Origin of the sequence: Pseudodesulfovibrio cashew (assembly GCF_009762795.1) — a bacterium.
GTDB classification, from domain to species: domain Bacteria; phylum Desulfobacterota; class Desulfovibrionia; order Desulfovibrionales; family Desulfovibrionaceae; genus Pseudodesulfovibrio; species Pseudodesulfovibrio cashew.
The window spans coordinates 2,193,737-2,251,407 of sequence record NZ_CP046400.1; the positions used below are offsets into that span (position 1 = coordinate 2,193,737).

Consider the following 57,671-nt stretch of genomic DNA (forward strand, 5'->3'; position numbering starts at 1 on the left):
AGGGAGTCGTCAGCGCAACTTACCGGTCACTTCGTCCACATCCTGCTTACGGACCTGGTCCAACGGCATGGAGAGCGCCTTTCCCATCTTGAAGTCGATTTTTGTAAGGTCCACCATGCGTACCCTGCGGTTGAACATGGTGTGGTAATAAATAATCTTGTTTTTCGTGTCGTTGAGAACGGTGTATTGCGTTCCGGCCAGTAGACTCGGTCCTGTCGCGCCTGCCGATCCTTCGGATTGCGTGGCCGAGAGGTCGAAGCTGTCCAGTATGCGGAAGGCTTCCTGAACCGTGTCCTCGCCCCCGGTTGTTTTGCGCGCTGTCTGTACGAACGCGGCGGCCCGGACAAAGCGGGAGGGCGAGGTGAAGTCGCCGGGCAGTCCAAGCATGCCGGAGCCGCCAGCCAGGGGAGTGATTTCGTAGTCGCCCCACTTGGTGTCCGCAAAGGGCGTGTTTGAGAGATTGCCGTAATTGCGCAGGTTGGTGAGCTGCCAGTCAAAGGTGGGGTTGTTCGTGATCACGCCCACCGGGTTGTCGAAGACGATCGCCTTGCCGCCCTTGAATTCGATGACGATGGCGTTGCCTGCGGGATCGGTGATCATGGCGTGCAGGGGGAAGGGGATGCCCAGTGCCGGATCGACCACCGGCACGACGCGAATCGCGGATAAGCCTTGCTTGACTTCATCCACTGTGGCGAAGTTGGAGAGAATGTACGTCAGCAGGGCGCTGGGAGCCATGGAGACTGCCGCCTTGCCTGCATCGTACTTGGCGTATTCGGCGAAACCCTTATGAAAGAACATGCCCCCGGCCAGGCCTGCTTCGTTCATGCCGGTATTGATGACCCGATTCATGAGCAGCACGCCGGCGAGGCCGTATTTGGCTTTCCAGGCGATGCCCTTGTCCCCGCCGGGAACGCTGGACTGGAACGACGTGCCGCTCGGGTAGGCCGCAATCTGCGGCTTGAGATCGAATTTACCCCATTCCTGGGTGCGGCCGAAAACCACGGTGCCATCGGCCCCTACGAGCTTGATGCCTGTGCAGGCAACGACCGGAGCCGGCAGGAGAACACTGATAGACAGGATGAGAAGGCAGATGACCCAATGGCGGTGAAGCGACATGATGGCTCCCTGGTTATACCGTGAACTCGCTGATTCGATTTGCGAAGATATAGCCCAACAGGAGTGCCTTAGGCAATCAGGCTATTGCTGATGGGGCGCATTCATCAATGTCCGGGAGAGTGCCGACAGGCCGGAAAAATCCATTTGGGTGGGTTGTTCGAGCTGGTCGGCTCTCATGATCTGTGTGTGGGGGCTGAAAAAGGAAAAGGCCTTACGCGGTGTGCGTAAGGCCTTAAGTTTCCTTGGCGTCCCCAAGGGGATTTGAACCCCTGTTACCGGCGTGAAAGGCCGACGTCCTGGACCAGGCTAGACGATGGGGACAGAAAAGTTCCGGCTTTTAAAAAAGAGGCAGCCGTAACCTGTGCGGCTGCCTCATGGCTTCGATATGGCGTCCCCAAGGGGATTTGAACCCCTGTTACCGGCGTGAAAGGCCGACGTCCTGGACCAGGCTAGACGATGGGGACGCAATATTTGGCTGGGCTGCAAGGACTCGAACCTTGATTAACGGAGCCAGAACCCGTCGTCCTGCCAATTGAACGACAGCCCAGCAGCGAGAAGATGATTTAAGGGTTAGCTTCCCTAAAGTCAACTCCTTTTTTACTCTAATTTTCGCATCGGGATCAAAAGGGTGTTTTGATAACGTTGACGAGAAATTAAGACGGCTTGCAATGGCCGTCACGCCGCTTGCGCGACGGAGCGTGCCGGAAATAACGCTTCCCGGCGAACGATTTCAAAACGGATGCAGAAGCATCCGCAGCAAATTCAAACTAGACGGCGCGGGCGAGCTGCCTGGTGCGCTTCTTCAGCTTGTTGATCTTGCGGCGCAGGCGGTTGCGCTGGGTGCGATCCTCGATGGCGGCCTTCTCGACGCGCATGGCGCGGATCTGCTTCTTGATCTCGGCGATCTGCTTCTTGTAGGGGGAGACCTGCTCCTCATCGACGATGCCGAAGACGTCCTTGATGGAGGAAACCAGCGCGTCCTTCTCCATGCCGGAAGCGCCGGTGATCATGGGCAGCTTCTCGATGATCAGGGCGCGCAGCTCTTTGGCGGTCATCTTTTCCAGGGGCTTGGTCAGGCCAAGCTCGTCAAAGGAAATTTCTTTTACTTCTTCACTCATGGTGTACTCCTTAAAAAGTTCTGTCGCGGCGAACGTCTATTTCTCTTCAAACATTCGCCTGTATGCCCGGTAACACCTTCCCAGCGGGGAATCGGGGTCCAGGTCTTCATCCAACCCGCCCAATTTCTCGGGCTTTTTAAGTTTCCTCGGAGGCTCCGGGGCCTCCCGTCGGATTGCTCCGTCCAAAGGAGTTCTGCCGTTTAGCAGTTCGAACACCACCTTGTCAAAGATTTCCTGACCCAAAAATCCATTCACGATTTCCAGGATCATGGGCGCCAGAAATTGCGCCTCCTGCATGACCATTGGGTCCTCCGCCGCCAGGATGAGCCTGCGCCCCCGGTGGCCTAGCGGGCGGGCGACGGAAGCCATCTCGCCCATGAGGTCGCCCCAGGCCTCCCACAGCCTGATCAGGGCCATGCCGCCCGTGGTGTCGAGCTTGTCGAGGAAGCGGGGCAGGGCGTCGCGGGTGCTGACCACCCGGTTGGCGCGCCCCTTTTTCGTGTAGTGGCGATAGTAACGGACCAAGAGCTACTCCCTGCCGCCTAGCGGAGTCAGGGTTACGGTGATGACGTCGGGCTCGAGCTTGTAGGCCTCGCCGCTGCGTTCCTGTTCATCCACCTCTCTGGCCACCTCGGAGCCCACTTCCTTGGGATCGCCGCCCTTGAGCACACCGGTGATCAGGCCGTCCCGGATGGCCCTGTCGGGCTGGAACTGGCGGGTAACCTTCAGGTCCACCTGCTCGTATCCCTCCTTGACGATGGTGACCAAGTGGTTGCCCTGTCTGTCGAAGGCCACGGTGCACGGCGAGGTGCAGACCTTTTTTCCGTCCGCGTACACGGCCGCACCGAGGGGATTGGTCGAAACCGGAATTCGCTGCTTGGCCGGGCCGCACCCGGTCAGCGGGAGTATGATGAGTATGCCGATGCAGAGCGCCATCGCGCCGAATCTGTTCATGGTCGTCTCCTGAGCCGCCTGGAGCTCCGCCTACATGCAGTGTCTGGCGCGGTAGTTGACGATCAGCGCCGGGCACCCGGGGGACAGGGCCACCTGGATGACGGTGGAACCGATCATGGGCTTGGATATCTCCTGGCTGGAGGAGTACTGGGCCATGATGATCAGGTCCGCATCTGTCCAGCGGGCCCGCTTGAGGATTTCCACGTAGGGGATGCCCTCCCAGCATTCGTAGGAATGGCTGATGCCCGTAAGCGCCTTGTCGAACCGGGTCATGCGCTCCTTGGCCTGGCCGGTGAACACGTCCATGTCCTGCATGTAGTACTTGGGGTTGGGCCTGGTCACGCCGATGTCCAGAACGTGGAAGATATCCAGGTGTGCGTCATACTTGCGGGCCATTTGGGCGGCATAGCAAAGGGTGGAGTCGGACGGGGTGGAGAAGTCGGTGGCAACGACGATCCGCTTGATGTCCGCGTTTTCCTGCATGGCATTGGTTACGACCATGACCGGGCAGAAGACGTTGGAGCAGATCTTGCGGATGGTGGTGTCCACGGAACCCCACATACGGTCCGGGCGGTCGATGGTCGCAGTGTGATGGCCCATGACCACCAGGTCGACGCCTTCTGCATGGATGTAGCGGAGCAGCTTCTCATGAGCCAGCCCGGTGGTCACCTTGATGGAGTGCTTGGGGATGGTGGCCAGATCCTCGGCGTAGAACGCCGCGATCTTGTCCGCCGTTGCCTGCTTCAGGGTCTCCTCGGGGATGGTCTCGTCAAAGGTACACCACGCGTCCTTGCCGATGGGCAGCGAGTGGTACAGGATCAGCTCCGCGTCGTTCCTGCGGGCCAGGTCGAAGGCGGCCTTGGGAGCGGTCTGGGTGTTGACCGCGGGACTGGCCGCCAGCAGGATCTTCTTGAACATGTCGCCTCCTTTCGGGACCGGAAGTATTTCTGATGTCCCGCCATCCGGTCGTGGCGGTTGTCCGTCTCAACTATCGCAATTTCACATCGTCAGGGCAAGTATTATCGGGACCATGCCACAGGTTCGCGGGGATTACCAATCGGTTGGCCGGAAAGAGGGCTGCGCCCGTTCTCCGGGGGCATGTCATTCCCCGCTCTCGCCGGACTCCTGATTGGTGCCGGGCTTTTCGGCGCCCTCAAGCAGATGCAGAACGCCAAGTCCCGCTTCCACGGGATTGACAGACACGCCAACGCTCGTGGAGGTCTTGGTGGACGAGCCGGAGTAGGAGCCATCCTTGTTGAAATGGCCGGAGCTGCTGGAGTGCGACCACTCCTTCTTGGTGCCCACCGAGGGCGCGGCCACTGCTGCTCCCTCCAGAACTTCCTCGGCGGTCTTGACCGGGTTTTCCTCTGCCGCCGAGCCCATGGTCGCGGGTTCGGTAGTCTTGATGCGCGCCCGGTCCTCCGGCGCGAGCTGGTCCGGGGAGATTGTCTCGACGCGTTGCCTGTCTTCCGGGGCGAGTTGATCGGACGAGATCGTCGGGACGGCCTGTTTGTTTATCTGCTCACGATCGGCGGCATCGAGTTGATCCGGGGAAATGACAACAGGCGCGCCGGAACCTTCTGCCTGTGATACTTGCTTAACCGGCTTGTCGGGCACCATTTCGACCACCACGGAGGAGGGGGAGAGCACATAGGCGTCACCGCTTTCTTCGGCCGTCTCCATGTTCAACAGCGCGTTGGAGACCGCGGCCTGATCATTACCGCCTACCGATTTCTGCCACATGCCGGTCTGGACAGCGCCGCGAGTGGCCCTGGCGGTATCGTATTTGCGGCTGATCTGCACATCCACCTGGCGGAATCCAGCCTTTTGCAGCGTCAGGATGTGGGCCTGGGTCTTTTCCAGTTCCACGCTGCATGGGGTAATGCACGCTTGGGCTCCATCGGACAGAACCATGGCTCCCGTCGGGTTGCTGGAGACCGGGATGGTCTGGGTGGCGGCCTTGCACCCGGCCAGGGTCAGGGCGGCGGTTGCCAGCAGGATGATTAGTACACTGATTCTGTTCATGTTTCCTCCGATTTTCCCTTTTATATAGAGCAACGGGCAAGGGAGCTCAACCAAAAGAACTGCAAGCAGGCTTGACGGCGGTCAGCGCTTGCGCTAGAAGTTGAACATTCCATATATCAAGATATCCTGATATAGGACGCGACAAGATGGAAATTATCAAATATTGCAAAGCACTTGCCGATGAAACCAGAGCCAGGCTCGTCAACGTTCTTCTTAAATATGAACTGAACGTGGGCGAGATCGTCCAGGTCATGGAGATGGGGCAGTCGCGGATTTCGCGGCACCTCAAGATCCTGGCCGACTCCGGGCTGGTGGAGGTTCGGCGCGAGGGGCTCTGGGCTTTTTACAAGGCGAGCGAGGAGGGGCCGGGGCGCGCGTTTCTCAACGGCGTTGCAGCCCTGCTGGACGAGGAAGGCGAGCTCAAGCGGGACGGTAACCGGGCGGACAAGGTCATCCGGGAGCGCACCGCAGCAACCCGCCAGTTCTTCGACGACATCGCGCCCGAGTGGGACCGCATGACCGCCGAGGTCCTGGGCGACCTCGACCTGCGCCGGGAGATTCAGGCCCGACTGAGTCACTGCGAGTGCGCGGCCGACATCGGCTGCGGCACGGGCGATCTGCTGGAGATGCTTCACGATCTGTCCGATGAGGTCATCGGCGTGGACAACTCGCCCAAGATGCTGGAGCTGGCCGAGGAGCGGTTCTCGGACGACGCCAACATTTCCCTGCGCATCGGCGAGACCACGCACCTCCCCCTGCGCGACCGGGAAGCGGACTGCACGGTCATGTCCCTGGTCCTGCACCATCTGGCCCGCCCCATGGACGCCATCCGCGAGGCCGAAAGGGTGCTCAGGCCCGGAGGCCGTCTGATCGTGGCCGAGTTTGATCGCCATGACGTGGAGGTCATGCGCAGCGAGTATGGCGACCGGCGGCTGGGCATCTCGCGCGAAAAGATGGTGGGCTGGATGGAACAGACCGGGTTCACGGTGCACGGCACCACGGAATTTGTTGTTAACAAGGGCCTCGTCGTCGTGTTGTACGAGGCGGAAAAAATATAGTCATCAACCAAAGTTGGAGGAATACAATGTCCAAGAACGTCATGCCCGTCGATCCGCAGTGCGAAACCAAGGTCGCTGACATGTCCCTGGCCGAGTGGGGCCACATGGAGATGCAGCTCTCCGAGCGCGAAATGCCCGGACTCATGTCCATCATCGCCAAGTATGGTGAGGAAAAACCGCTCAAGGGGTTGCGGGTCATGGGCTCCCTGCACATGACCATCCAGACCGCCATGCTCATCAAGTGCCTGTACGAGCTGGGCGCTGATATCCGCTGGGCGTCGTGCAACATCTTTTCCACCCAGGACCACGCCGCAGCCGCCATCGCCGACTCCGGCATGGCCAAGGTGTTTGCCTGGAAGGGCGAGACCCTTGAGGAGTACTGGTGGTGCACCGAGCAGGCCCTGACCTGGCCCGACGGCACCGGCCCGGACCTCATCGTGGACGACGGTGGCGACGCCACCCTGCTCGTGCACCAGGGCGTCAAGGTCGAGAAGGACCCGTCCCTGTGCGACAAGAAGTACGACGTCCATGAATTCCAGATCATCATGGATCGTCTGGCCGCCAGCGTGAAGGCCACCCCCTCCAAGTGGACCGGCATCGCCAAGAGGATTCGCGGCGTGTCCGAGGAAACCACCACCGGCGTGCACCGTCTCTACGAGATGCAGCGCGCAGGCGAGTTGCTCTTCCCTGCCATCAACGTCAATGACTCCGTGACCAAGTCCAAGTTCGACAACCTCTATGGTTGCCGCGAGTCCCTGGCCGACGGCATCAAGCGCGCCACCGACGTCATGGTGGCGGGCAAGGTCGTTGTCGTTGTCGGCTACGGCGATGTGGGCAAGGGCTGCGCCCAGTCCATGCGCGGCTTCGGCGCTCGTGTGCTGGTCACCGAGATCGATCCCATCTGCGCGCTCCAGGCCGCCATGGAAGGCTACGAAGTGACGACCATGGACGACGCCGCCTCTCGCGGCGACATCTTCGTCACCTGCACCGGCAACTACCACGTCATCACCGGCAAGCACATGGACGCCATGAAGGACGAGGCCATTCTCTGCAACATCGGTCACTTCGACTCCGAGATCGAGATGGCTCACCTGGAGGCCAATCCCAAGTGCGTCAAGAAGGAGGTCAAGCCCCAGGTGGACAAGTGGACCCTGCCTTCCGGCAAATCCCTTATCGTCCTGGCCGAAGGCCGCCTGGTCAATCTCGGCTGCGCCACCGGCCACCCCTCCTTCGTGATGTCCAACTCCTTCACCAACCAGGCCCTGGCCCAGATCGATCTGGCCCAGAACGACTATGACCCCAAGGTCATGATCCTGCCCAAGAAGCTGGACGAGGAAGTCGCCCGTCTCCACCTGGATCGCCTCGGCGTCAAGCTGGAGACCCTGAGCAAGGAGCAGGCCGACTACATCGGCGTGGACGTGGAAGGTCCCTTCAAGCCCGACCACTACCGCTACTAGTCGTTATTAGCGTATATCAAATGAAGAGGGGGGCCGCTCGGCCCCCCTTTTTTTGTGCTTTGTGCCCCGGTCTACGGGGCAGTCGAAAGACTTGCTACTTGAAGACTTCATCCAGCCAATCGAAGACCTCCAGACCGACCAGCCGCCGGTTTTCCATGAGGCAGTGGTTGGAGGCTCCCTCGTTGGACGGAGTGACCACCAATCTGGATTTCGGATTGGGAAATCCCTTGATGGCTATATCCACCTGCCGCCTTGCCTCGGCGCTTTTGTACTCGCCCTCGCCCAGAAGGATCAGGGCAGGGGCGCCGATCCTGGCCGGATCAAAGGTGTTGCCCGCGTTGGCATTGATAAGCTCGGACGGGTTGTCCGGGTCCACCCCGTACCGCCAGCAGATGGACCTGACCACGTTGGCGTGGAAGGAAGTCCAGGATTGCTTGTCCTTGGCGGTGTCGGTGGCTGCGGGCATGGTGGCGAAGAGCGCTTCGGCGTCGATAACGGCGGCGGACATGATGATCGCCTTGAGCCTGGGGTCGTGCATGGCGGCCTGGGGCACGAAGAGTCCGCCTCCGCTGTAGCCGAAGGCGGCCAGCCTGGCGGAATCGACCTCGCAGCGCTTCAGGAGCAGGTCCACCACGGCTTTCATGGGGACGTAAGTGTCGGTCCGGAAGATATGGCCGGATTGCGGAAGCATCCCCTGGCCCGGCAGATCCACTGTCATGAAGTTGTAGCCGCGTTCGAACGCCTCCTGCGCAATGTAGAAGTACAGGTCCTCGGCAAAGGTCTCGCCGCCGCCGATCATGAGCAGGGTCGGGGCGGGCTTGCCATCGGACAAGGCCGGACGAAAGTAGCCGGGCAGCACGGTGTCCTCAAAGGGAATCTCGATGTATTCCAGGGGCGGATCGAACAGGGGACATGCCTTTTGCATCAATGTACGGGTGCGCTCGGCCCGCTTTGCCAGCTCGGGATTGTCCGGGAGCATGGCGATGAGGGAGATGCGGGCATAATAGGCCGCCCGCAGGTACTGGGTGCGGGCGCTGAGCTTGTGACCGCCTGCAAGGGCCTTATCACCGCGCGCCTCGACCCGGGTGGACAGCTCGAACCACTCCCGGTGCCAGCTGTCCGCATCCCCGTCCTTGATCTTGGACGCGGCATAGAAGATTTCGCCGACCTCTCCGCCGCCGTTGCCCACGGCCCCGAGCACGAGATTGCCGAAGTGGAAATCCATGTCCCCGTCCTGAAAGAAGTAGTGAAATGCAGTGGCGTGGGCGTCAAACGCTTTGCCGTCCTCCGAGGCTCGGGCCATGCCGGGCAGGCAGAGCATTGCGGCCACGAGGACTATCCTGATGGCGCATTTCCAACTTCTTGAATCCTGTGTCATGAGAATCTCCTTCGGCGCGAATCCCGTTTCAAAATTTTGTTCGAATATGACGTTTATGGGATGATTCGTTTCAGAAACTAGGCCTGCGATCAAAAATCAGTGTTGTGAGTTGTCAAACGGGAGGAGCTGTTGTCGCCCACAAAAGATGCCGGATTTAGTCCACGGTTCCATGGGATGAATAAATTACGAATCCAGGCTAACCAGCAACAATAAAATGGCTTTTGGGAAAAGTGCGAATGGCAGTTTATCTAATTGGTCCGTCATGCAGAAGTAGGCAGTCAGGCCAATGGTGATAATGGTGGACAGATAGCCAAGCGCTTGAAATTCTTTCCAGTTCAGAAGAGTCTGCGCCAGATGGTCCACCAACAATAAGGGTGCAATGGGGAGCAGTATGCAAAAATCTGAAAACGAGTTGAGTATTTTCAGTAGCTTGTGTTCAGAATGGATAATGAGGTTGGCGATTTTGAACGCCAGGTAGAAGGGGATTGGGAGGAGTAATGTCCCCCACTGGAAAAAATTTTCAGGTTTATCGTAAAAAATCGAAATGACATAAATTGCATACCCCGCTGTCAGCAGCAGTAGGCCGTGTCCTGAAATGTCGCGGATGAGGTTGAATATGGTTCGCATTCCGGTAACATCCATTGCATGTCTCCCCGCCCGGTCCGAGCGGAGATACGACGTTTCGGTCGTTGGGGCATGAACAAAAAATCTTGTCGTATTGAAGCGGGTTATGAAGAATTACCCAGCAATCATCCTGGCGATATCTCTGGTCCTCTATTTTGCTTTAGGGTCGATATGTAGCATGCGGCTGAATCATTTTCCAGGGAAGAAATAGTCCGGTCACATCGGAGCCCCTTCTTGCGTTGTAAGTTATGCCTTTCCCTCCGACTGGGCGGTCCTGCCCGCCTGCCGCCACAGCCCTTGGGTCGCCGGTGCTGACAAAAAAAGTGGAGCCGCGAGAACACGGCTCCACTCCACATTGCTGATGATGCGTAGCGTCTAGACCTTGGAGTCCAGGTATGCCTTGAAGGCTGCCGCGCCGGGCTTGCTGTCGGCGGTGGTCACGCCGTCGAGCCATTTTTCGTACATCTCGGGGTTGGCCTTGAGCCACAGGAGTCCGGCCTTGGTGAAGCCGATGCTTTTGTCCTTGTGCACGGTGGTCATGATCTGGTTCATCATGGAGACCGGGAACTGCATGTTCTTGAACAACTTGGCCACGTTGGGGTTGTCCTGCTCCAGTCCCTTGCGGATGTTGGTCCAGACCGTGGCGGTGCCGTTGTTGCCACCGAAGGTCTCGTCGGTGCTGCCGGTCAGGTAGGTCATGTCGATGCGCTCGTTCATGCTGTGCGGCGCCCAGCCCAGGAAGACGATCCACTTGTGGTTTTTGGCGTAGGCCTGGACTTCGGAGAGCATGGCCACCTCGCTGGAGGCGACGAGCTTGAACTTGCCCAGTCCGAACATGTTCTTGTCGATCATGTCCTGGATGATCATGTTGCCGTCGTTGCCGGGCTCGATGCCGTAGATCTTCCAGTCCAGCTTGTCGCCGAACTTGGCGATGTCGCTGAAGTCCTTCAGGCCCGCTTCGGCGCAGAAGGTGGGCACGGCCAGCGTGTACTTGGCGCCGGGCATGTTGGCCACATATTTGATGACCTTGCCGCTTTCAAAGAATTTGTTGGCGATATTCGCCATGGACGGCATCCAGTTGCCGAAGAAGACGTCCGCGTCGCCGGTGGACAGGGCGGTGTAGGTGATGGGCACCGAGAAGACTTTGTTTTCCGCCTTGTAGCCGAGGCTTTTCAGGACGGAAACGGCAATTTCGGATTTGATGGTCACGCCGGTCCAGGAGACGCTGGCGACCGTGATCTTGTCCGCTGCTTGTGCGGTGAGGGTGGAGCAGAAAATAGTTGCGATTGCGAGAACGGCGAACAGCGTCCGCCTCAGGCCGGAAGACATCAAACCTCCTATGTTGAGATTGAAGGGGCGAGTGGCGGAACTGGTCCGCCGCCCCCTGTGCGCCACATGCGCGTCAGCTTATTCCGCATCCGGACCGAACCAGTTGATGGGTTGGGTGGCGTGGTTGCGGTAAATATGTTTCACCTCGGTGTACTCCTCCAGGCCGATCTTGCCGAGCTCGCGGCCCAGCCCTGACTGCTTGTAGCCGCCCCAGGGAGCCTGGACGAAGTAGACGTTGAAGTCGTTGGCCCAGACCGTGCCGAACCGGAGCGCCTTGGAGACTCGCTCGATGCGGTCCGGGTCTCGGGTCCAGAATCCGGCGGACAGGCCGTAGATGGTGTCGTTTGCCCTGGAGACGGCCTCCTCCTCGGTGGCGAAGCGTTCCACGGTGATGACAGGGCCGAAGACCTCCTCCTGCACGATGCGCATGTCGTTTTCGCATCCCGTGAACAGGGTGGGCAGGTGGAAGTAACCGCTCTGAAGGTCTGGATCGTCCGGGCGTTTGCCGCCCAGCAGGAGCGTGGCTCCTTCCTCCTTGGCGATCTCGACGTACCCTTCCACCTTGGCCAGGTGATCGGCGGAGATGAGCGGCCCCATCTGGGTCTTCTCGTCAAAGCCGTTGCCGACCACGATCTTCTCCATGCGCGCCTTGAGTGCGTCTACGAAACGGTCATGGATACCGGCCTGGACCATGACCCGGGCCCCTGCGGAGCAGATCTGCCCGGCGTGGAAGAAAACGCCGTTGAGGGCGTAGTCCACGGCCAGGTCGAGGTCCGCGTCGTCGAAGATGATGTTGGGGTTCTTGCCGCCCAGTTCCAGGGCGACCTTTTTCACGTTGTCTGCAGCCGCGCGCATGATGGTCTTGCCCGTGGCGATGCCGCCCGTGAACGAGATCAGGTCAACGCCGTGGCTTTCGGCCAGCTCCGCGCCCACTTCCGCGCCCGGGCCGAGCACGGTGTTGACCACGCCGGGAGGAAAGCCCGCCTCTTCGGCCAGTTCCGTGACCTTGAGGGTGGTCAGGGGCGTGATTTCGCTCGGTTTCATGACGATGGTGCATCCGGCGGCCAGGGCCGGAGCCATCTTCCAGGAGGCCTGGAGCAGAGGGTAGTTCCACGGCGAAATCTGGCCGCAGACGCCCACGGGCTCACGGATGACGGTGCTGGTGGAGCCCGGATTGGGCGAGGCGATGACCTCGCCGCCGTCCTTGTCCGCCAGCCCGGCGAAGTAGCGGAAGATGCCTGCGATATCGTCCATATCCCAGCGGCTCTCCTCCACGGTCTTGCCGGTGTCCAGGCTCTCCAGCCGGGCCAGCTCCTCGTGGTCGCGCTCGATCAGGTCGGCCAGCTTGAACAGGAGCCGTGCCCGCTCCGTGGCTGGTGTCTGCGGCCAGCCGCCGTGGTCGAAGGCAAGCCTGGCCGCCTTGATTGCCGCCTTGGCGTCCTCGCGGTCGCCCTCGGCCACCACGGCGACCACAGAGGCGTCGTAGGGATTGAGAATCTCGCGGGTCTTGCCGAACAGGCTGTCCACCCACTGCCCGTTGATGAAGTGTTTTCCGGTGAGCATGTCGTTTCTCCGTTTCCTTTACTCGCCGTGCTTGTAGTAGGGCGCGTTTTCGGCGGGCAGGGGGGTATTGCCCAGGATCAGGTCCGCCGCCTTTTCCGCGATCATCATGGTCGGGGCATAGATGTTGCCGTTGGTCACGTAGGGCATGACCGAGGCGTCTACCACGCGCAGCCCTTCCACGCCGTGCACGCGCAACTCGGGGTCGGTGACTGCCATGTCGTGGGTTCCCATGGCGCAGGTGCAGCTCGGGTGGTAGGCGGATTCGCCTTCCCTGGCCACAAAGTCGAGTATTTCCTCGTCTGTCTGTGCCTGCGGGCCGGGCGCCAGCTCCTTGCCCCGGAACTCGTCGAAGGCGGGCTGGGTCATGATCTCGCGGGTCTTGCGGATGGCCTCCACCCACTCACGGCGCTCCTGCTCTGTGGAGAGGTAGTTGAACAGGATGCTCGGGTAGTCGGCGGGATCGGATGACGTGATCTTCACGTGGCCGCGCACGTCAGTGTTCATGGGCCCGACGTGAACCTGGTAGCCGTGACCCTCGTTGGGGGCCGAGCCGTCGTAGCGGATGGCGATGGGCAGGAAATGATACTGGATGTTGGGGTATTCCACCCGGTCGTTGCCTCGAATGAAGCCGCCCGCCTCGAAGTGGTTGGTGGCGGCCTCGCCCTTGTGTCCGAAGAGCCACTTCATGCCGATCCACGGCTGGTTGTACCACTTGAGGCACGGGAACATGGAGACCGGCTTCTTGCAGGCGTACTGGACGTAGAGTTCCAGGTGATCCTGGAGATTTTCGCCCACGCCGGGCAGGTCCTGGACGACGTTGATGCCCAGGGTGGAGAGCTCGGTGCCGTTGCCCACGCCCGAGAGCTGGAGCAGTTGGGGCGAGTTGATGGCTCCGCCGCAGGAGATGATCTCCCCACCGTAGACCTTGAAGGTCCGTTTGCCGCGCGTGTACTCCACGCCCACGGCGCGCTTGCCCTCGAACAGGATGCGCGTGGTCATGGCCTTGCATTTGACGGTCAGGTTGCGGCGGTTCTTGACCGGGTGCACGTAGGCGCGGGCCGCGTTCCAGCGGCGGCCACGGTAGGTGTTGCGGTCGAACTTGCCGAACCCTTCCTGCTGATAGCCGTTGACGTCCTTGGTCACCGGGTATCCCGCCTCCTGTACGGCCTTGAAGAAGGCGTCGAAGAGCGGGTTGTCGCATTCGGGCTCGGTCAGGTAGAGCGGCCCCACCGCGCCTTGATATTCGTCGGCACCGGCGGTGCGGCACTCGAACCGCTTGAAATAGGGCAGGCAGTGGGCGTAGTCCCAGTCCGCCAGTCCGTCCTCCTTGGACCACTTCTCGTAATCCATGGCGTTGCCGCGAATGTAGATCATGCCGTTGATGCAGCTGGAACCGCCCAGGACCTTGCCGCGCGGTTGGTAGATGCGGCGGTTGTGCATGTGCGGTTCGGGCTCGGACTCGTACCACCAGTTGTAGGTCTTGCCCGCCAGGGGGTAGGTCAGGGCCGCAGGCATATGAATGCGGAAATCGAGCTTGAAGTCGGGCAGTCCCGCTTCCAGGACCAGTACTTTGCTTTTGGGGTTGGCGCTCAGGCGGTTGGCCAGGACAGAGCCGGCGGAGCCGCCGCCGACTATGATGTAATCATAGTGTTTCATTGAGGATGTTCTCGCTTGTGGCTATTGGTTGTCGTCTTGCAGGAACTCGGGTTGGTCAACGGACTCGGCCCTCTCCTCCACGCACTGCCTGAGCAAAACGTAGTGTTGGCTGACGTGGCCAAGGGCCCGCATGAGTTGTCCCTGTTCGATGGCCCGGGCCGTGTCGCTCCAGTTGGCGGCGGCCTTTTCCCGGAAGGACGCCTCCTCGTACAGGGCGTAGTCGTGAGAACTGAATCCCATCTGGATGGCGTGCATGACCCACTCGAACAGCGGGTTGCGTGCCATGCGCACGAGCATGAGGTTCAGCTTGCGGTCCAGTTCGCTGGTGGCGACGAGGTCCGGTTCGTCCTCCTTGAGCATGCCCTCCAGGCGAAGGGCCTCACCGAGCAGTTCCATCTTCTCTTCACGGCTGCCGAGGGCGATGGCCAATTGCGTGATAGTCCGGTCCAGAGTCTCGCGGAACTCGATCAGCTTTTCCGGCTCCACCGGGTGCTGTTTGAGGAAGAGGGCCAGGGATTCCGAAACATTGGCGACTTCAACCTGCCTGACGTAGGCCCCGCCTTTGGCTCCCTTCTTCACTTCGAGGAGCCCCTTCTGTTTCAGTATCTTGATGGCCTCGCGGATCACGCCGCGTCCCGTGCCGAACTGTGACTGCATTTCCCGTTCGCTGGGGAGACGCTCTCCTGGCTGCAGCCGTCCATCCATGATGGCGGCCTCGATCTGGAGCGCGACTTCCTCACTGGCGCGGCCAGCCTGGACAGGAAGGAACAGGGAAATTTCTTCTTTGATCGGAGACAATGGTATTACCTATCTAGCAATAATTTGCCATTTTGTTTCTATTTGGCGCTAAAAGCACCTATTTGGTAGGACCATTCTAGGCAGGTTTCGCGAAGGACGTCAAGGCGGAGGGGTAGTCGCTGAGGAGTCTAATGATTTCAAAGTCTTATTGAGACATAAGCCCGGATATCGAATGGTGGCCGGTGGGCTCGGCTGGGGTGAGTCGTCTGCGAAATGGACGCGAGGGTAGTCGAATAGCGGAGAGCGGCGGCACTGCGTGCGCGGGGAGCCGGGCACACCCCGCGCAGACTGGAGCGGGTGGTGAGTTTATACGGCGATGTCGATGTTCGCGCCGGGGAGGGAGGCCGTTGCTTCACCTACTTCCGTCACGCTCTGTTTTTCCATTAATGCGGACAGTTCTTCTGCTGAACCGGTGGTCATGTCACCTGTCTTTTCAACGGCGGGGGTGGCTTCTTCTGTACCTGCGGAGGATGCGGGCTCCTCGTCAAAGGCGGTTGAGGAATCGACGATTTCCGTCTTCTGATCGCCAGTCGCGTCGAGTTGTTCCTGCTGTTCCGTTTCGCGCTCTTCGCGCTCCTTCTCCAACTGTTCGGCGGAGGTCTCGGCGACAACCTGTTCCACGATACTCTCTACAGAGTTGGCCGCCTTGGTTCCGGCCAGGGTCTTGACAGCATAGTTGTCTGGGTCGGCTGCCGCTGCGGCCAGGGAGTACATGTCCATCATTCCTTGCATGCGATTTCGAAAGTCATTTTTGACGTCGAAATTGGAGAGCATGGCCTCGACATACTGCGACTGCTGGTAGTCGCGTTTGAAGAAGTTGTCTTCCAACAGGTTGCGCGAGGCCGCGCTTACGGTCGTTTCAATGTCGTCTTGCAACGTATTCGACTTGGTCGTCGACAAGGCGGCCATGTCTTGCGAGCCATTCATGTCCGTCGCGAGTGCAAAGGCGGTGGAAGTATCATTACCAATTTTCATGGTGCCTCCCTGCTGTGAAAAGGTCTAACCCACTGTGCCGCTCTATCGACACGATAGATCATATCTTCAGATCACATGAAGAAATGTTCAGATGTTTCCGGGAAAAATGGAGGCCAGGATTATCCGGGAGCGTGGAAGGACAGCCATTGCGGTAGGTTTCAGGGCTGTCCGCAGTTCTGGCGAAGAGGACTATTGGGTATGCCTGGGCAGATCATCCGTATGCCGCGGGGTGATTGTTCAAGGAGTTCCTCTTTCGCATTTTTTGTCGAGTTTGTTTTCAAAAAAGAAAGTTGCGCTAGTGCCAATTTTGCAATATGTTAGTTTTGCGATTATCAATTTTGTATTTATGACAAGTTGAGGTCGCGGTTTTGTCTCTGAAAAGCTGTGGTTACCTGTGTGGGAGTATCTCTCTTAAATTGCAGGATTATTTTTTATATACCGTCTCTTTTCGAGATTTTTGTTTTCGGTTGGCGTTTTTGGGTGCGGATTTTGAAATGAGGCACTCTGTATGGCGGAGGAAAGCGTCCGCTTTCCGTTTGAATAGCAAGAGTTCCGGCCGGGACAGTTTCATCCCGGTCCAAGACATGAACGAAACGGAGCGCTACAAGCTCCGGATTTAGGGAGAATAGAATATGTTTGAAGCACCATATCTGCTTTTTCTCGGGGATGCCCCGGATGGACTGGCGGCCAAGATGGCTCAGGGAATCTACGACTGGCGGCCTGAAGCCGTGGCCGGACAGTTCCGCATGGAAGGCTGCAAGGCCGACATGGGCGTGAAGGACATGACCATCAAGGAAGCCGCCGAAGCGGGCATCAAGACCGTAGTTGTCGGCGTCGTCAACCGTGGCGGCATCATCGGCGAGAGCTGGATCTCCGTGCTGGGCGAAGCCCTGGAGGCGGGCATGGATGTGGCCTGCGGCCTGCACAACCTGCTGCGCGACGAGCCCGCCCTGGTGGCGGCCGCCGAGAAGGGCGGCAGCAAGCTGCACGATGTTCGCGTCCCCTCGGTCAAATATCCCATCGCTTCCGGCAAGAAGCGCACCGGCAAGCGCTGCCTCGCCGTCGGCACCGACTGCTCGGTCGGCAAGATGTACACCGCCCTGGCCATCGACCGCGAGATGAAGAAGCAGGGCTTGAAGTCCACCTTCCGCGCCACCGGCCAGACCGGCATCCTCATCGAGGGCAACGGCGTTCCGCTTGATGCGGTCGTCGCCGACTTCATGGCCGGTTCCATCGAGTGGCTGACCCCGGACAACGACGCGGACCACTGGGACATCATCGAAGGGCAGGGCAGCCTGTTCCACGCCTCCTACTCCGGCGTGACCATGGCCCTGGTCCACGGCGGCCAGCCCGACGCCCTGATCCTGTGCCACGAGCCCACCCGCGAGACCATGCGCGGCCTGCCCGACTACGCCCTGCCGTCCCTGGAGCAGCTTCGCGACACCGCGCTGACCCTGGCTCAGTGGGTGAACCCGGACTGCAAGGTGGCCGGTATTTCCGTCAACACGCAGCACATGTCCGAGGAAGAGGCCCTGGCCTACCTCAAGGACGTGGAAGAGAAGATGGGCATCCCGGCGGTCGATCCCTTCCGCCAGGGCGCGGGACGTCTGGTCGAGGCCCTGCAATGCCTTTAATCCTGAGCCGTGACGTCTTCCCGCTGGCCAAGGCCTTCACCATCTCTCGGGGCTCGCGCACCGAGGCCGTGGTGGTTCGGGTCGAGGTCCATGAGGACGGTTTTTCCGGGAGGGGCGAGTGCGTCCCGTACCAGCGTTACGGCGAAACCGTGGACAGCGTCATGGACCAGATCCGGGCGCTGCCTGCGGACCTCAATCGCGCATCCCTGCAGGATCTCCTGGCTCCCGGCGCGGCGCGCAACGCCGTGGACTGCGCCCTGTGGGACCTGGAGGCCAAGAAGGCGGGCAAACCGGTCTGGCAACTGGCCGGACTCGGTGAGCCCGGTCCGCTGCAGACGGCCTTCACCCTGTCCCTGGATACCCCCGAGAACATGCTGGAGGACGCCCGCCTGAATGCGGACCGTCCCCTGCTGAAGATCAAGCTCGGCACCGAGGACGACATCGCCCGTATCGAGGCCGTGCGCGAGGGCGCGCCCAAGTCGCGCATCATCGTGGACGCCAACGAGGGATGGACCGCAGAGTCCTACGCCCGCATGGCCCCGGTGCTGGTGCGCCTGGGCGTGGACATGGTGGAGCAGCCGCTGCCCGCCGGTGACGACGACGCCCTGCTCACGCTGGAGCGCGTCCTGCCGGTCTGCGCGGATGAGTCCTGCCATGACAGGGCCTCCCTGCCCGATCTCAAGGGCAAATACGACATGGTCAACATCAAGCTCGACAAGACGGGCGGGTTGACCGAAGCGCTGGCCCTCAGGGAGGGCGCCTTGCGTGAAGGGTACAAGATCATGGTCGGCTGCATGGTGGGATCGTCCCTGGCCATGGCCCCGGCCATGCTGGTGGCCCAGGGCGCGGACGTAGTGGACCTGGACGGTCCGCTGCTCCTGGCCGAGGACCGCCCCTTTGGATTGCATTATGACAAGGGAGACGTCTATCCCCCCGCGAGCGAGCTCTGGGGATAGGACCGCTCTCCGTGTAAAGAATATACGAGAAATCGAGGATTGATATGAGTCGTACAGTATACATCAACGGCGCGTTCGTGCCCGAGGAAGAGGCCCAGGTATCCATTTTCGACAGGGGTTTCCTGTTCGCGGACGCCGTGTATGAAGTGACCGCCGTGCTGGACGGAAAGCTGCTGGAGTTCGACGGCCACATGGCGCGTCTGGCCCGTTCGCTGGGCGAGCTGGAAATGGAATGCCCCCTGACTCGCGGCGAACTGCTCGAAGTGCACCGCGAGCTGGTCGAGCGCAACGGCGTGGAGCAGGGCGGCGTGTACCTCCAGGTCACGCGCGGCGCTGCCGACCGTGACTTCGTCTTCCCCAAGAACGCACCCCAGACCATGGTGATGTTCACCCAGGCCCGTCCTCTGACCGGAGAGAAGAAGGGGCTGAAGGTCATCTCCACCCCGGACATCCGCTGGGGCCGCCGTGACATCAAGACCGTGCAGCTCCTGGCCGCCTCCATGAGCAAGATGGCCGCCAAGAAGCAGGGCAAGGACGACGCCTGGCTGGTCGAGGACGGTTTCGTCACCGAGGGCAGCTCCAACAACACCTATATCGTCAAGGACAACAAGCTGGTCACCCGGCACCTGTCCAACTCCATCCTGCCGGGCATCACTCGCGCCGCCGTGCTCAAGCTGGTGGCCGAGCTCGACATGGAGATCGAGGAGCGTCCCTTCACCGTCGAGGAAGTCAAGCAGGCCGATGAAGCGTTCATGACCGCCGCCACTTCCTTTGTGTGCCCCGTTGTGGAAATGGACGGGACTGCCATTTCGGATGGCGTTCCCGGCCCCATCGCCAAGCGCCTGAACGAAATCTACATCGAAGAAGCTCGCAAGAGCGCAATTTAACAATTGAAATGATGGGGGTGTTCGCCCATCCCCAATTTGCATTGTGCCGGGCAGTCACTCCGGCTTAGAAGAAAGGCGGGTCCACCTGGGTGGGCCCGCCTTTTTTGTGATCGATCTTGGTCTCCCTCAGCAGGATTGGCGTTGACCCTGTCCTTGACGCCTCTCCCGACGTTGCCGGGCAGCCCCAGAGGGGCAATTTTTCGCCATGCCTAAAGCGCGCTAGGTTTTGCCGGGCATTATTTCCGAGGATGGCGTTCTCTCCCCCCCTGGAACCGTCAAAGCGGCTGGTGGAGTCGGCCCCCCCTAGTGCCGGACCGAGAGAGACTCGCCGTGCAGAAGGTCTGCTTCCCTTTGCGCTGAGCGCATATATCCAAATATTCTATTGGTGTCATCGATTATGTCTATTCAAGCATAGTTGTGTGAAATCATTATATTGTTTTGTTCGTTTGTCAGACTGTATGGCTGCGCCTAGGTTCAATATGGTTCGGAAAACCGGCTGATCGGCCGGGGCGTAATTCCTTCCGAACCATCGCAAGCCGAGGGAGCGAATGCACAGGATTCAACGTATACATCTCGTCGGGCCAGGGCTTCTGGTCCGGCGACTCTGAAGGGGGCCACATGGGCACCAGGCATGGTTCCCTTCGATCCCCGCTCCCGGGAGCTCCGTCATGCCACGCGCGGCGCGCGTCGTCCGTCTGGCTGTGCTCTGACGTCCTTTCTTCCTGTCCACCATATTGGGAACGATCGGTTCCCCGCGCTTCCGACGACTGCCGGGAGCGCTCTTCGCATTTCCTGAGAGCAACCCGCGTTCGCGGGATTAGCCATACCGTCAATGGAGGATTCGATGTTCGTGTCAACCAACACGCCGTCATCCGTCCCTGTGGCCGCCTGTGCCCCGTTTGCGGGTCTCGGGCACGCCATGGATGCGGTTGTTGCCGTGGTCAGATGTCTCTGTCCCCGTTGGAAGGAGTCCGCCGTTGCCGCGCGGATGCCATTCCAGCCCGTCGGAGCATACGGCTACGCCCTGCAATGCCGCCTGGGCCGGGAAACCCGGGCCGGATGACCCTCAAACCAAAGGAGTGGGTATGAAAGTCAACAGAAGAAATTTCCTCAAACTGACCGCAGTCACCGCCGTGTCGTCGGCGTTCTGCGGGCTGGGATTCGAATCCGTGGCGCATGCCGCGGACCGGATCACCATGCTCAAGCCCAAGTGGAGCAAGCAGACCACCAGTATCTGTCCGTATTGCGCCGTGGGATGCGGCCTGATCGTCAACACCGATCTCAAGACCAAACGGGCCATCAACGTCGAGGGCGACCCCGACCATCCCATCAACGAGGGAGCCACCTGCGCCAAGGGCGCATCCATCTGGCAGTTGGCCGAGAACGACGAGCGTCCGAAACGTCCCCTGTACCGCGCTCCCTATTCCTCGGAATGGAAGGAAGTCTCCTGGGAGTGGGCGCTGGGCGAGATCGCCAAGCGGGTCAAGAAGACGCGTGACGCCAGCTTCACCGAAAAGAACGCCAAGGGGCAGGTGGTGAATCGCTGCAACGGGCTGGCCTCCGCCGGGTCGGCTGCCATCGACAACGAGGAGTGCTGGACCTACCAGGCCATGCTCCGCGCCCTCGGGCTGGTCTACGTCGAGCACCAGGCGCGCATCTGCCACAGCTCCACTGTTGCGGCCCTGGCCGAGAGCTTCGGTCGCGGGGCCATGACCAACCACTGGAACGACATCGCCAACAGCGACTGCATCCTGGTTATGGGCAGCAACGCGGCGGAGAATCATCCCATCTCCTTCAAGTGGGTGATGAAGGCCATGGACAAGGGGGCCAAGCTCATCAGCGTGGACCCGCGATTCACCCGTACCTCCTCCAAGGCCGACCTGTACTGCCGACTCCGCGCCGGTACCGACATCGCCGTGCTTGGCGGCATGATCAAGTACATTCTGGACAATGACCTGATCCAGAAGGACTATGTGGTCAGCCACACCAATGCCGCCTTCATCGTCAGCGACAAGTTCAAATTCGATGACGGCCTCTTCAGCGGCTACCACAAGAACGGCGACGACGCGGACTATGCCGGTTCCTACGACAAGTCCCAGTGGGCCTTCGAGAAGGACGGCAAGGGATTGCCCAGGAAGGACGAGACCCTCAAGCATCCCCGCTGCGTGTACAACCTGCTCAAGAAGCACTACGCCCGCTATACCGTTGACAAGGTGGTCAGCGTCTCCGGCATGGACAAGGCCAAATTGCTGGAATTCTACAAGCTCTACTCGGCCACGGGCAAGCCGGACAAGGCGGGCACCATCATGTACGCCATGGGCTGGACCCAGCACACGGTCGGTGTGCAGTACATCCGCACCATGGCCATGGTGCAGTTGCTGCTCGGCAACATCGGCGTGGCCGGCGGCGGTGTAAATGCCCTGCGCGGCGAGTCCAACGTCCAGGGCTCCACTGACCACTGCCTGCTGTGGCACATCCTGCCCGGCTACCTGGCCACGCCCAACGCGGGCCTCAAGACCTACAAGGAATACATCGACGCCAAGGCCGGGCCTCACCTGGCAGGGGCCAAGGACCCCAAGAGCGCGGCATGGTGGCAGTACTATCCGAAATACATGGCGAGCTTCCTCAAGGCCATGTACCCCGAGGCGTCACTGGATGACGCCTACTCCTGGCTGCCCAAGGCCGAGGACGGCAAGACCTACACCTGGTTGCAGCTCTTCGAGGCCATGGACAAGAAGGAGTTCTCCGGCTTCTTCGCCTGGGGCATGAACCCGGCCTGCGGCGGGGCCAATGCAGGCAAGAACCGACGGGCGATGACCAACCTCGACTGGATGGTCAACGTCAACATCTTCGACAACGAGACCGGCTCCTTCTGGCGTGGACCCGGCATGGATCCGAAGAAGGTCAAGACCGAGGTCTTCTTCCTGCCCTGCGCCGTGTCCATCGAGAAGGAAGGCTCCATCACCAACTCCGGCCGCTGGATGCAGTGGCGCTACCAGGGGCCCGTGCCCCGGGGCGAGGCCAAGACCGACGGTCATATCCTGACCGAGCTCTTCGACACCATCAAGGCGCTCTATGCCGAGGAGGGCGGGGCGTTCCCCGATCCCATCAAGAATCTCTCCGTGGACATGTGGAAATCCCACGGTGAGTTCAACGCCCATCAGGCGGCCAAGCTGATCAACGGCTACTTCCTCAAGGACGTGACCATCAAGGGCAAGACCTACAAGAAGGGCACCCAGGTGCCGAGCTTCGCGTTTCTTCAGGACGACGGCTCCACCTGCTCGGGCAACTGGCTCTACTGCAACTCCTACACCGAGAACGGCAACATGGCCGCCCGCCGCAACCCGGCGCAGACCCCGGAACAGGAGAAGATCGGCCTGTTCTCCAACTGGTCCTGGTGCTGGCCGGTCAATCGGCGGATCATCTACAACCGGGCCTCCTGCGACAACACGGGCAAGCCGTACGCCCCGCAGAAGCCGGTCGTTACCTGGAACGGCAAGAAGTGGATCGGCGACGTGCCCGACGGAGGCTGGGCTCCCGGCACCAAGTACGCCTTCATCATGAAGCCGCACGGCCATGGCCACATCTTCGGTCCGGGCCGTCAGGACGGTCCCTTCCCCGAGCACTACGAGCCCATGGAGACCCCCTTCAAGGCGCACGAACTCTCGCATCAGCTCAACAACCCCACGGCGCTTCGCTTCGCTCATGAGGCTCTGGCCGTGGCCGATCCCAAGTATCCGCATGTGGCCATGACCTACCGCGTTACCGAACATTGGCAGACCGGCCTGATGACGCGCCACACTCCGTGGCTGCTTGAGGCCATGCCGCAGATGTTCGTGGAGATGAGCGAGGAGCTGGCCAAGGAGAAGGGTATCGCCAACGGCGAAAAGGTCACGGTTGAAAGCATGCGCGGCAACCTGTGGGCCATCGCCATCGTGACCAAGCGGATGCAACCGCTCAAGGTCATGGGCAAGACCGTCCACCAGATCGGCATGCCGTGGTGCTTCGGTTGGCAGATGCCCCACGACGGCAGCGGCGGTGATTCCGCCAACCTGCTGACCCCGTCGGTGGGTGATCCCAACACCGGCATCCCCGAAACCAAGGTCTTCGTGGCCAACGTCCGCAAGATGTAAGGAGAACGCAATGAACGGTAAATCATTCCTCGTCGACCTGACCCGCTGCACCGCGTGCCGCGGATGCCAGGTGGCCTGCAAGCAATGGAAGAAGCTCCCCGCCGAGAAGACGAAGAACTGGGGTTCGTATCAGAATCCCAAGGACCTCTCCTCGAAAACCATCCGGCTTGTCCGCTTCTCCGAAGTGGAAGTGGACGGTGACCTGAATTGGCTGTTCTTCCCGGAACAGTGTCGTCACTGTGTGGAGGCCCCGTGCGCCGATGTGCCCGAGAACCCCAAGGCTATCGTGCATGACCCGGATACCGGGGCGGTGGTCTACACCGAGCTGACTGCCAAGGAGGACGGAGAGGCCATCCGCATGGCGTGCCCCTACGACATCCCCAGGGTGGACCCCGAGACCAAGGTCGTCAACAAGTGCGACATGTGCATCGACCGGGTCCAGGCCGGGAGGCTTCCGGCCTGTGTCCAGGCGTGCCCCACCGGAACCATGAACTTCGGCGACCGCGAGGACATGCTCAAGCTGGCCGAAGAGCGGCTGGCCTCGGTCAAGGAGAAATTCCCGCAGGCCATGCTGGTGGACCCGGATGAAACACGGGTCATCTATCTGGCCTCAGCGCCTCCCGAAGACTACTATCAATATCTGGAAGCGGATGCTTCCGGTTCCATGCCTGATTCGATGACCAGAAAGCAGCTCCTGGCGAAGCTGGGAAGCCCCATCAAACGTATGCGCGCATAGAAACACCGTAGTACCATTGGTACTGGCACCTCCTCTCCATGTCGGCCCGGCTCCGGCCGGGCCGACTCAGGCTGCAGAGAAAGGTCCGACTGCGGCGTTGCTGCAAAAAAGTTCAACCCCTCGCGTGCAGGAAGTACGTGAGGGGTTGAACTGTTTTTGATCTTGCACTCGAATCTGTCTCAACAGCCTGCCATGGCTGACTGATCCAGAAATCCGGCAGGGCCTCCCCGAAGGAAGGCCCTGCCTCTTTTATGGCGTGTAGAGTCCGGCCCATTCGGGCAGGAAGAGCGAGAGCGCCGGGATCAGCGAGATGATGATCAGGACCACGAAGTCCATGGCCACATAGGGGATGGCTTCCTTGGCTATTTCGTCCACTTCGCAGCCGACCAGGTTTGCCGCCGTGAACAGGTTCACGCCCACTGGTGGCGTCGCCTGCCCGATGGCCAGGGCAGAGATGAAGATGACTCCGTAGAAGACCGGATCGACGTGGAAGGCCGAGAGGACCGGGATGAGGATGGGCATGAGCAGATACGAGATCGAGATGGCGTCGAGGATCATGCCCAGGGCGAACAGGAGGATGTTGACCAGAACGATCATGACCACGGCGTTGGGGGATACCTTGATGATCAGCTCCGCCAGGGTGTCGATGACGCCGGTGACCGAGGCTGCCCAGGTGAAGATGCCCGCAAAGGCCACGATGAACATGATGACGGAGCTGGTCACTGCCGACTCCACCAGGATCTCGACCAGGTCGCGCCAGCCGATGGACCGGTAGATGAGCACGGCCACGAACAGGCTGTAGAACACGGCCACCACGGCGGCTTCGGTGGGCGTGAAGATGCCGGTGTAGATGCCGCCGAGGATGACCACCGGTGCCATGAGCGCCCAGAAGGACTGGCGCAGGGCCTTGAGCAGGTCCGACATGCAGCCCCGGCAGACCAGGCCCCGGTAGCCGCGCCGGTAGGAGATGTACCAGGCCACCAGCATGGTCGCCACTCCGGTCAGCAGGCCGGGGATGATGCCGGCCACGAACAGGGCGGATACCGACACCGAGGTTATGTTGCCGTAGATGATGAAGGCGATGGAGGGCGGGATGATGATGGACAGGTCCGACGCGTTGGCGATGGTCGCCCCGGAAAAGGCCTTGTCATAGCCGTTGTTGAGCATGGGGGTCAGCAGGATCATGCCCACTGCGGCGGTGGTCGCCGGGCCCGAGCCGGACATGGCGCCCCAGAACATGCAGGTGAGCACGGCCACGATGGACAGGCCGCCGGTGGCCCTTCCCACCAGCAACTCGAAGAAGTTGGCTATATGCGCGGCGATGCCCGCCCGCTGCAGGATGACTCCGGCCAGGACGAAAAAGGGAATGGCAAGCAGCGGGAAAGAGGCGATGCCCGAGGCGAAGTTGACCCCGAGCATTTCCGCGCCGAGATCGAAGTACATGATGGTGGCCACGGCCGAGACGCCAAGAGAGGTCCCGATGGGCGCGCCGATGAACATCAGGACGAGAAAGAGGGCGAGGATAAGCAGGAATTCCATGGCGCTACTCCTCTTCCTTCCCGGCCAGCTTGGTCATGGCGTCCCGGTAGATGCCCAGGAAGACGAAGACCGAAAGCACCGGCAACCCCAGGTAGTAGATCCAGACGGGGATATCCAGTGAGGCCGACCGGGCCTGGAACAGGGTTATTTCATCGTAGATGGCCTGGATCATGAAATAGTCGAGGACCAGAAACAGGCCCGCCGCCAAGACGGAATAGGTCACGATGGACGCCTTCTGCAGCGACTTGGGGAACAGGTTGTAAAACGTCACCATCCCCATGTGTCCTCCGCGCTCGAAGGCGATGCCGATGCCGATGATGGTCATCCAGACAAAGAGGTTGATGGTGATTTCCTCGGTGGCGGCCAGGGAAAAATGGAAAATGTACCGGCTCAGAACGTTGACGAAGGCGATCACCACCATGGTGGCCATGCAGATGGCGACCAGCCAATGGTCGAGGCGAAAGCCGAAAAGTAACTTTTTCAATGCTTACTCCGAAATTCGGATTCCTCAGGTGGAATCCCATGATGGAACCTGCCCCGGAAATACGGTTTCCGGGGCAGGTTGTATGTTTCTCAGTCAGACGGGGTTACTTGGCGATGTCAGCCTTGGCCTTCTCGTAGACCTCGGGCCCGATCTCCTTGATCCACTTGTCGTAGACGGAGCGCGTGGCCGCGGCGAAGGCTTCCCGTTCTTCGTCGGTAAGCATGTGGACTTCCATCCCCTTGCTCTTCATGAAGGCAATGGGGTCGGGGACTTCCATGGTGTAGTTGAACTCGTTCTTGAGGATGTTGAGGGAGGTGTCGCCGTCCAGGCCAGCCCGGCTCAGGGCAATCTCGAAACGGCCGGCTTCCTGTGCGGCCTCGAGGATCGCCGCCTGGATGTCCTTGGGGAAGGCGTTCCATTCCCGCTGGTTCCAGTAGATGATGAGGGGATCGACCAGGTAGTTCCACATGGAAACGTACTTGTGGTACTGGTAGATCTGGATGGGGATCAGGACGCCGACGGGGTTCTCCTGTCCGTCGACCACGCCCTGCTGGAATCCGGCGACGGCGTCGCCCCAGTTCATGTTGACCGGATCGGCGCCGAGAGCGCGGAAGGTGTCGATGAACAGCGGGTTGCCGACCACGCGAATGCGCAGGCCCTTCATGTCGGCGGGAGTCTTGACCGCGACCTTGGAGTTGGTCAGCTGGCGGAAACCGTTTTCGGCCCAGGCCAGGGGCTCGAGGCGCTTGGCCCTCATGGCGTCAAAGACGGCCTTGCCGGCTTCACCGTTCTTCACCTTGTCCAGATTCTCGAAATCATTCAGGAAGAACGGAAGATGAAAGATGTTGGCTTCGGGGATGACCGGGCTGATATTGATGGTGGAATCCAGGGCGCAGTCGATGACGCCCTTGGCCACCATCTGCGAGCTCTTCAGCTGGGCGCCCTTGAGCAGAGCGGACCCGAAGTACGGTTTGACGTTGATCTGGCCGTTGGTCTTTTCCTTGACCAGTTCGGCGAACTTGGTGGCTCCCATGCCCCAGTAGAGCTTCGGGCCGACCGTCACCTGCATTTTGTATTCTTTTTTGAATCCAGCGGCACTGGCAGACACTGCCATCATCAGGACGAACACCGCCGCGAGCACGCCCACATTCTTAATCATTTGTTTGAAATTAGACATACGCCAACTCTCCACAGCAAGAAATTACTGTCGAAGACGCTTTTCCCGGCTCGAATCAACCGGCCGGGCGCAACTGCGCTTCAACAAGAGCTATATGTAAACAAGAGGCGGGCCGTTTCCTGTCCGGTTTCATGCGGCCGGGAAACGATGCCCCGGCTACGGTAAAACGGCGGTTGCGGCGATCAAAGCCGCTGTCGCACGGACAGTGTCTGCGGGAACTAAGATGTCCCGGCTGCCGTCCCACTCTTGGATAACCCCAATCCATCTCGAAGCGGTCAGGCGGATTTCCCGTCAAGGCCTCGGATCTATTGTGAGAATTGCGGATTTGTCCGACATGGCGTCGAGCCCCGCAAAAAATTTGAGAAAGTTCAGCACAGGTCAATCCAAAAGTCCACCCTTTAGGCGTGGGTGGAGCCCGGGGAATGTACCTCTTGAGAAAATGGTGTCTCGGGTAAAGGAGCCTGGCGTGCCTTTCTCCTGAGCCGCCTTGCCGATTTGCCAGCTCTGCATCCTCCGGTGGAACTCTCAGCGCGAATGCTCGGCTGATCGGAGGAATGAAGTTGCCGGTGCCCCTTCGGAGTCGGGGGCACCGGCAACATTTCGTTCATGCGGATCATCCGCCGAGCCTGCCTTGCATGGCAGCTCGTATTACTGAGTTTCAACATTAAGGGGGCGCTTGGCGATAAAGAGCGCTCCGGCCGTCACAATGGAACCGATGACGATGGTGCCGGCATAAGCCACCAATCCGGTGACCGCATTGGGGATCGGCAGGACGAAGATGCCGCCGTGGGGAACCATGAGCGTGCACTTGAAGGCCATGGACAGGGCCCCTGTCACGGCGGAACCGATCATGATGCACGGGATGACCCTGAACGGGTCCCTGGCCGCATAGGGGATCGCGCCCTCCGTGATGAAGGAGATGCCGAGGACAAAGGCCGCCTTGCTCGCCTCCTGTTCATCCTCGGTGAAGCGGTTCTTGAACAGGGTCGCGGCCAGGGCCAGGCCGAGCGGCGGGGTCATGCCCGCGGCCATGATCGCGGCCATGGGCGCGTAGATGTTCGAGGAGAGCAGGCCCACGCCGAAGGTGTACGCCGCCTTGTTGACCGGTCCGCCCATGTCGAAGGCCATCATCGCGCCGAGCAGGAGCCCCAGCAGCACGGCGCTGGTGCTCTGCATGCTCTTCAGCCACTCGGACAGGGCCGTCAGGACGATCTTAACCGGCGGGCCGATGACGTAGATCATCATGAGCCCCACGATCAGCGTCGAGACGAACGGCAGGATGAGCACCGGCTTGAGCCCTTCGAGGTTCTGGGGGAGCTTGATCTTGTCGTTGAGGAACTGCGTCAGGTAGCCGGCCATGAAGCCCGCCACGATGCCGCCGAGGAACCCCGACCCGACCGTTGTGGCGAGCATGCCGCCCACCAGGCCGGGCGTGATGCCGGGGCGCTGGGCTATGGAGAAGGATATGAACGCGCCGAGTACGGGCACGAACAGGGAGAACGCGCCTCCACCGCCGATCTGCATGAGCGCCCAGCCGAAGGTCCCTTCCTTGTCCCCTGCGTAGATGCCGCCGAAGGCGAAGGCCAGGGCGATGAGCAGGCCGCCCGCCACGACCACCGGCAGCATGTAGGAGACGCCGGTCATCAGGTGCCGGTACGGACCGCTCCGGCTGGCGGAACGCTCCTTCTTGAGCTCGGAGACCTGCTCGGCCAGTTCCTTTTTCGTGCTCGGGGCAGCGGCCAGGGCCGACTTGATGGCCTGTTCCCCCTCGTGCAGGGCGGCCTTGGTAGTGGTCTCATAGAGCGGCTTGCCCGCGAAACGGTTGGTGTCCACAAAGGCGTCGGCAGCGATGATGACCGCGTCCGCCCTGGCGATGTCTTCATCGGAGAGCACGTTCTTGGCGCCCACCGAGCCCTGCGTCTCGATTTTGATCTCGTGGCCGAGGGCCTCACCTGCCTTGCGCAGGGCTTCGGCGGCCATGAAGGTATGGGCAATTCCCGTGGGGCAGGAAGTCACGCCGATGACGAACTTGCGTCCGCCTGTGGCGGCCTCCGGAGCTGCTGTGGCCATCTCCTCGGCCTCGGTCAGCGCGGCAATGATCACCGCCCGGGTCTTGCGGATGGCCTCGCTGGTGGTCACGGCGTAGAGGGGTTTTCCCTGGAAGCGGGCCGGGTCCACGTGGATGTCGGCGGCGATGATCACGACGTCCGCCGCGTCGATGGCTGCCGACGAAAGGACGTCCTTGGCCCCTTCGGCTCCCTGGGTTTCCACTTCCACTTCGTGGCCCATGCTCGCTCCGACCTTTTTCAGGGCCTCGGCGGCCATAATCGTATGGGCCACGCCCGTGGGGCATGCGGTGACTGCGACGATCTTGGACATGATGTCTTCCCCCGTTAAAGTTGTGTGATCTCCACCTCTGATTCCAGGCTTCTGGCCTTGTCGAGATTTTCCAGGGCAGGTCCGGCCTGGGACACGGTGGCGGCGGACAGGGCCGTCGCCAATCTGATTCGTTCCTCGCGCGGGAGGTCCAGCGCCATTCCGGCGACCAGACCGCCGATCATGGCATCTCCCGCGCCAACCGTGCTGACCGCCTCGATCCTGGGCGGACGCGCGAGCAATTCCGACCCTTCCTCGACGAAGATGGCCCCACGCGAGCCAAGTGATACGGCCACGGTGGCGATGCCCTTCCGGTTCAGGCTCCGCGCCTCGTCCGCCAGTTCGTTCAGTTCGCTCACGGGTCGGCCCACCAGTTCGCCCAATTCCGCGTCATTGGGTTTCATCAGCCATGGCGCGGCATCGAGGGCGCTCTTCAGGGCCGGGCCGCTGGTGTCCACCACTGCCTTTGCTCCCTTGCTTTTGACGAGAGAAACCAGTTCCCCGACAACTTTGGGCGAAACGCCTGCCGGCAAACTGCCGGCAATGACCACGATCGCGGCTTCTTCCGAGAGTCGTGCCACGGTCGCCTTGAGCTCGGCCAGATGGCTTTCCTCCGGGGGGAGTCCCGGAAAGTTGATGTCCGTGGTGGACTGCTTTTCCGGGTCGAGCACCTTGATGCCGATGCGGGTCTCGCCCGGCACGCGGATGAACTCGTCGGTGATGCCCCGCTGGGCGAAGTAGCGCTCGAATATCCCTGCGTTACCGTCTCCCAGAAAGCCTGTGGCGGTGACGGGCAGGTCGAACATGCGCAACAGCCCGGCGATGTTCACGCCCTTTCCTGCTGCGTCCATGCGGTATTCGGCCACGCGGTTGACTTCTCCGGCGGCAAAGCCCGGAACAGAGCATGCCATGTCGATGGCCGGGTTCATGGTGACGGTGACGATCCGTGTTCGTGTGCTGTGCATGAAGGCCTCGCTTTACGGCAGCTTGAGTGCCCTGACCTGGTTGTTGTCGCTGCATGCCAGGGCCTGTTGCGCCAGTTCGCGCGCCTGCTCCATGCTGATGGACCGGAGCTTCGCCTTGACCGACGCGATGCTGGGAATGACCATGCTGAGCTCTTTGACGCCCAGTCCCGCGAGGATGACCGCACCGAGCGGTTCTCCGGCGAGGCCGCCGCATACGCCGGTCCAGATGCCCGCTCCGTCGGCGGCCCGTACCACCTGATCGATGAGCCGCAGCACGGCGGGGTGGAGGCTGTCGGCATGCATGGCCAAGGTGGGATGCACCCTGTCCATGGCCATGACGTACTGGGTGAGGTCGTTGGTGCCCACGGAGAAGAAATCCACTTCCCGAGCGAATTCAACGGCCATGACCGCCGCCGAGGGCACCTCGACCATGATGCCGATGGGCACGGGGTCGGCGCCGACTTCGATCCGCGCCTTTTCGGCCAGGCGTTTTGCGGCCTCCAGCTCGGCCAGGGTGGCGATCATGGGAAACATGATGCGCAGCGGGCCGTGTTTCGAGGCGCGGTAGATGGCGCGAAGCTGCACCAGAAAGAGTTCGGGCCGGTTGAGGCAGAGGCGGATGCCGCGCTCTCCCAGGAAGGGATTGTCTTCTGCGGGCAGGTCCAGATAGGAGACGGCCTTGTCTCCGCCGATGTCCAGCGTGCGGATGATGATGGGCAGGCCGTTGAGGTCCTCCACCATGGCCTTGTAGCTCTGATATTGCTCGTCCTCGTCCGGCGGGGTCTCCCGATCCAGGAACAGGAACTCCGTGCGCAGCAGGCCGACGCCTTCGCCGCCTCCTTCAACGGCCTTGGCCGCTTCATTGGCCTTGCCGATGTTGGCCACCACTTCGACGCGTTCGCCGTCCAGGGTCAGGGCCGGTTCGTAGCGGGTCCGGTACTCCTCATTGCGCTCCTCCTCGATTCGTTGCCGGGTCTCTTCCGCCGCAGCGATATCCGCCTGGCTGGGCTCCAGGTACAGGTTGCCGCTGTCGCCGTCGAGAATGGCCATGGTGCCGTCCTCGATCCTGAGGATGGCCGGGCCCGCGGCAACGATGGCGGGAATGCCGAGGGAGCGGGCGATAATGGCCGAGTGAGAGGTCGGGCCGCCGCTTGCGGTGCAGAACCCAAGGATGCGCGCCGGGTCGAGCAGGGCGGTGTCCGAAGGCGTGAGATCCTCGGCGGCGAGGATGACCGGCTTGTCCGTAGTGAACGGTTCGTCCTGGAGCACTCCGGCCAGATGGCGCAACACGCGCCGCCCGACGTCGCGGAGGTCCATGGCTCGTGCGGCCAGTACTTCGTCGTCGTGCTGCTCCATGGCCCGGACGCGGTCCTCAATGGCCTGCCGCCACGCATATCCGGCACTGTTGCCGTTCTTGATTCGGTCCCTGGTTTCGGCCAGGAGTTCGGGATCGTCCAGAAAGGCCTCGTGGGCGCGGAAAATGGCGGCTTGCGGCTCGCCGGAGCGGGACCTGACTTCGTTGTAGAGCAGCCGCAGATTGCTCTTTGCCGAGGCGATGGCATGGGTCAGTTCCGAAATTTCGAATTCGGGGTCCTTGGCCACGGCCTCGACCACGATGCGGCGGTGTGTGAACTGCCGGATGGGGCCGCAGGCGAGTCCGGGGGACGCGGTGCAGCCGGGAACGGTGCGCTTCACCTCGCTCGGAACCCAGCCGTGCGCCGCCTGGGCAACGCTCTTTTCCTCTTCCTTTTCACCCAGTCCCGCATCCACGGCATCCTTCAGGGCGGCCAGGGCCTGGCTGGCGTCGGCTCCCTTGCCGTGAAGCCGGATGGTTTTGCCGCTGCTCACACCGAGCTTGAGCAGTGAGGCGAGGCTCTTGCCGTTTCCTGAACGGCCGTCGTATTCGACGTAGATTTCCGATTCGAATTGCTTGGCGATGTCCACGAAGAACGTTGCCGGGCGGGCGTGCAGCCCGTGGGGGTTGATGACCGGGACATCCACGGAGTGGTCGAAGCCGGACACGTCGAGGACCGGTCCCGGCCGCGATTTGGCCCCGGCATCGCCGCTGAGGGCGCGGGCGATGTCCGCAGGGTCATTGGTCGCGGTGAGATTCTCAACGGTCTCGGCGTCGTCGAGCACATGGGTCAGGTTGGTTAGAATCTCGATGTGTTCGTCGGACTTGGCCGCAATGCCCACCACAAGATGCACGATCTCGCCCGGGTTCCAGGTGACCCCGTTGGGCACCTGAAGTACCGCGACACCTGTCTTGAGAATGTCGTCCCTGTTTTCCGGAAGGCCGTGGGGAATGGAGATGCCGTTGCCGAGGAAGGTGTTGGCCACCTCCTCACGTCGTTTCATGCTGTCGATGTAGGCGGGTCGGATGAAGCCCTCCCGCACGAGGATTTCGCCGACCTGCTCTATTGCCTGCAACTTGCCGGAAGGTTCCGCTCCCAGAACGATATTGCCTTTGCTCATCTCGATCATGGATAGCCTCCTCGGGTGGCTGTCTCAAAATGTCTGCGCCCTGAGGGCAGGGGGCTTGTGATTACCGCCCCGACCGGGACCGGATTCTTCCTTCCCTCCGCCAGTCGTCCTGTTCAGGCACGACTGCGCTGGGTTTTCCACTTAGAATCAAGTGTTATGCCTCGGGGAAGGAGCGCGTACATTATATTCCTTTTTATCACACCCTACCATCCTTTGCGGTTCATGGCGAGGTGGAGCGCCTCCGCTTCCACTTGATGCCTTCCCACGCGGTGAGGAAAATGGCCGCCGCCCCAAAGACGTAGAGCCAGTCCTCGATTCCGATGGGAGCGAAGCCTAGGAACTGGCGTATGCCGGGCGCGTGGACCGCGAGGAAGGTTTGACCGGCCGAGAGGATGACCGCACCGAGCAGTATTCTGTTGGTGAGGATGTTGCGGTTGAAAATCGAGACGTCCCGATATCGACGGGACAGGATATTGGCGAACTGGCAGAACGCCATGGTCAGCCAGGTCATGGCGCTGGCCCTCGCGTACTCGATGGTGCCGATGGCGTCCTGCCCCAGGTTCAGGCCGTGGCGCTGCATGTAGAGGAAGAAGTTGCCCACGGACAGCGCCCCGATAAGGGAGCCGAGAAAGCCTATCTCGAGCCCTGTGGCCGGGTTGAGGATATGGTCCCGGCGGTTTCGGGGCGGCCTCCGCATGTCGTCTTTTGTTGGCGGATCGAAACACAGGAAAGTCAGCGGCAGAATCTCCGCGAAGAGGTCGATGGCCAGAATCTGGATCGTCAGCATGGGGATGGCGTAGTTTCCGATGGCGATGCCGACCAGGCCGAGGAGGACCGCCAGAAGCTCCGCGATGTTGGTTGTAAGGGAGGCGAGCACCACCTTGTGGATGTTGCTGTAGATGCTCCTCCCTTCTTCCACGGCGTCCACCAGGGTGGAGAAGTTGTCGTCCAGCAGCACCACCTCGGCGACTTCCTTGGCCACGTCCACGCCGGTCCGTCCCATGGCCACGCCGATGTGAGCCCGCTTCAGGGCCGGGGCGTCGTTGATGCCGTCGCCCGTCACGGCGACCACGCGCCCCTGCTCCCCGAGCAGGCGGACCACGCGCAGCTTGTGCGCCGGCTCCACACGGGAAAAGATCAGGGCGGCGTTGCTGTGCATCATGTAGGCTAGTTCCTCGTCTCCCAGGCCCGCCATGTCCTTTCCGCGCACCACGCGCACCGCGCGTTCCGAGTTCCGACCCAGCCCGATGTCCCGCGCAATGGCCGCGGCCGTGGCCGCGTGGTCGCCGGTGATCATGTATATGTCTATGCCTGCGTTGTGGCATTTTCTCATTGCCTCCCGCACGCCTTTGCGGGGCGGATCGATCATGCCTGCGAGGCCGAGGAAGACCATGTCCCGCTCGGCCTCTTCCTGCGAAATCCCTTCAGGGTCGCCGTCCAGTTGGCGGTAGGCGAGGGCCAACACCCGGAGAGCCTGGTCAGAGAAGGCTATGTTCCTGTCGTCGATGCGCTTTCTGTCTTCCCGCGTCATGGGCTGGACGTTCCCGTCCTTCCGGATGGATACGCAGACGTCGAGGATCGTGTCGGGAGCCCCTTTCATCAGTACGAAGTCGCCTTCAGGCAGCCTTCTGACCGAGCTCATGCGTTTGCGCTCCGTATCGAAGGGGAAGCTGCGCAGTTCGGGAAAGTTCGTGGTCTCTTCGTGGTAGGCGATCCCGGCCTTCATGGACATGGCGACCAGGGCCGCCTCGGACGGATCGCCCACCGCATACCACCCCTCGTGCAGGTCGTCCGGGGGATGGATGGTGCCCGTCGACGCAAGGGTGGCGCTTCGGAAGAAGAGGTCTATTCCCCTGATGGCGTCTTCCGGCACCGGGTTGCTTGCTTCGTCCAGCACCTCGCCATCGGGCCGGTAGCCCACGCCGGTGAACTGCAGTTCCCGTTCGCCGATCCACGCCCTGGTCACGGTCATCTCATTGCGGGTGACGGTGCCGGTCTTGTCGGTACAGATGACATTGGTGGAGCCGAGGGTCTCCACGGTGGGCAGATTCTTCACCACCGCGTTTTTCCTGGCCAGGTGCTGGCTGGCCGAGGACATGGCCACGGTCAACTGCGCCGGGAGCGCCTGGGGGACGCAGGCCACGGCCACGCCCAACGCGTAGGTCACCGCCACCAGCCAGTCCAGGCCGGACCAGAGGGCCAGCACCAGGAGGCCTCCGGAGATGGCTCCGGCCACTATGGTCAGTCGTATCGCCAGCACATTCAGTTCGTCCTGCAACGGTGAACGTACCTCGATGACGTCCTCGGTCATGGCAGCGATTTTCCCGAGCTCGGTGCGCATGCCGGTGTGGACCACGACTCCCACGCCGTTGCCGCTCGCCACGGTGGTCCCGGCGAAGGCCATGTTTATGCGGTCGGCAACGGTGAGGTCGGCGGCGAGTTTCTCGGTGTCCTTGTCGACTGGCATGGATTCGCCGGTCAGGCTGAATTCGTTGGTTCGCAGGTTGTTGGATTCGACGATGCGCAGGTCGGCGGGGATCTTGTCGCCCTGCTCAATGTGGATCACGTCGCCGGGCACCAGCGCCTGGAGCGGTATCTCGGAGAGTCTGCCGTCCCGCATGGCGCGGGCCGGGGAGAGGATGAGCGAACGGAGTTTGCGCACGATCCGGCTGGCCTTGTATTCCAGGCCAAAGCCGAGGGCCGCATCGACTATCACGATGAGGAAGATGATCGTGCCGTTGCGGTAGTTTTCCCATGAGCCTTCCACAAAGGCGAGGCAAAAGGAAATGATGCCCGCCACGATCAGAACGGCCACAAGCAGGTCCTTGAACTGCGCCAGGAGGATGGCCAGGCGGGAGCTGGGTTTGGCCGATATGAGGTCGTTGGGGCCATTGGCCGAAAGGCGGCTGGCGGCCTCCTTTGAAGAAAGCCCCTGCGTGGTGGAGTTCAGTGTGGAGAACGTCTCGTCCGCGGACAAGGCATGGAATGCGGCTTCGTTCATGGCATGCTCGGTTTTCCGGATTACGGTTTATTCGACCATAGCATGACTTGGCGAAATCGTGTGCCATAAAAATCGTCGATGGTCATAACGAGCATGTGGGTTGCTCCCTGTTGCTGGGCCAGAAAGAAGCACACGGCAAGACCACTGACTCCTGCCTGCAAGGGGTCGGCAACGTGGCGTGCCGGGCCGAGGGTCTTCGGAATTCTTCGGCTTTACGCTTCCGGTCGATGTCTCCAGTTGCGTCGATGAGCCTATCTCCATCGGACTCTGTCGCGTTTCATGGGGTTCACGACTGGCGGCATCAGGCCATCGAGAACTCCGAAAAGCGATTTGATGTCGATGGGTTTTGGCAGGTATTCATTCATCCCCGCGTCCATGAATACCTCCTTGTCGCTTTGCATGGCGCAGGCCGTGACCGCCACGATGGGGATGTCGCGCATCGCCTCTCCGGCCATGCCGGTCCGGATTGCCTTTGTAGCCTCGACACCACCCATGACCGGCATGTGGACGTCCATCAGAACGATGTCGAAATCGGACTCGGCGAGGGCCTTGATGGCGAGGCTCCCGTTTTCGGCGACCTGAACGGCGCAGTTCCGCTTCGCGAGGACGCGTTTCAGAAACAGGCTGTTTACCGACTCGTCTTCAACCACGAGCACGCGGCGGAGATCCTCCCCGGTTTTTTCACACGATTTAATGTATTGTCGTTCATTGAGTCCGGGCGCATCCAGCCCGAAGGGCAGGCAAAAGTGGATGGCCGTGCCTTTGTCGGGCTCGCTCTCCACGCAGAGGGTGCCTCCCATGAGCCGCACGAGGTTTCTGACGATGGAAAGCCCCAGCCCAGCCCCCTGGTACTCCCGGGTGAAACTGCTGTCGGCCTGGGTGAAGGCGTTGAACAGGTGGTCGAACATGTCCGGCCTCATGCCCACGCCGGTGTCGATCACCGAGAAGAGAACTCTGGCCTTGTCCGGGACGAGTTGCGACAGGGGAGTGACCTCCACCCGGATGGACCCGGCGGGAGTGAACTTGATGGCATTGCCCACCAGATTGTTGAGTATCTGTTGCGTCTTGATGCTGTCTCCTATCAGGTTGGCCGGGGTCGCGGGGGACATGTCGATATGAAAGGAAAGCCCGGCCTGCCGGATCGCCATGCCGAACAATGTCTCCAGGGAATCCATCAGGAACCGCAAGTCCAGCTCCTCATTGAACACGTCGACGCGGCCCGCCTCGATTTTGGAAAGGTCCAGGATGTCGCCGAGGAGCTGCGTCAACCTTCGGCATGAGGCTATGCCGGACTCGACGCATTCCGTTTGTTCTTCGGTCAGGGGAGTCTCCCCAAGCAGGTGGAGCATTCCCATCATCCCGTTGAGAGGGGTTCGGATTTCATGGCTCATGTTGGCCAGGAAGTTCGATTTGGCCTTGCTTGCGGATTCCGCCGCCTCCTTGGCGAGGCGCAGGGACTCCTCGGTCTGCCTCCTGGCCGTGATGTCCGTGAGGATGATCTGGTAGCATTGGTCGTCCCGGTTCAGCCTGATGGTGGCGGCGACGTATATTCTGGGGCCGTCCAACTGCGTGAGGCTCATTTCCCGGCGGACGATGCCTGCGGGGGAATTTCGTATCCAGGTCCGGATTTTCTTTGGGGTCAGACCGGTCCCGTGGTCGAGCCGGTCGGAAAGGGACATTCCCGCAAGTATTGTATGCGAGGCCGCGCCGAAGAGCTCCCCGGCCGCATGGTTGGCGTCGGAGATGACCAGTTCGCTGTTCACAAGCAGGATGCCCTCGCCAGCGTGATCGAAGAGATGGCGGTATTTGTGTTCCGACGCCACAAGGGCGGCCTCGGCCATCTTGCGCGCCGAGACATCACGGACAAAGGTGTCGATGAGGATCTTCTCTCCGGGGCGGCTTCGTCGGGCTCGGACGTTCATGGCCAGCCATGCTTTCCCGTGTTGCAGATGATGGGCCTCGAACTCGAAGTTCAGCACCTCTCCCGTTGCAAGGAGTTCGTGCAGCAATTGCCGCCTGTCGCGTTGATGCACGTAGAGAGTCTTGTCGAGGCCGTTGTATTTCTGCAGAAATTGCTTCGGTGTTTCGGCCCCGAGGATGCGCGCCATCTCCGCGTTTACGAAGTATAGGTGGCCGTCGTAGTCGGAAACCATCGTCCCCACCGGGAAATTGTCGAAGAGACGCCGGTACGAGTTCTTTGCGCCAGGGGCATCCTGGCAGGAAAAGCCGAGCCAGGACTTCATGTCGGCATGGCGGAGCGCACGATGGAAAACGTTCCTCAACTGATAATCGACCAGTGCGCCGTCGACGATGATGCTGAATATGCGAGGGTGGGCCAACCGTGCGCCGGAAGAGGCTTCGCCCTCTCCGCACACGATGACGACCTGCGCGTCATTTCCCCGCGCCGACGAGTGATCGATGAACTCGATCGGTGTCATGTCCGGGAGTTGCATCCCGATGAGCATCATGATGCAGGGCATCCCTTCCGAGAGCTCCAGCAGTTCTTCTCCGCTGGCCGCGAATAGGATGCTCACGTCGAACTCCCGCGCCATGGAGGCGATGCTCGCGGCCGCTTTCGCACTGCATCCTGCCACGAGAACCGTTTTATCTGTCCTTTGGTGCCAGTCCCGGAGACCTGTTTGCCCGCATGTCGAACAAGAATGAGTATTCATGGTTTGGCCTTTCATCCACGTCAGTATTTGACGTATTCATTGTGTCCGGTCGCGAGAGCAGGTGCCGTCCCGCAGTATTCCCCCTCGGGGAGGGACAGCTCGAGACGGTGGGCAACCTGTACGGCATGCGGCAGCGGGGCGTCGGATTCAGCACCGTCATCGCCGTTGCCGATCCGGAAGAAAGCGATAGCGTCTTGCAGGGAAGTGGCCTGCGCCGAAAGCTCTTCGGAAGTGGACGCCATCTGCTCGGCGGCAGCGGCGTTCTGCTGGACGACCTGGTCGAGCTGGCGCATGGCGGTGCTTATCTGTTCGGCGCCGGTGCTCTGTTCCTCGCAACTGGCGGCGATCTTCTGGACCAGTTGGGCCGTTTCCTGGATATCGGGTATGAGTTGGGTCAGGACCGCGTCGGCCTCGTCGGCGATGCTGACGCTCCGGGCCGACAGCTCGCTTATTTCGCCAGCCGCCAGGCGGCTGTGCTCGGCCAGCTTGCGGACTTCCGCTGCGACCACGGCGAACCCCTTGCCGTGCTCTCCGGCCCGGGCTGCCTCGATGGCGGCGTTGAGCGCCAGGAGGTTGGTCTGTCGGGCAATGTCCTCTATGATGGAGATCTTTTCTGCGATCTCCCGCATTGCGGTGGTGGTCTGGGACATGGCCTCGCCGCCCTGGCGGGCCTTCCTGGCTGCCGCTTCGGCGATTTTTTCCGTTGCCTGCGCGTCATCGGTATTGCTGTTGATGGTCATCGCCATCTGGTCCATGGTCGAGGCCACCTCCTGCACGCTGGAGGCCTGTTCCGTGGCCCCCTGGGCAAGGAGTTCCGACGTGGCAGACAACTGACTGCTGCCGCAGACCACGTTTTCGGAGGAAAGCTGCACGGACGACAGCACCTTGCGCAACCGGCCCGTCATGGCGTTGAGGGAGTTCCCCAGCGTGCCGATTTCATCCTGCTGCCGAATGTCCATGTCTCGTGTCAGATCGCCCCGGGCCATCCCTTCGGCGAAAAGGATTCCGTCCCGGATGGAGCGACTGATCGCCGGAGGAATGGTGAGGGCGGCGAGGCAGGCGATGAGGAGCGCCAGCCCTCCGACCGAGGCTACTGCGATCTCGGTCCGGGAGGTCTCTTCCTCCATGATCGTCTGTTGCCGTGACAGGAAGTCGTCGCACAGGGCGATGACCTTCCTGGCCGAGGATACGAGGGCCGCGTCGGTCTCCGTTAGCGAGGTGGAGGTCTGTTGGTATCGGGAAAGGGTGTCCCGGGCCGTTTCGATTGCGGCGGCAAACCGTTCCATCGAACCAGGTTCGGATGTCTCCACGGCCTCGAATGCTGCCAGCTCCGTGCCGGCGGTTTCACCCATCGCGTCCGCCCCGCTCAGGACGTTGTGAACCGCACGCGTGAAGGCGACGGCATGCCTTTCCAGAGCGCCGAATGATCGGGCCTGTTCCGTGTCGCCCGCATCGATGGCCCTTTCCTGCGAAGTCGCCGCGAGGTTCGTGAGTTCCTCTGCACTCCGCGTCAGGGCTGCTTCCTCTGCGGTTTTCTGTCTCGTCAGTTTGGTGAGAGCGGCAAATGCGCCTGCATAGTCTTTGCCGGAGGCGACTACCTCGGCCAATGCTGCCAGGTCTTTGGGTACTGTTGTTCTCTGTCTCATTTCCTCAGCAATGGACAGGAGTTGCGAGATGTTGTTTTCCACTCTCTCTATGTAGGCCTTGTCGCCGCGTATTATGTAGTTCTTTTCCTGTCGTCGGCTTTCGAGAAGAAGTTTGACCATGCCGTTGGCGTCTCTCACGCCAAGGACCAGGCCGGTTGTCTGCCGCATGGTGAACCAGGCCACGGAACCCAGGCCGAGGATCAGAATCGTTAGCAGGGAGAAGCTGACATACAGCTTCGTTCTGATGGTCATATTCGCAAACATCGCGCGTTCTCCTTGGAAGAGGGGCGGTGCCGCCATTGCCTGATACGGTCACAGCCCCTAGATTTTCGTCCGGACAGTATGTTCGAAGACGTTTGAAAAACAGGCAAAAAGCAACAACCATGCCACGATTTTTTGCTTGCGAGTTACAAGTAATAATATGAAATATAATGTTTTTTTCTTGCAAGCGTCTTGCCGATATTCGTTTATTTGATTGCGCGATCGCGCTGCATGGCGCAAAAGTCCGTATGTGCCGAAATCGGGAGATGCCTCTCGTCGAACGTGTGAGCCTCCTTTGGTTCGAGGAAGGGCCTTTTACTTCCGAGAGCCATTTTGGGAGCGGTTGTCAGTCGAAGGTTGGAGCGGGCCGCACACGAAATGCCTGAATGAATGACGTCTGTTTTCATCTATTGGTGCATCCCCCGGTACTCGCATTGCTGGTTCAGCCGTTTCGGTTTTCGAGCTGGGCAGGAGCAGCCCCCAGAGGTTCTGCGAAAGTACGTCAAGAGAGTGGGGGGAGGGCGCGATTCGGCGCAAAGGGGTGAGGGGCAGCGGGAGGTGCTCGATGGTCCGGCGGAGAGGCGGATTTTCCGCAGGGAACTGCTCTCGGAGAACGAATGCGCTACCGGATCGAGGTGCAGCGTGGGGATAAAGCGAAAAGGGCTGCGGTAATACCGCAGCCCTTGTTCATGAGTGGCCTGTATGGGAGGAGAAAGGTGCTCTAGGGATCAGATCCCTTGTCTTGGTCAGGAACGCACCCTGGCCACGCATTTTATTTCGACCAGGCCGCCAAGGGGCAGAGCGGCGACCTGGATGGCAGCACGGGCGGGTTTGTGATCGCCCATGAAGTCCGCATACAACTTGTTGAGGCTCTGGAATTCGCCCATGTCCACCAGGAACACGTCCACGCTGACGATGTCTTCCGTGCAGCACCCGGCGGCGTCCAGGATGGCCTTGAGGTTGTCCAGTGACTGCTGGGTCTGGGCGTTGAAGCCTTCGGCCAGGGTCATGGTTTTCGGGTTGAGGCCGAGCTGGCCGCTCACGTAGAGCATGCCGTTGGAAATAGCGGCCTGGGAGTAAGGGCCCACGGCGGCCGGGGCGTCTTCGGTGGCGATGAAGGTGATGTCGCTCATTGTCTATACCTCGTTAATTGGAGTGGTTCTCGTCCGCCTTTCGGGCTTCGGGAGAGGTTGAGCACGCAGTCGGTGCGGAAACTTGTTGGTTCATGAGCCGGATGATGACCGCGTCCACAGCTGCGAAGCCCACGCCGGAGAGTTCTCCCACAGCCTTGGCGTTGCTCGTGAATCGCGGCCCTATGATGCCCTGCTGGGAGGAGAGTCCCTTGCCCTTGGTGGCAAGGAGCATGCCCAGGTACGCTTCGCTTGCGGCGGTGCCGACCTTGAGGGCGCAGGTGCCCTTGGCTCCGTCGCAGATCATGCCCAGCACGGAAGAGAGAACATAGGCCGACGCCTGCTCCGCCTGCTCCGCGCTGCCCTTGGCCAGCCGGGTAAGCGCTGCGGCGGCTCCGGCTCCTGCCGCGATGGAGCATCCGCAGACAGGGGTAAGGCGTCCGGTTTTTGCCTTGATGGCGCCGGTCACCAGGTGGGACAGGGCAAGGGCTTCGGCCAGCTCCCTGTCGGAGCGATTCCAGGTCTTGGCCGCGAGGGCGGGCGGGATGATGGCCGTCAGGCCGTGGTTGCCGCTGCCCGCGCTGCTCATGACGGGCCACTTGCCGCCGTCCATGCGCACGTCGGCTGCGGCCGAGGACCAGGCCCGGATCATGGCCGGAAGGTCGGCCTCGCGCATGTTGGCCGCGGCCACATACCCGGCGGCCAGGCCCCAGGGGCGTTCCAGGCCCTGCTTCGCCACATTAAGATTCATTTCCGCGCCTTGCAGCAGGAAGGTTTCGAGCTCGTCGTCGATGGAGCCGGCCAGTTCCCACATTTCCGAGAACTCCATGCGCATGAGCGTAGCGAGGTAGGACGGGAGTCGGCCGGAACCGCTGTCCCCTTCCTGCCCCTCGAACACGGTGTTGCGGTTGTGGGTGATCTCCACGATCTGGTCGTGGGCGTAGGCGACGACCGAAGTCACGCTTTCACCCTGGCGGAGCATCTCCACTTCGGCGTAAACGTTGGGAACGTCGTTGACGACCTCCTGGGTCAGGCAGCCCGAATCGAGCATCTCGGTGGCCTTGTTGATGGCGGATTCGTCTATCCCTTCAAGGGATTGAAGCCCCTTGTCTGGGTCGCCGCCCAAGGCGCCCAGCGCGGCAGCCAGCAGGTTGCCGCTGAGCCCTGGAGTGCCTGGGATGCCCACGGACTGGCCATTCTTGTAGATATTGGCCGACAGGCGGAGGTGAATATGCTTGGGCGGTCCGGCCAGATGCCTTGCGCCGGCACTGGCCGCAAGAGCCACCGCACCGGGCTCGGTGCACCCGAGAGCGGGCTTGACCTCATTGGCGAAAAATACGTGCAGATCCATGGCTGTCCTTTTATTTCAATACGTTATAGAGATCGAATCTCGTCGGGATCTCGGTTGTTGTTTTGAAAGCATTTTCAAGTATGATGCCAACTTCGTACCGTTGCCAATCGGTATGTATCCTGCAGTGAATCGAACAGATCAACAGACATTCAACGGAAAGACCGTTGTTATCCATTAAAGAGAAGGAGAATCCAATGAGTGAAGAAAAGCTTCGCAAAGAGCTCTACGCCGCCAACACCAATCGGGCCATCATCTACAAGCTCGTCTTCGACGCCATGGTCGAGGAGTTCGGCATGGAAAAGGCCAAAGAGGTCATGAAAAAAGGTATTTACCGACGCGGTGAGCAGATCGGCGCCAACTTCAAGCAGTTCGCTCCGGGCAACTTCGAAGGTCTTCGCGACGCCTTCCTGGGCGGCATCCCCGACGACGGAAAGATGTTTGCTCCCACCGTTACCCGCTGCGACGAGGGCGGCCTGGACATCGAGTTCGACAACTGCCCCCTGAAGAACGCCTGGATCGATATGGGCCTTTCTGATGAAGAGTGCGCCACTCTTTGTGAAGTTGCCGGAATCATTGACTATGGAACCTTCGAAGGTGCTGGTTTCCATTTTGAGATGACCGCTCTTCCCGAGGGCAGCAAGGACAAGTGCTACCTGAAGGTCCGCTCCAAGTAGTTAATTCCCAGTCACAGATAAATGCGGGAATCGGTTTGGCGTCATGCCACCGGTTCCCGTTTTTTTTCAACTTTGATTTCTCATTATCAGTGAGAAGTTCTCATTTTGACGAGAAATCTCATTCGATCTTGATAAATTCACAATAATGTCACAGCCGGGAATGAGAATGATTTTTCAAGGGGGGAGAAAAACCCTTTGGTACATAATAGAGACCGAGAAATGTTGCGTCCCGAGTGGGTTTTTGCCAATGTCCGGGGGCTCAGGAACGGTTCGCAGCCAAAAGTGAGGCGTATGGCATGCGGATTGCTGAGGACAGTCATGAGAGAGAGGCGGAGTACGCCCCCCGGAGGGGCGTTCCCGGATTATCGGGGCCGCCCTGTTGGAAGAAACAGTATTCTTACCGGGAGGTAGTATGAACATGAAGAAAGTGCTCGTGGCAGCCGTGACTCTGGCAGCCATGCTGATGGCGTCGGTGGCTCAGGCCGACAAAGTGATCAAGTTGGGTTACACCCTGCCCCTGACCGGAAGCCACGCGCAGTACGGCGAGCTTTTCCGCAACTCCGCCAAGATGCAGTTGGAGGAATTCAACAAGTCCGGCAAGCTCAAGGGCGCGACAGTGGAGATTCAGTTCGAGGATTCCAAGTCCGACCCCAAGGAAGCCATCAACATTGCCCGCAAGTTTGTGGACGACGAGCAGATCGTCGGTGTGCTGGGTGACTTCACCTCCACCGTGTCCATGGCCTGTGGCCGCGTTTACGCCATGGAAGGCATGCCTCAGCTTTCCCAGACCGCGTCCCACCCCGACTTCACCAAGGTTGGCAAGTACCAGTTCCGCAACATCACCACCCAGGCTTTCGAAGGTCCCTTCGTGGCCAAGTGGGCCAAGAGCCTTGATTTCAGCAAATTCGCAATCATCGCCATCCAGAATGACTGGGGCATCTCTGCGGCTGAGAACTTTGCCGAGGCCATCAAGGGTCTGGGCGGCGAAGTCACCGGCATCGAATACTTCAACCCGGGCAACCGCGACTTCCGTTCCATTCTGACCAAGGTCGTTCGCGAGAAGCCCCAGGCCATCTACCTCTGCATGATGTATGAAGAGGGCGCCATGGTTCTGCAGCAGCGTCACCAGCTCGGCATCGACGTGCCTGTTTTTGGAACCTCTTCCCTTTACTCCCCCAAGCTGCTCGAGCTGGCCGGTGATGCCGCCAACGGCATGTACCTGTCCACCACCTTCATGCCCGACAGCCCCGAGGAGCACGTTGTCCACTTCGTGACTGAGTACGAGAAGCGCTACAACTCCGCTCCGAGCATGTTCGCTGCCCAGGCTTATGACGCTGTGGGCATCATGCTGGATGCCGTCGCCAAGGTGGGACCGGAAGTTACCCGCGATTCCCTGCGTGACGCTCTCGCCGCCACCAAGGACTACCCCGGCGTGACCGGTTCGACCACCTTCGACCCCGAGACCCGCGAGCCGGTGAAGGGGCTGGCCAGGATGCAGGTCGTCAACGGCGCATACAAGCTCGTGAAGTAATCGGAGTCTCAGCCGGTACATGAGTATATCCGGCGGGGCCTCCGGGCCCCGCCGACACCCAAACGACAGGAAATTTCCCCCATGGATACGTATTACCTGATGCAAGTCATCAATGGCCTGAGCGTGGGCATGATCTACGCACTGATCGCCATCGGCTTCACCCTCATTTTCGGTGTGCTCAATGTGGTCAACTTCGCCCACGGAGAGATGTACACCCTCGGCGCCTTTGCCGGTCTGGTCTGCATCAACGCCTTTGGCTCACCCCTGGCCATTGTAATCCTGGTCGCCCTGGCGGGTGGTGCCATAGCCGGCATAGGTTTGGAGAGAATCGCCTTCAAACCCTTCAGGCGCTTCCAGGATGAAGCATCACTCAAATCACGCGCCATGCGCGAGGCGACGTTGTTATCCTCGCTGGCCGTTTCCATCATCATCAAGGAACTGATCCAGCACTTTTTCGGTGCGGAGATGCAGACCATCCCCGGCCAGTACCTGCTGAACAATCCCATTCCGGTGGGGCCGCTTTCCCTGTCTTCGGGGCAGTTCCTGATCCTGGGGTCCTCCATCCTGATGCTCGGCGGGCTGCAGTACGTGCTGTACCATACCCGTACGGGGCTTTCGATCCGGGCCATTTCCAATAACCCGCTGGGTGCGAAATACGTGGGCCTTTCCGTCGACAAGACCATCATCGCCACCTTTGCCGTGGGCAGCATGCTCGGCGGCGCGGCCGGCATCATGGTCGGCCTGTATTACGGCGCCATTTTCCCGTCCATGGGCTTCGCCCCTTCGATCAAGGCCTTCGTCGCCATGGTCATGGGCGGTCTCTCCAGCATCCCCGGTGCGGTCATCTGCGCATTGATCCTCGGCGTTTGCGAGGCGCTGGCCACGAACTACCTCACGCAGGGCTGGAGCGACATGGTCGCCTACAGCTTTTTGATCATCACCCTTATCTTCTTCCCGCAGGGCATCTTCGGCGCACGCCGGGAACGTGTCTAACATCAAGGACTGCACCATGACAGACACCAATATGAAAGCACATCCGATGCGCGCCAAGCTACTGACCGCAGCCATTCTCCTGCTGGTCCTGGCCGTGGTGCCCGCCGCGCTGTCCGCCATCGGCAAGAGCTACTACATGCAAGTGGCCAACTCGGCCCTCATCTTCTGCATCCTGGCCGCGAGCATGAACCTGATCACGGGCACGGCAGGGCTGCTTTGCCTGGGACATGCCGCCTTCTTCGGCATCGGCGCGTATACCGCCGCGCTGCTCGCCTCCAATTACGGTCTGCCTTTCCTGGTCACGCTGCCCCTGAGCGGGCTGGCCGCCGGGCTGGCCGGTGCGATGGTGGCCCTGCCCACCATGCGGCTGATCAGCATCTACTTTGCCGTGGCCACGCTGGGCGTGGGCGAGATCATCCACGTGACCCTGCTCAACTGGGTTTCGGTAACGCGCGGCCCCATGGGCGTGCAGATATTCGAGCCCATAACCATCTTCGGTTACAAGTTCACCAGCCTGCTCTCCATCTACTATGTGACCGCGGTGCTGGCGTGCATTTCGATCTACCTGATCTGGCGCATGACCAACTCCTACTTCGGCAACGCCCTGCGCTCCGTGCGCGAGGACGACCAGTGCGCCGAGGCCATGGGCATCAATGTGATCAAGCTGAAGATTCAGGCCTTTGCGGCGAGCACCTTTTTTGCGGGTATTGCCGGCGCCATCATGGCGCACAGCGTGGGATACATCAGCCCCGACAGCTTCCAGTTCAGCGAATCCATCCTGATTCTGGCCATGGTCGTGGTCGGCGGTCTGGGCTCCCTGCCCGGCGGCATTCTGGGAGCGCTGCTGCTCATTATGCTGCCTGAGGCCGCCCGTGGATTGGGTGACATGCGCATGGTCGCCGTGGGCGTAGTCATGTTCCTGTCCATCCTGCTGTTGCCCAAGGGCATTCTGGGTGAGGTCTCGGCCATTCAGATGGCCAGAAGGCAGTTCAACGCGGCCTGGAACGGCCGCCAGTCCGTGGGGTGGAAATAATGTCGGATACCATTTTGGAAACAAAGGGGCTGACACGCCGCTTCGGCGGGCTCGTCGCCGTGGACAACGTGGACATGGTCATGCGGCCGGGTGAACTGGTGGGGCTTATCGGCCCCAACGGCGCGGGTAAGTCCACCTTCTTCAACTGCCTGACCGGATTTTATCCGCCCAGCGAAGGGGAAGTCCGGTTCATGGACAAGCCCATTACCGGACTTAAGCCGTATCAGGTTGCCAAGCTCGGCATCGGCCGCACCTTCCAGAACCTGCGGATCATGCCCAACATGACGGTGTTCGATAACGTGTCCATCGGTGCCATAGGCTCTCTGGGACATTCGCTGCGGCGGGCGATCTGGCCGTTCGAATGCGCCCGGGACCGTGAGGTGAGCGAGCGCACCTGGGAGATCCTCTCCCGCGTGGGGCTGGACTCCCTGGGAGCCGAGCTTGCCGCCAACCTGTCTTACGGCAAGCGGAAATATCTTGAGATAGCGCGCGCCCTGAGCACCGACCCGGAACTGTTGATTCTGGACGAACCCGCTGCCGGACTCAACGAACAGGAAACCGGCGAACTTGCCGAGTTCATCCAGACCCTCAATGCTGAAGGGCTGCCCATCCTGTTGGTTGAGCATGACATGGGGCTGGTCATGGGGATCTGCCACAGGGTCATGGTCCTGGCCCTGGGCAAGAAGATTGCGGACGACACGCCGCAGGCCATTCAGAAGGACCCGGCCGTCCTCGAGGCCTACCTGGGAGGGGAAGAATGTCAGTTTTAAATGTCAACAACCTTCACGTGGCCATGGGCGTCCAGCAGATACTGCGGGGCGTGGAGATCAAGGTTGAGGAGAGAGGCATCGTGACGGTGCTCGGGTCCAACGGGGTCGGCAAGACCACGCTCATGCGGGCCATCTCCAACATCTATCAGGTGACGGAAGGGGAAATCCTCTTCAATGGTCAGGATATCACCAACATCGGCTCCGACAAGGTGGTCCGGGAGGGCCTTTGCCAGGCTCCCGAAGGACGGCAGATCTTCGCCAACATGAGCGTGGAGGAAAACCTGCTCCTCGGCGCCTACCATCAGGACAAGAAGCACTTCAAGCAGGACAGGGAATGGGTTTTCGAGCTTTTCCCCATCCTCAAGGAACGGCTCAAGCAGCAGGCCGGAGCCATGTCCGGCGGCGAGCAGCAGATGCTGTGCATCGGCCGTGCGTTGATGGGCCGCCCGAAGCTCCTGTTGCTGGACGAGCCCTCCCTCGGGTTGGCGCCGCTGGTCATCAAGTGCATCTTCGACCTGATCGTCAAGATTCGCGAGGCCGGTACCGCCATCCTCATCGTCGAGCAGAACGCCAAGGCCGCCCTGGCCGTGGCCGACTACGCCTACATCATGGAAGGCGGACAAATCATCATGCAGGGTAGCGCTGCCGAGCTTGCCAAGGACGATCGTCTTGAGGCCGCCTACCTGGGCGGGCATGCCCACGTCTGATTCTTTGCCCTTATCCCCACCTCCTAAATTGGACGCCCCGGAAAGCCTGGCTTTTCGGGGCGTCCACGTTGTGGCTGTAAGAAAGGGAAGGGCGGGCTCAGCCTACGTCGTAACGGTAGGCTTCGAGCAGTCCGTATTTTTTGATCTTGCGGTAGAGGGTGGCCACGCTGATGCCCAGCTCCTGCGCCACGCGCTTTTTCCCGTCGAGAGTTGCGCCGTGCCGGGAGAGGGCCTGAATCAGCGCTTCCTGCTCCGAGACCTCCTTGTCCCAGTCGTTCCGGGGCCGTGCGCCCGAGACCGGGATGCCATGCCGTCCCGGTGCTTCCGGTTGATGAACGACCGCTCCGCCGGGGGAGATCGTACTGGGGCAGTGCCCGCCGTTCAACGGCTCCCACGGTGCGAAATTGTGTCGGCCAAGTGAGTTGTCTGCGGCATTGAATCGTTCCGCCAGGGTGGCCAGGTTCAGGCTGCGCCCCTTGCGAAGGTTGATGCCGTATTCGACGAAGTTCTTCAGTTCGCGCACGTTGCCGGGCCAGGAGTATTCGATGAAGCGGCGCATGAGCTCCGGTGCGACCGGGGGCGGCGTTTCGCCCCTGCGGCGGGCGTAGAGGCGGACGAAATGGTTGACGAGCAGCTCCACGTCACCTTCCCGATGGCGCAGGGAAGGCACGTGCAGGGGGATGACCGAGAGCCGGTAGTAGAGGTCCTGCCTGAATTTGCCTGAGCGCGCACGCTCGGCCAGGTCGACGTTGGCGGCCGCGATGATGCGCACGTCGAACTCGTGCTCCTTGCGTCCGCCCAGGCGCATGACCTTGCGTTCCTGGAGAACGCGCAGAAGCTTGACCTGAAGGGCCAGGGGGAGCTCGGCGATCTCGTCCAGGAAGAGGGTGCCGCCGTCGGCGTGTTCGAACAGACCGGGCTTGCCGCCTTTCTGCGCCCCGGTGAAGGTTCCCGAGGTATAGCCGAACAGCTCGCTTTCGATGATGGATTCCGGGATGGCTCCGCAGTTCACCGCCACAAAGGGTTCCGACGCGCGCAACGAGAGGTCGTGGATGGCCTGGGCCGCCAGCTCCTTGCCCGTGCCGGATTCTCCCTGGAGCAGCACGGTGGAGTCCAGGGGGGCGCAGCGGATGATATCGTCCTTGAGGGCTCGCATGGCGGAACTCTCGCCCACCAGGCGCTCGAGGCCGGCGGTTTCGGGCTCGTCGCCCGATCCGCCCAGGGCGGTGAGCATTCGGGCGTTGGCCTCGCAGGTCTGTACCAGGAACAGGGTGATGGTTTCCGCGATGTCCGGCGCCTTTTCCTTCAGGATGACGCATTGCTCCTTGTTGAAGGCCACGGCCTGCACTGCCGCCACCACTCTGTCGCGCACGGTGATGGGCGCGGTGTAGTTGGAAAGATCGCGACAGGTGAGTCGCTGGGAGCATTCGTGGCAGGTGTCGTTGTCGCGCGGGTTGGCCACCATGGTTGCCCTGCCGCTGACCAGGCTGTAGCCGATGGCCGTATCTCTGGGGCTGACACAGCCCACGGCGCTTTCGTAGGCTCCCGACCCGGCCACGCACAGATACTCCGAGTTGATGACGAAAAGATCGATCCCGATCAGCCGGGTAAGAATTTTCACGAGCCGCTGCAGCTCATGGCAGGCGTCGAGAACGCCGAGAACCACGGCATTTCTTGGTTCCGACGAGAGTACCCAGTTTGGAGCGTATGTTGTCTTTGGTGCCACGATTACCTCAATTTGAATTTCTCATTGCTAGATACGTTAGGGTGATAATTCTGTAAAGACAAATGCCTCATGGTGAGAAATTCTTACTGCCGGAAGTCGAATTTCGATGACCTTCGCTTCGACTGCCTGGTTGCCTTGAAACCATCTCATTTCAAGGTCGGTTGGAAATTCCCCGGCAGGGTTTTTGGGGTGCTCCAAAAATAATAACACCAAGCTCCATTTGGGCGATTTTTTCTGGGCGTAAATAGGAATGTAGCGGATAATAGTTGTTTGAACTGTTGAATAGTCGAGAATGGTAACAAATTATAGAATATTATCCATAAATACCCCCTGATTAGCACGCCTCAATAATCAGTGTGCTGTTGGTGCTTGAGGAGGGGGAAAGAAAATCATTGGATTTTTTGCTGGAGAAAATTTTCACAAGCTCTTGACCGGCTATAGCGGGACTGATAGTCCATCTACAAAATCATGCTTTCTGGGTATATTCAATCGAGGTGGTCAGATGTCTGACCTGTGAGCCGAAAGCACCTTGTTAAAGTTGCAAAATCGGCTTGCCGGTTCTTTGGTGAACCCGGACGTGCGTGGTGCCGTGCGCCTTTCACGTCCAGCCTAAATGCGTTTTAATTTTAGGGTAAGGTGTATTTTTCATGATAAAACTCAAGAAAGGACTCGACATTCCCCTCGCGGGCGAGCCTGCAGCGGATTTCCTGGAAGGGAATCCACCGCGTACCGTGGCCGTCCTGGGTGGGGACTATGTCGGCATGAAGCCGACCATGGCCGTTTCCGAAGGTGACACGGTCAAGCTCGGCCAGTTGATCTTCACAGACAAGAAGATCGACGGCGTCGTCTTTACGGCTCCTGGGGCAGGCAAGGTCGTTGCCATCAACAGGGGGGACCGCCGGGTGCTGCAATCCGTGGTCATCGAGCTGGATGAAACCGCCGGTGCCGTGGAATTCCCGGCGTACAAATCGGACCAGTTGCTCGGCCTTGACCGACAGGCCATTGTCGATAATCTGGTCAACTCGGGCATGTGGACTGCATTTCGCACGCGCCCGTTCAGCAAAACCCCGGCTCCGGATTCGGTCCCGCATTCCATCTTCGTTGCTGCGATGGACACGAATCCGCTGGCCGCTAACCCTGTTCCGATCATCTGGAAGAATCCGGAAGCCTGGCAGGACGGTCTCAGGGTATTGACCCGGCTGACCGAAGGCGACGTTCACGTCTGCAGCGGCGACGGCGATCCCCTGCCGACGATTCAGGAAACGAAGAACCAGGTCTTTGCCGGACCGCATCCGGCCGGACTGGTCGGGACCCATATCCATTTCCTCGATCCTGTGGGAACGGAAAAGACGGTCTGGCATCTCGGCTATCAGGATGTCATCGCCATCGGAAAGCTCTTCACCACGGGGCAGCTCTACACGGACAGGTACGTCTCTCTGGCCGGCCCCATGGTCAAGCGGCCGTGCATCCTCAAAACCCGCCTGGGCGCGTGTCTGTCGGACGTGCTGGCCGGAGCGCTTGTTCAGGGTGATGTTCGCACCATTTCGGGATCGGTCCTTTCCGGCCATACGGCCGAGGGCCCCCTGGCCTTCCTCGGACGCTTCCACAACCAGGTTTCAGCCATCGCCGAGGGCGGTGATCGCGAACTGCTGGGTTGGATGAAGCCGGGTTCGGACAAGTTTTCGGCCAAGCCCGTCTTCCTGTCCTCCCTGAAGAAGGGGAAGCGCTTTACCATGAGCACGCTCCTTGGCGGCAGCCATCGGGCGATTTTCCCGACGGGTGCTTTTGACCAGGTCATGCCGCTGGACATTCTCCCGACCTATCTTGTGCGGGCCCTTGCCGCCATGGATACGGACGAGGCCCAGAATCTCGGTTGCCTGGAGCTCGATGAGGAAGATCTTGCCCTGCTGTCCTTCGTGGACTGCGGCAAGAACGATTTCGGGCACATGCTGCGCGAAGCTCTCACTCTTATCGAGAAGGAAGGATAAGGTCTTATGAGTCTGCTTAATAAAATACACAATGCTGTCACTGGAGACGGAAAGTACAAGAAGTACTATCCGCTCTACGAGATGGTGGACACCTTCCTGCTCTCTCCCAAGGAGACCAGCTCGGGAGCGCCGCATGTGCGCGATGCCATCGATCTCAAACGCGTCATGATAATCGTGGTCTTCGCCCTGATCCCCTGTTTCTACATGGCCATGTGGAACACCGGATATCAGGCCAACAGCGCATTGGCGGCCATGGGCCTCGATGCGGGCACCGGCTGGCGCTGGAGCGTGATGAAGCTCTTCGGCCTCGCCGCGGACCCCACGAGCTACTCTGCAAATATCATTCTGGGGGCGTTGTACTTCTTCCCCATTTATATCGTGTGCAACATCGCGGGCGGCTTCTGGGAAACCTTGTTCGCCATCGTCCGCAAACATGAAATCAACGAAGGCTTCCTGGTCACCGGTTCGCTCATTCCGCTGATCGTGCCTCCGCAGATCCCGTTGTGGCAGGTGGCCCTGGCCACCAGCTTCGGCGTGGTCATCGGCAAGGAGATCTTTGGCGGTACCGGCAAGAACGTCTTCAACCCGGCGTTGCTGGCTCGTGCCTTCCTCTTCTTCGCCTACCCGGCCGCGATTTCGGGTAACGGCGTTTGGGTCGCCGTGGACGGCGTCTCCGGCGCAACTCCCCTGGCGCTGGCTGCCGAGGGCGGCATCAACGCCGTCATGGCCAAGTACTCCTGGTGGGATTGCTTCATCGGCACCATTCCCGGGTCGATCGGTGAAACCTCGACCCTGGCCTGCCTCATCGGCGCGGCCGTGCTGCTGTTCACCGGCATCGCCTCCTGGCGGATCATGTCGGCCATCCTTGTGGGCTCCATTGCTACGGCAATCGTGTGCAACGCGGTTGGCGGAGTGACCAACCCCATGGTCCAGATCAGCCCGCTGTGGCACCTCGTCATGGGCGGCCTGGCATTCGGTGCGGTCTACATGGCCACTGACCCGGTGTCGTCGTCGATGACACCCAAGGGGCAGTACTTCTACGGGGCACTCATCGGGATAATGATCATCCTGATACGGACATTCAACCCGGCCTACCCCGAAGGCGTCATGTTGGCGATTCTCTTCGGCAACGCCCTTGCGCCCACCATCGACTACTTTGTCATGCGGGCCAATATCAAGCGGAGGAAGGTGCGTAGTGTCTAACGATTCCACTAAAAAAGTCTTTGGGGTGGCCTTTACCCTGTGCCTGGTCTGCTCGCTGCTTGTGGCGGCCGCAGCCGTCGGGTTGAAGCCCATCCAGGAGGCTAACAAGGTTAACGAACGCAAGGAAAACATCCTCAAGGCAGCGGGCATCTACAATGAAGACGAGTCCGTTGACGAACAATACAAACAGATTGAATCCAAGGTGGTGGACCTGGCCACCGGAGAATATGTCGATGTGGACGCTGTGGCCTTTGATCAGCGCAAGGCGGCCAAGGACCCGGAAGCCAGCATCGTGATTCCTCCGGCGGAAGATCAGGCGGGTATCGGACACCGTTCCAAGCTCGCCAATGTCTACCTGCTCAAGGAAGACGGCCAACTGAAGCGCGTCATCCTGCCCATCCACGGAAAAGGGTTGTGGTCGACCATGTACGGCTTCATCGCCCTTGGCCCGGACCTCAATACCGTCAAAAACTTCGGTTTTTATGAACACGGCGAAACTCCCGGATTGGGCGGCGAAGTCGACAACCCCGACTGGAAGGGCCTGTGGATCGGCAAAAAGGTCTATAATGATCAGGGCCAGGCCGTCATTGACGTCATCAAGGGCAACGTGAGCGCCGACGATCCCAAGGCCGCCTACAAGGTGGACGGATTGGCCGGAGCCACGCTCACCGGGCGCGGCGTCACCAACCTGGTGCAGTACTGGCTGAACACCGGCGGCTTCGGTCCCTACCTGAAGCGACTCGCCACGGAGAGAGGTGAATAATATGTCTAAATTCAAAGAAGCATTATTCAAGCCGCTTCTGGAGAACAACCCCATTGCCGTCCAGATTCTCGGAATTTGTTCGGCTCTGGCCGTTACCACCAAGCTTGAGACGGCATTCGTCATGAGCCTGGCGGTGACCTTCGTCACCGCGGCCTCCAACGCCTCGGTCAGCGCCATCCGGCGGCATATCCCGTCGAGTATCCGCATCATCGTGATGATGACCATCATCGCGACGCTGGTTATTATCGTTGACCAGTTCCTGAAGGCGTTCGCCTACGGGGTCAGCAAACAGCTGTCCGTGTTCGTCGGCCTGATCATCACCAACTGCATCGTCATGGGCAGGGCGGAGGCTTTCGCCATGCAGAACAATCCCACGATAAGCTTTGCCGATGGTCTCGGTAACGGCATCGGTTACGGATTGATTCTCATGACCGTCGCCTTCCTGCGTGAGTTCTTCGGCTCGGGCAAGGTCTTCGGACTGGGGATCATGAAGCTGACGTCGGAAGGCGGGTGGTACGAACCCAACGGGCTCATGCTGTTGCCCCCCAGCGCCTTCTTCATCATCGGGCTGCTGATTTGGTCCGTGAACGTTTACGAATCGCGGAAGAACAAGCGCTAAGCCTGAAAGGAGTGAGCTGTGGAACATCTCATAAACATATTCGTTAAATCGATATTCATCGAAAACATGGCCCTGGCGTTCTTCCTGGGCATGTGCACCTATTTGGCCGTGTCCAAAAAGGTCGCCACGGCCCTGGGCCTTGGTGTCGCCGTTGTCGTGGTCATGACGATCACGGTGCCGGTCAACAACCTGCTCTACAACTACTTCCTCCGGGAAGGAGCCCTGTCCTGGGCCGGCTTCGGCAATGTGGACCTGACCTTCGTCGGGCTGATTTCCTACATCGGCGTTATCGCGGCCATCGTCCAGATCCTGGAGATGGCATTGGATAAGTACGTGCCCTCGCTCTACAACGCGCTGGGCATCTTCCTGCCGCTGATCACCGTCAACTGCGCCATCTTGGGAGCTTCTCTCTTCATGGTGGAGCGTGACTATGATTTTGCCGAATCCGTGACCTTTGGTCTGGGTTCCGGCATCGGTTGGGCGCTGGCCATCGTGCTTTTGGCCGGTATCCGCGAGAAAATGAAGTATTCGGATGTCCCGGAGGGACTGAGCGGACTCGGCATCACGTTCATCGTGGTCGGGCTGATGTCCTTCGGGTTCCTGTCGTTTTCTGGCATCCAGATGTAGGTGTTTTCGGACGCCTGACGCGTCCTTCATTGACCAAACGTCAAATTACGGGAAGTGAAGTATTATGGTTGAGATCATACTCGGCGTGGCTATGTTCACCGGAGTGGTGCTTTCACTGTGCGTGTTCATTTTGCTCGCCAGAGCCAAACTTGTCCCAAGCGGCACAGTAAAAATCGAAATCAACGGAGATCCGGAGAAGACCATCGAGGTCCGCCCCGGTGCAAAACTCCTCAATGTGTTGGCCGAAAAGGAAATCTACGTCCCCTCCGCATGCGGTGGCGGCGGCTCCTGCGGCCAGTGTACCTGTAAAGTCTTCGAGGGCGGAGGCGGCATCCTGCCGACCGAAACCTCGCATATCAGCAAGCGCGAAGCCCGCGAGGGCAAGCGTCTCTCCTGCCAGGTGAACGTCAAGCAGGACATGAAGATCGAGGTCCCCGCGGAAATCTTTGATATCCGTAAGTGGGAATGCACGGTCAAGTCCAACATCCCGCGCGCGACCTTCATCAAGGAGCTCACCCTGCAGTTGCCGGAAGGCGAAAACGTCGACTTCCGCGCTGGCGGCTACATCCAGATCGAGGCCCCGGCGCACACGGTCCACTACAAGGACTTCCAAGTCGGCGACAAGTTCAGGGAAGACTGGGACAAGTTCGACCTGTGGCGTTACACCTCGGTCGTCAAGGAACCCATTGTCCGTGCGTATTCCATGGCCAACTATCCCGGCGAGAAGGGCATCATCATGCTCAACGTGCGCGTGTGTCCTCCGCCGCCGTTCGCCCCGGATGCGCCTCCCGGACAGATGTCCTCGTTCATCTATGGCCTCAAGGAAGGTGACAAGGTCACCATCTCCGGTCCCTATGGCGAGTTCTTCGCTCGGGATACCGATGCGGAAATGATCTTCATCGGTGGTGGCGCGGGCATGGCCCCCATGCGTTCGCACATCTTCGATCAGCTCAAGAGGCTCGCCTCCACACGCAAGATCAGCTACTGGTACGGCGCTCGAAGCCTGCGGGAGATGTTCTATGTGGAAGAGTTCGACAAGCTGGCCGAGGAGTGCCCGAACTTCACCTGGCATGTTGCCCTGTCCGATCCTCAGCCCGAGGATAACTGGACCGGATACACCGGGTTCATTCACCAGGTCCTCTTTGAGAACTACATCAAGGACCATCCCGCTCCGGAAGACTGCGAGTTCTACATGTGTGGGCCGCCGATGATGGCCTCCGCCGTGGAAAACATGCTGCTTTCCCAGGGCGTGGAAGAAGAAAACATCATGTACGACAACTTCGGCGCTTAGTCCGGGTTGTCTGCAACACTACATGAATACACGGGTCGGAGAGCGGGTGCTCTCCGACCCCTGCTTGGCCCCGATGGGGCGGCACAGGACCACCTCAGGTGATCCGCAACAAAAGGATGACGATGATGAAGAGGCCCATGGCCTCCCTGAATGCATACGCCGGGTTGCTCGTCCTGCTGCTTCTTGCAAGCGGGTGTGCGAACGACCCGCAACCTGTGCGCTTCCAAGGAAAGGCTCTTGGCACCACGTATTCCATAGTGGCG

At 60.5% G+C, this 57,671-nt stretch carries 46 protein-coding genes and 3 tRNA genes (1 of these 49 cut by a window edge); 21 read left to right on the plus strand and 28 right to left on the minus strand.

What is annotated here, in order from left to right; all coding sequences use genetic code 11:
* Positions 1 to 9: 9 nt before the first annotated feature.
* The 9 genes from GM415_RS09795 to GM415_RS09835 all read right to left on the minus strand — a co-directional run bounded on the left by GM415_RS09795 (position 10) and on the right by GM415_RS09835 (position 5,213).
* Positions 10 to 1,116, minus strand: a complete 1,107-nt coding sequence (locus tag GM415_RS09795) for a linear amide C-N hydrolase (protein ID WP_158947692.1) — start codon at positions 1,114 to 1,116, stop codon at positions 10 to 12.
* A gap of 243 nt (positions 1,117 to 1,359) precedes the next feature.
* Positions 1,360 to 1,437 (minus strand) — tRNA-Glu (locus GM415_RS09800).
* Between the two features lie 65 nt (positions 1,438 to 1,502).
* Positions 1,503 to 1,580, minus strand: a tRNA-Glu gene (locus GM415_RS09805).
* Positions 1,581 to 1,588: 8 nt separating this feature from the next.
* Positions 1,589 to 1,663 (minus strand) — tRNA-Gln (locus tag GM415_RS09810).
* 220 nt (positions 1,664 to 1,883) lie between these two features.
* Positions 1,884 to 2,234 carry a hypothetical protein gene (locus GM415_RS09815; protein WP_158947694.1) on the minus strand — a complete coding sequence of 117 codons (351 nt, stop codon included), beginning with the start codon at positions 2,232 to 2,234 and terminating at the stop codon, positions 1,884 to 1,886.
* 36 nt (positions 2,235 to 2,270) lie between these two features.
* Positions 2,271 to 2,759 (minus strand): DciA family protein, encoded by a 489-nt coding sequence (locus GM415_RS09820; RefSeq protein WP_158947696.1) that lies wholly within the window; start codon positions 2,757 to 2,759, stop codon positions 2,271 to 2,273.
* A 3-nt stretch (positions 2,760 to 2,762) separates the two neighbouring features.
* Positions 2,763 to 3,188, minus strand: a complete 426-nt coding sequence (locus GM415_RS09825; RefSeq protein WP_242012219.1) for a PEGA domain-containing protein — start codon at positions 3,186 to 3,188, stop codon at positions 2,763 to 2,765.
* A 30-nt stretch (positions 3,189 to 3,218) separates the two neighbouring features.
* Positions 3,219 to 4,106: a universal stress protein gene (locus tag GM415_RS09830; protein ID WP_158947698.1), complete on the minus strand. Its 888-nt coding sequence runs from the start codon at positions 4,104 to 4,106 to the stop codon at positions 3,219 to 3,221.
* A 183-nt stretch (positions 4,107 to 4,289) separates the two neighbouring features.
* A complete protein-coding gene (locus tag GM415_RS09835) occupies positions 4,290 to 5,213 on the minus strand; it encodes a PEGA domain-containing protein (RefSeq protein ID WP_158947700.1) in 924 nt (307 codons plus the stop codon).
* A gap of 146 nt (positions 5,214 to 5,359) precedes the next feature.
* Between GM415_RS09835 and GM415_RS09840 the strand changes: the two genes are divergently transcribed.
* A complete protein-coding gene (locus GM415_RS09840) occupies positions 5,360 to 6,271 on the plus strand; it encodes an ArsR/SmtB family transcription factor (RefSeq protein WP_158947702.1) in 912 nt (303 codons plus the stop codon).
* A gap of 26 nt (positions 6,272 to 6,297) precedes the next feature.
* Positions 6,298 to 7,728: an adenosylhomocysteinase gene (ahcY, locus tag GM415_RS09845; protein ID WP_158947704.1), complete on the plus strand. Its 1,431-nt coding sequence runs from the start codon at positions 6,298 to 6,300 to the stop codon at positions 7,726 to 7,728.
* A 94-nt stretch (positions 7,729 to 7,822) separates the two neighbouring features.
* Here ahcY and GM415_RS09850 read toward each other — a convergent pair whose 3' ends face one another.
* The 7 genes from GM415_RS09850 to GM415_RS09880 form a co-directional block, all read right to left on the minus strand.
* The gene (locus GM415_RS09850) at positions 7,823 to 9,106 is read right to left on the minus strand and encodes an alpha/beta hydrolase family protein (protein WP_199244280.1); all 1,284 of its coding nucleotides are present in this window, start codon (positions 9,104 to 9,106) and stop codon (positions 7,823 to 7,825) included.
* Between the two features lie 183 nt (positions 9,107 to 9,289).
* A complete protein-coding gene (locus tag GM415_RS09855; RefSeq protein WP_158947706.1) occupies positions 9,290 to 9,748 on the minus strand; it encodes a hypothetical protein in 459 nt (152 codons plus the stop codon).
* Positions 9,749 to 10,105: 357 nt separating this feature from the next.
* Positions 10,106 to 11,059, minus strand: coding sequence for an ABC transporter substrate-binding protein (locus tag GM415_RS09860; RefSeq protein ID WP_158947708.1), 954 nt, complete (start codon positions 11,057 to 11,059; stop codon positions 10,106 to 10,108).
* Between the two features lie 78 nt (positions 11,060 to 11,137).
* The gene (gene betB / locus GM415_RS09865; RefSeq protein ID WP_158947710.1) at positions 11,138 to 12,622 is read right to left on the minus strand and encodes a betaine-aldehyde dehydrogenase; all 1,485 of its coding nucleotides are present in this window, start codon (positions 12,620 to 12,622) and stop codon (positions 11,138 to 11,140) included.
* An 18-nt stretch (positions 12,623 to 12,640) separates the two neighbouring features.
* On the minus strand, positions 12,641 to 14,278 hold the full coding sequence (gene betA / locus GM415_RS09870) for a choline dehydrogenase (protein ID WP_158947712.1): 1,638 nt from the start codon (positions 14,276 to 14,278) through the stop codon (positions 12,641 to 12,643).
* Between the two features lie 21 nt (positions 14,279 to 14,299).
* Positions 14,300 to 15,076: a FadR/GntR family transcriptional regulator gene (locus tag GM415_RS09875; RefSeq protein ID WP_158947714.1), complete on the minus strand. Its 777-nt coding sequence runs from the start codon at positions 15,074 to 15,076 to the stop codon at positions 14,300 to 14,302.
* A 306-nt stretch (positions 15,077 to 15,382) separates the two neighbouring features.
* Entirely contained in the window at positions 15,383 to 16,051 is a 669-nt protein-coding gene (locus GM415_RS09880; protein WP_158947716.1) for a hypothetical protein, read from the minus strand.
* 632 nt (positions 16,052 to 16,683) lie between these two features.
* On the opposite strand from GM415_RS09880, the gene dgcN reads away from it, so the two are divergent.
* The 6 genes from dgcN (at position 16,684) to GM415_RS09910 (ending at position 24,397) form a co-directional block, all read left to right on the plus strand.
* Positions 16,684 to 17,685, plus strand: a complete 1,002-nt coding sequence (gene dgcN / locus GM415_RS09885) for an N-acetyltransferase DgcN (protein ID WP_158947718.1) — start codon at positions 16,684 to 16,686, stop codon at positions 17,683 to 17,685.
* Complete coding sequence (gene dgcA, locus GM415_RS09890) at positions 17,676 to 18,641, plus strand: N-acetyl-D-Glu racemase DgcA (RefSeq protein WP_158947720.1); 966 nt, start codon at positions 17,676 to 17,678, stop codon at positions 18,639 to 18,641. The genes dgcN and dgcA overlap by 10 nt, the downstream gene beginning before the upstream one ends.
* A gap of 44 nt (positions 18,642 to 18,685) precedes the next feature.
* The gene (locus GM415_RS09895; protein WP_158947722.1) at positions 18,686 to 19,528 is read left to right on the plus strand and encodes a D-amino-acid transaminase; all 843 of its coding nucleotides are present in this window, start codon (positions 18,686 to 18,688) and stop codon (positions 19,526 to 19,528) included.
* 844 nt (positions 19,529 to 20,372) lie between these two features.
* Complete coding sequence (locus tag GM415_RS09900; RefSeq protein WP_158947724.1) at positions 20,373 to 20,591, plus strand: hypothetical protein; 219 nt, start codon at positions 20,373 to 20,375, stop codon at positions 20,589 to 20,591.
* A gap of 22 nt (positions 20,592 to 20,613) precedes the next feature.
* A complete protein-coding gene (gene fdnG / locus GM415_RS09905) occupies positions 20,614 to 23,661 on the plus strand; it encodes a formate dehydrogenase-N subunit alpha (protein WP_158947726.1) in 3,048 nt (1,015 codons plus the stop codon).
* A gap of 10 nt (positions 23,662 to 23,671) precedes the next feature.
* On the plus strand, positions 23,672 to 24,397 hold the full coding sequence (locus tag GM415_RS09910) for a 4Fe-4S dicluster domain-containing protein (RefSeq protein WP_158947728.1): 726 nt from the start codon (positions 23,672 to 23,674) through the stop codon (positions 24,395 to 24,397).
* Positions 24,398 to 24,646: 249 nt separating this feature from the next.
* Here GM415_RS09910 and GM415_RS09915 read toward each other — a convergent pair whose 3' ends face one another.
* From GM415_RS09915 to GM415_RS09965, 11 genes are all read right to left on the minus strand, one after another.
* Positions 24,647 to 25,936 carry a TRAP transporter large permease gene (locus GM415_RS09915; protein WP_158947730.1) on the minus strand — a complete coding sequence of 430 codons (1,290 nt, stop codon included), beginning with the start codon at positions 25,934 to 25,936 and terminating at the stop codon, positions 24,647 to 24,649.
* Positions 25,937 to 25,940: 4 nt separating this feature from the next.
* Positions 25,941 to 26,420, minus strand: a complete 480-nt coding sequence (locus GM415_RS09920; protein ID WP_158947732.1) for a TRAP transporter small permease — start codon at positions 26,418 to 26,420, stop codon at positions 25,941 to 25,943.
* Between the two features lie 103 nt (positions 26,421 to 26,523).
* On the minus strand, positions 26,524 to 27,597 hold the full coding sequence (locus GM415_RS09925) for a DctP family TRAP transporter solute-binding subunit (RefSeq protein ID WP_199244281.1): 1,074 nt from the start codon (positions 27,595 to 27,597) through the stop codon (positions 26,524 to 26,526).
* A 648-nt stretch (positions 27,598 to 28,245) separates the two neighbouring features.
* The gene (locus GM415_RS09930; protein ID WP_158947734.1) at positions 28,246 to 29,976 is read right to left on the minus strand and encodes a PTS fructose-like transporter subunit IIB; all 1,731 of its coding nucleotides are present in this window, start codon (positions 29,974 to 29,976) and stop codon (positions 28,246 to 28,248) included.
* A 14-nt stretch (positions 29,977 to 29,990) separates the two neighbouring features.
* A complete protein-coding gene (gene pfkB, locus GM415_RS09935) occupies positions 29,991 to 30,938 on the minus strand; it encodes a 1-phosphofructokinase (RefSeq protein WP_158947736.1) in 948 nt (315 codons plus the stop codon).
* A gap of 12 nt (positions 30,939 to 30,950) precedes the next feature.
* Complete coding sequence (ptsP, locus tag GM415_RS09940; RefSeq protein ID WP_158947738.1) at positions 30,951 to 33,422, minus strand: phosphoenolpyruvate--protein phosphotransferase; 2,472 nt, start codon at positions 33,420 to 33,422, stop codon at positions 30,951 to 30,953.
* A 220-nt stretch (positions 33,423 to 33,642) separates the two neighbouring features.
* Positions 33,643 to 36,423, minus strand: coding sequence for a cation-translocating P-type ATPase (locus GM415_RS09945; protein ID WP_158947740.1), 2,781 nt, complete (start codon positions 36,421 to 36,423; stop codon positions 33,643 to 33,645).
* A gap of 251 nt (positions 36,424 to 36,674) precedes the next feature.
* Positions 36,675 to 38,957 (minus strand): PAS domain-containing hybrid sensor histidine kinase/response regulator, encoded by a 2,283-nt coding sequence (locus tag GM415_RS09950; RefSeq protein ID WP_158947742.1) that lies wholly within the window; start codon positions 38,955 to 38,957, stop codon positions 36,675 to 36,677.
* A 158-nt stretch (positions 38,958 to 39,115) separates the two neighbouring features.
* Complete coding sequence (locus tag GM415_RS09955) at positions 39,116 to 41,005, minus strand: methyl-accepting chemotaxis protein (RefSeq protein WP_242012220.1); 1,890 nt, start codon at positions 41,003 to 41,005, stop codon at positions 39,116 to 39,118.
* Positions 41,006 to 41,748: 743 nt separating this feature from the next.
* Positions 41,749 to 42,135: a Rid family detoxifying hydrolase gene (locus tag GM415_RS09960; protein WP_158947746.1), complete on the minus strand. Its 387-nt coding sequence runs from the start codon at positions 42,133 to 42,135 to the stop codon at positions 41,749 to 41,751.
* 13 nt (positions 42,136 to 42,148) lie between these two features.
* Positions 42,149 to 43,483 (minus strand): L-cysteine desulfidase family protein, encoded by a 1,335-nt coding sequence (locus GM415_RS09965; protein ID WP_158947748.1) that lies wholly within the window; start codon positions 43,481 to 43,483, stop codon positions 42,149 to 42,151.
* Between the two features lie 194 nt (positions 43,484 to 43,677).
* On the opposite strand from GM415_RS09965, the gene GM415_RS09970 reads away from it, so the two are divergent.
* The 6 genes from GM415_RS09970 to GM415_RS09995 all read left to right on the plus strand — a co-directional run bounded on the left by GM415_RS09970 (position 43,678) and on the right by GM415_RS09995 (position 49,191).
* Positions 43,678 to 44,157 carry an L-2-amino-thiazoline-4-carboxylic acid hydrolase gene (locus GM415_RS09970; protein WP_158947750.1) on the plus strand — a complete coding sequence of 160 codons (480 nt, stop codon included), beginning with the start codon at positions 43,678 to 43,680 and terminating at the stop codon, positions 44,155 to 44,157.
* Positions 44,158 to 44,569: 412 nt separating this feature from the next.
* On the plus strand, positions 44,570 to 45,688 hold the full coding sequence (locus tag GM415_RS09975) for an ABC transporter substrate-binding protein (RefSeq protein WP_158947752.1): 1,119 nt from the start codon (positions 44,570 to 44,572) through the stop codon (positions 45,686 to 45,688).
* Between the two features lie 81 nt (positions 45,689 to 45,769).
* A complete protein-coding gene (locus GM415_RS09980) occupies positions 45,770 to 46,681 on the plus strand; it encodes a branched-chain amino acid ABC transporter permease (protein ID WP_158947753.1) in 912 nt (303 codons plus the stop codon).
* Between the two features lie 16 nt (positions 46,682 to 46,697).
* Entirely contained in the window at positions 46,698 to 47,714 is a 1,017-nt protein-coding gene (locus GM415_RS09985) for a branched-chain amino acid ABC transporter permease (RefSeq protein WP_199244282.1), read from the plus strand.
* Positions 47,714 to 48,484 (plus strand): ABC transporter ATP-binding protein, encoded by a 771-nt coding sequence (locus GM415_RS09990; protein WP_158947754.1) that lies wholly within the window; start codon positions 47,714 to 47,716, stop codon positions 48,482 to 48,484. Before GM415_RS09985 ends, GM415_RS09990 begins: the two co-directional genes overlap by 1 nt.
* On the plus strand, positions 48,472 to 49,191 hold the full coding sequence (locus tag GM415_RS09995) for an ABC transporter ATP-binding protein (RefSeq protein ID WP_158947755.1): 720 nt from the start codon (positions 48,472 to 48,474) through the stop codon (positions 49,189 to 49,191). Before GM415_RS09990 ends, GM415_RS09995 begins: the two co-directional genes overlap by 13 nt.
* A gap of 97 nt (positions 49,192 to 49,288) precedes the next feature.
* Here GM415_RS09995 and GM415_RS10000 read toward each other — a convergent pair whose 3' ends face one another.
* Complete coding sequence (locus tag GM415_RS10000; RefSeq protein WP_158947756.1) at positions 49,289 to 50,857, minus strand: sigma-54 interaction domain-containing protein; 1,569 nt, start codon at positions 50,855 to 50,857, stop codon at positions 49,289 to 49,291.
* Positions 50,858 to 51,564: 707 nt separating this feature from the next.
* Here GM415_RS10000 and GM415_RS10005 point away from each other — a divergent pair.
* The 7 genes from GM415_RS10005 to GM415_RS10035 all read left to right on the plus strand — a co-directional run.
* Positions 51,565 to 52,905 carry a Na(+)-translocating NADH-quinone reductase subunit A gene (locus GM415_RS10005; protein WP_158947757.1) on the plus strand — a complete coding sequence of 447 codons (1,341 nt, stop codon included), beginning with the start codon at positions 51,565 to 51,567 and terminating at the stop codon, positions 52,903 to 52,905.
* Between the two features lie 6 nt (positions 52,906 to 52,911).
* Positions 52,912 to 54,108, plus strand: a complete 1,197-nt coding sequence (locus GM415_RS10010; RefSeq protein WP_158947758.1) for an NADH:ubiquinone reductase (Na(+)-transporting) subunit B — start codon at positions 52,912 to 52,914, stop codon at positions 54,106 to 54,108.
* Entirely contained in the window at positions 54,101 to 54,871 is a 771-nt protein-coding gene (locus GM415_RS10015; RefSeq protein WP_158947759.1) for a Na(+)-translocating NADH-quinone reductase subunit C, read from the plus strand. The genes GM415_RS10010 and GM415_RS10015 overlap by 8 nt, the downstream gene beginning before the upstream one ends.
* 1 nt (position 54,872) lies before the next feature.
* Positions 54,873 to 55,490: an NADH:ubiquinone reductase (Na(+)-transporting) subunit D gene (locus GM415_RS10020; RefSeq protein WP_158947760.1), complete on the plus strand. Its 618-nt coding sequence runs from the start codon at positions 54,873 to 54,875 to the stop codon at positions 55,488 to 55,490.
* Positions 55,491 to 55,508: 18 nt separating this feature from the next.
* Positions 55,509 to 56,117 carry an NADH:ubiquinone reductase (Na(+)-transporting) subunit E gene (nqrE, locus tag GM415_RS10025; RefSeq protein ID WP_158947761.1) on the plus strand — a complete coding sequence of 203 codons (609 nt, stop codon included), beginning with the start codon at positions 55,509 to 55,511 and terminating at the stop codon, positions 56,115 to 56,117.
* A gap of 64 nt (positions 56,118 to 56,181) precedes the next feature.
* Positions 56,182 to 57,408, plus strand: coding sequence for an NADH:ubiquinone reductase (Na(+)-transporting) subunit F (gene nqrF / locus GM415_RS10030; RefSeq protein WP_158947762.1), 1,227 nt, complete (start codon positions 56,182 to 56,184; stop codon positions 57,406 to 57,408).
* 137 nt (positions 57,409 to 57,545) lie between these two features.
* Positions 57,546 to 57,671, plus strand: the 5' portion of a protein-coding gene (locus tag GM415_RS10035) for an FAD:protein FMN transferase (protein ID WP_158947763.1). Its footprint extends 897 nt past the window's final position; 126 of the gene's 1,023 nt are visible here — the first part of the coding sequence; it begins with the start codon at positions 57,546 to 57,548; its stop codon lies off the right edge, out of view.

Bases quoted from the DNA above. Each gene is read 5' to 3' on its own strand.
- GM415_RS09825 (WP_242012219.1), bottom strand. From the start codon at position 3,188: ATGAACAGATTCGGCGCGATGGCGCTCTGCATCGGCATACTCATCATA.
- GM415_RS09985 (WP_199244282.1), top strand. From the start codon at position 46,698: ATGACAGACACCAATATGAAAGCACATCCGATGCGCGCCAAGCTACTG.
- GM415_RS10005 (WP_158947757.1), top strand. From the start codon at position 51,565: ATGATAAAACTCAAGAAAGGACTCGACATTCCCCTCGCGGGCGAGCCT.
- nqrF (WP_158947762.1), top strand. From the start codon at position 56,182: ATGGTTGAGATCATACTCGGCGTGGCTATGTTCACCGGAGTGGTGCTT.
- dgcA (WP_158947720.1), top strand. From the start codon at position 17,676: ATGCCTTTAATCCTGAGCCGTGACGTCTTCCCGCTGGCCAAGGCCTTC.
- ahcY (WP_158947704.1), top strand. From the start codon at position 6,298: ATGTCCAAGAACGTCATGCCCGTCGATCCGCAGTGCGAAACCAAGGTC.
- GM415_RS09830 (WP_158947698.1), bottom strand. From the start codon at position 4,106: ATGTTCAAGAAGATCCTGCTGGCGGCCAGTCCCGCGGTCAACACCCAG.
- GM415_RS09930 (WP_158947734.1), bottom strand. From the start codon at position 29,976: ATGTCCAAGATCGTCGCAGTCACCGCATGCCCCACGGGCGTGGCCCAT.
- GM415_RS09840 (WP_158947702.1), top strand. From the start codon at position 5,360: ATGGAAATTATCAAATATTGCAAAGCACTTGCCGATGAAACCAGAGCC.
- GM415_RS09965 (WP_158947748.1), bottom strand. From the start codon at position 43,483: ATGGATCTGCACGTATTTTTCGCCAATGAGGTCAAGCCCGCTCTCGGG.
- GM415_RS09900 (WP_158947724.1), top strand. From the start codon at position 20,373: ATGTTCGTGTCAACCAACACGCCGTCATCCGTCCCTGTGGCCGCCTGT.
- GM415_RS09990 (WP_158947754.1), top strand. From the start codon at position 47,714: ATGTCGGATACCATTTTGGAAACAAAGGGGCTGACACGCCGCTTCGGC.
- GM415_RS09795 (WP_158947692.1), bottom strand. From the start codon at position 1,116: ATGTCGCTTCACCGCCATTGGGTCATCTGCCTTCTCATCCTGTCTATC.
- fdnG (WP_158947726.1), top strand. From the start codon at position 20,614: ATGAAAGTCAACAGAAGAAATTTCCTCAAACTGACCGCAGTCACCGCC.
- betB (WP_158947710.1), bottom strand. From the start codon at position 12,622: ATGCTCACCGGAAAACACTTCATCAACGGGCAGTGGGTGGACAGCCTG.
- GM415_RS09915 (WP_158947730.1), bottom strand. From the start codon at position 25,936: ATGGAATTCCTGCTTATCCTCGCCCTCTTTCTCGTCCTGATGTTCATC.
- pfkB (WP_158947736.1), bottom strand. From the start codon at position 30,938: ATGCACAGCACACGAACACGGATCGTCACCGTCACCATGAACCCGGCC.
- GM415_RS09980 (WP_158947753.1), top strand. From the start codon at position 45,770: ATGGATACGTATTACCTGATGCAAGTCATCAATGGCCTGAGCGTGGGC.
- GM415_RS09925 (WP_199244281.1), bottom strand. From the start codon at position 27,597: ATGTCTAATTTCAAACAAATGATTAAGAATGTGGGCGTGCTCGCGGCG.
- GM415_RS10010 (WP_158947758.1), top strand. From the start codon at position 52,912: ATGAGTCTGCTTAATAAAATACACAATGCTGTCACTGGAGACGGAAAG.
- ptsP (WP_158947738.1), bottom strand. From the start codon at position 33,422: ATGATCGAGATGAGCAAAGGCAATATCGTTCTGGGAGCGGAACCTTCC.
- GM415_RS09880 (WP_158947716.1), bottom strand. From the start codon at position 16,051: ATGAAAATTGGTAATGATACTTCCACCGCCTTTGCACTCGCGACGGAC.
- GM415_RS09975 (WP_158947752.1), top strand. From the start codon at position 44,570: ATGAACATGAAGAAAGTGCTCGTGGCAGCCGTGACTCTGGCAGCCATG.
- GM415_RS09970 (WP_158947750.1), top strand. From the start codon at position 43,678: ATGAGTGAAGAAAAGCTTCGCAAAGAGCTCTACGCCGCCAACACCAAT.
- GM415_RS09835 (WP_158947700.1), bottom strand. From the start codon at position 5,213: ATGAACAGAATCAGTGTACTAATCATCCTGCTGGCAACCGCCGCCCTG.
- GM415_RS09955 (WP_242012220.1), bottom strand. From the start codon at position 41,005: ATGTTTGCGAATATGACCATCAGAACGAAGCTGTATGTCAGCTTCTCC.
- GM415_RS09995 (WP_158947755.1), top strand. From the start codon at position 48,472: ATGTCAGTTTTAAATGTCAACAACCTTCACGTGGCCATGGGCGTCCAG.
- GM415_RS09850 (WP_199244280.1), bottom strand. From the start codon at position 9,106: ATGACACAGGATTCAAGAAGTTGGAAATGCGCCATCAGGATAGTCCTC.
- GM415_RS09895 (WP_158947722.1), top strand. From the start codon at position 18,686: ATGAGTCGTACAGTATACATCAACGGCGCGTTCGTGCCCGAGGAAGAG.
- betA (WP_158947712.1), bottom strand. From the start codon at position 14,278: ATGAAACACTATGATTACATCATAGTCGGCGGCGGCTCCGCCGGCTCT.
- GM415_RS09860 (WP_158947708.1), bottom strand. From the start codon at position 11,059: ATGTCTTCCGGCCTGAGGCGGACGCTGTTCGCCGTTCTCGCAATCGCA.
- GM415_RS09910 (WP_158947728.1), top strand. From the start codon at position 23,672: ATGAACGGTAAATCATTCCTCGTCGACCTGACCCGCTGCACCGCGTGC.
- GM415_RS09960 (WP_158947746.1), bottom strand. From the start codon at position 42,135: ATGAGCGACATCACCTTCATCGCCACCGAAGACGCCCCGGCCGCCGTG.
- GM415_RS09855 (WP_158947706.1), bottom strand. From the start codon at position 9,748: ATGGATGTTACCGGAATGCGAACCATATTCAACCTCATCCGCGACATT.
- GM415_RS09815 (WP_158947694.1), bottom strand. From the start codon at position 2,234: ATGAGTGAAGAAGTAAAAGAAATTTCCTTTGACGAGCTTGGCCTGACC.
- GM415_RS09945 (WP_158947740.1), bottom strand. From the start codon at position 36,423: ATGAACGAAGCCGCATTCCATGCCTTGTCCGCGGACGAGACGTTCTCC.
- dgcN (WP_158947718.1), top strand. From the start codon at position 16,684: ATGTTTGAAGCACCATATCTGCTTTTTCTCGGGGATGCCCCGGATGGA.
- GM415_RS10020 (WP_158947760.1), top strand. From the start codon at position 54,873: ATGTCTAAATTCAAAGAAGCATTATTCAAGCCGCTTCTGGAGAACAAC.